A 43,281-nucleotide genomic window follows, 5' to 3' on the forward strand; every position below is an offset into this window, starting at 1 on the left:
AAATTAAGAATGTGATTTGAAAGAACGCGAATAAAAATAGGTTTATCTGCGTCACAGGTTTGGGTTATTAATAGCGTTAACAGCATTGAATAATTGCTCCTTAAAGATTGTTGGATAAACAAGATATAAACCACTCCCATCATCATTAAATACGGTTAGGTTGAACCGGTATTCATCAGACAGTGGCTCCTCATATTCGGGGTATTCAAGGGCTTCATGTATAAGCGAAATAAGGCGCTTATTAAAGCAATGCAAAAGGGGGAGGTAGTTATCCAAAGGTTCAATGGCAACGACGAGCGTCGATGTATTTTGCCAAAATGACAGGGCTTCCTTTTCGTTAGTAAATGGTTCATTAATGTGCTTTAACAGCGCTTTATTGGCGAGCTCGTCAAAGCAGATATGTGAACTGATCGGGTATTCAGTTAGGATTCTCATCATAAAATTCCATAAAAAAGCCCATCCGATTGGATGGGCTAGATAGTTTGTCATAGTGATTTACTTGAACAGGTGGGCGAGTTGTTCGCTGGTATTTCTCATTGATTCAGAGGTTAGCTTTGCATAACGCTGTGTGCTCACAATTGATGCATGAGAAAGTTGCTCTTGAACAAGGCGAAGACTTACCCCAGCACTGACAAGATTTGATGCTACGGAGTGGCGCAGTGTATGAAGACATACATCGCTTGGGTCAATTTTGGCATTTATTAATAGTTTCTTAAAAGTCTTACGTACGCTTTTTAATGGCTTGCCTTCTACCTTACTGGCAAATAAATAAGGGTTATTTCGTTGTAGGGGGATTACACCAATAAAGCCAAGCAAGGTATCCGTTATATAGACCGTCCTGGGTTTACCATTTTTAGTATGGGGAATATGAATAACACGGTTTTTAATATCCATATCCTTTACCTTAATATTTGATACCTCAGAGCACCGAAGGCCAGTTAACGCTAATGTCGCAATGTAGCCTGCAATAACCTTGTTCGAATAGACTTTGCACTCATTTAATAAACGCTTTACCTCAAACTTAGTTAAAAAACGTGTCCTAGCGTTGTTTAACTTATAGAGCTTAATTGGCTTACAGACATCTTCGTTAATAACTCCAGCTTCTAATGCATACCGTGTAATGGCCTTTAATATTAATAGCACTTGATTACAGGTTGCTGGAGCATAGGTTTTTCCATATTTATGCTTAGTATCGGTAAGTTCAATATGTACTCTTTGCACATCAAGCGTTCTCAGTTCACAAAGGAGTGTCGAGCCGAGTTGTGGTTCAATAATACGTTGCCAGCGGTATAAATCATCTTGCCATGTTCGCTTTCGTTTGCGTAGAAGGGGTAGATAATGGTTGAAGAAAAAGTCATTCAAAGTCATGTGGGTATGCTCATCCCGTTCTACTTTGGGATTACGACCTTCCAACAATGTGACTCGGTGTTTTTGAGCAATACGCTTTGCATCAGCGACCTTTATATCGCCAAATTTACCAAGCGAGATACTGTATTTTCGGCTATGAAAGGTATATCTAAATAGAAATCGACGATTACCCGTTTTACCAACAAGGCATTTTAAACCTGTAATGTCAGTGTCGCTATACTCAGCTTCAGTTGCACGAGATTCGCGAATATGTGCAGGTAGTGATTGGATGAGTTTATCTGTGAATTTGAATCGTTTATTCATAATAATTCTCCGGAATATATTCAAAGAATTAATATATGTTTGAAAGGGCGGGTATGTACGCTAGTTTAATTAAAGGTTTAGGTGGGTAATTGTTAGTTCTTAAATCACATTTAAATTAGCTTATTCTTCATGTTTAATATTAGGTGAAACGTTCACAATTACTGTTATTATTTAAATGATTTAAAGGCTTATCGAAAAAATTGAAAGGAAAGGCAATGGCGCTACAAAATAGAGTAAACCCTAAAGGTGAGTTATATGCAGTTTCGAGTCGGGGTTTATTTATGGGTAATAAAGGCCGGCTTCATAATCAAAATAAAGAAATCATAAGAAAGCAGGCAACTAATGGGTGGGTGATTTGCGCTTTATCGCATAAGGGTATTAAACGCGAACTGATGTCAGAGTCATACACTGAGCTATTTTTTCTTGATGAAGCAACGGCGCTTTCTGCTGGTCATAGGCCATGTAGTGATTGTCTTAGAGATAAGTTTATTGACTTCAAAAAGCGCTGGGTTGATGTAAATAATAATGAAAATACCAACATTACAACCATGGCTGAGATTAATAAGTTTAATCAAAAAGAGCGTTACAACCGAGGTGAAAAAGTAACGTTTAAAGAAAATGCTCAAAATTTACCAAGTGGTACATTTATTGAGATTGAACAGAATTTCTATTTGATTTGGCAAGGTCTAAAATACTTATGGTCATTTGATGGTTATAAAGCTAAATCAGTGATTAAAAGCGAAGAGGTAACAGTATTAACCCCAAGGTCATTTGTGAATGTTCTGGCTAGTGGTTATATTCCAGAGGTGCACAGTAGTATTGAAACAGCGTATTGAGTAATTTAAATAAACTAATGTAAGGAAGCAGTCATGCAGATAAATATATATAAAAATTTACTAGCAAGTCTTGAAGCATCTAATTATAAAAAACGTTCTCAGGGGCTTTGTTGTTTTACTGCTCAGAAAGGGAGTGATTATAATAATAATCTTATGATAGTTGGACGAGCAGTAAATGATTGGAGTAGTGAGTTTCGGCTAGATGATGTTCAAATAGATGAGCTATTACATGAGCTTTTTTCAAATTTACCAGAACACAATTGCCCATTACAGTGGGTTGAATCCTCTTGGGGGAGTGCAAAAGAGTATAACACTAAGAAGTCGGCATTTTGGCGGGTTGCTAAAAACCTTTCACTAAATATTAATCAATTAGAATCTGATAGTCCATGGGTATCTAAAATAGTATGGTCCAACCTGTATAAAGTAGCACCTAGTGGCGGAGGTAACCCAAGTGACAGTTTGTGTGATGCTCAGTTTGAGGCTAGTAACGAATTACTAAAGGCTGAAATTATTGAGTTTAAACCTAAGTACATCGTATTTTTAACGGGTGAGGATTGGTTTAATGGCTTTTTATCGGAAAATGTAGAGTTAGAAACGGTAGATGGACTTAAATGGGTTGATGCTTACGGAGTCATTAAGTTGGACAATATAGTTTCAAAAGCTGTAATAGCTAAACACCCCCAAGGTAAGCCAGAGAGTGAGTTGTTCAATGAAATTATTAATGCCCTAGAATAGTCGGCACAAAGCATTCAAAAGCGACCTAATTACTCAAAGGTGAGCTTATTTCGGTGTTGTAGAAGGTATCTCATTAATAGCTTTCATTATTTTACCGTGCTTGAGGCTGATGGCTCTAGCTAAATGGTTGATTAAAAGTGGTTTTACGACAAACACTAAAGCGAGATACCTTATAGGTAAAATGGTACCGGAGGCAGACCTAAAAAAGATGTATGGTGAAAGTTAATTATAGGATGTTAATGTTTAGGGTTAATGTCAGTTATTAGACGCAATAGTAATGTAGAGCAAGCAAGTGTACCTAGTGACTCACAGGGTATGTACCAGAGCGAATTATCGAAGAAAAAAAGTTAAAGGTTTAGATTTAGTGAGTATCAATATTTTTGAATTTAATTTACTGAAACGTAAAGGGTTTTAAAAATTTGGATGGGAGAAAAAATGGGGCGATTGACGGGGCTCGAACCCGCGACAACCGGAATCACAATCCGGGGCTCTACCAACTGAGCTACAACCGCCACTACATACACCTTGTTTGGTGTGGCGCGCATAATACATAATATCCCCATGCTTGTGAAGCAAAAAATCAAAAAAAATTAAACTTATTACCAACGTATAAAAATTGCTCTATAATATGACGCTTATTTTTCGTGGTTGCCGTTAAATCTTGTAGCTTTAACCCTTAATAAGGTCGTTGCAAACACCTATTAAAGATTTACAATACAATAAACAACACGGCTAAACTGCTTAATAACACTATCAGGAGTTAATATGGATTCAATACTCAATTGGCTGAATGAAAATTCAGGCTTAATCTTACACTACGGTATTCAAGCAGTTATAGCGCTTGTTATATTTTTACTGGGTGGACGAATTGCTAAATTTTGTGCAAAGTTAACCGAAAAAGCATTCGACAAGAAAAAAGTAGATAAAGCGGTTTCATCGTTTGTCTCTAGTATTGTGTATGCCATTGTATTTGCCGCCACTATTTTAATGGCGCTGTCACAAATTGGCATCGAAACCACGTCATTCATTGCTATTTTAGGTGCCGCAGGTTTAGCGGTTGGCTTAGCACTGCAAGGGTCGTTATCTAACTTTGCGTCAGGCGTATTAATTATTCTACTTCGCCCATTTAAATCAGGTGACTACGTTGAAGCTGGCGGTAAAGCCGGTACGATTAAAAAAATCGAAATATTCTCAACTGAAATGCGCACACCCGATAACAAAGTTATTGTAATGCCTAATTCAAAAATCATGTCAGATGCAATTATTAACTACTCGCGCGAATCAACACGCCGCGTTGACCTTGTGATTGGTGTTGGCTACGACGCCGACTTACGAAAAGCAAAAGAAGTGCTTAAATCAGTGCTTGATAACGAATCGCGTATTTTAAAAGATCCTGCATACAATGTATCAGTTTCTGAACTTGCAGATTCAAGTGTTAACTTTATAGTGCGCCCGTGGGTTAACTCAGAAGATTACTGGCCAACATACTGGTCGTTAATGGAAAATATTAAAATAGCGTTAGACGACGCAGACATTACCATTCCATTCCCGCAAATGGATGTACATTTACACAAGCAAGACTAATTTTTTAAAATACTTATTTATTAAGGCAGCGCTCAAATTCGATATTATTAATATGCGCGTTGCCTTTTTAATAGGTATTAATATATTTTTTACAGGGTTATTTTTTAATGAAACTTAAGCTTTTATCGATATTAGTAGCAGCCTCAGCTACAACCAATGCATTTGCAGCAGAAGATGAGCAAAAAACCTGGGAAGTTACCAGTGAAGTAGGCGCTATTATTACCAGCGGTAATACCGAAACAACCACCTTAAAAGGTGGAATTAAAGTATTACATAACTTAGAAAATTGGAACAACGAGTATAAGTTAGACGGCATCTACAAAGAAGATGAAGTAGAGAACGAAAACGGCATAAAAGAAAAACAGCGTACTAACGAAAAGTACTCTATTTCAGCACAAGGTAATTACAAGTTAAATGAAAAGCACGCCCACTTATTTATTTATGGGTCACACGTATCTGACTACTTTGGTGCATACCGAAGTGAGTCGGTTATTTCAGCGGGTTATGGTTTACGTTTACTAAACGAGTCAAACATGAAACTAAATGCTGAAATTGGTCCAGGTTATAAGTACTTTAAATACCCAGATGTAAGCGAAGAGGTTGATGAAAACGGCAACTCACTAGCGGGTGAATACGAAGGCGAAGTAATTGCTTTAGGTAAATTAGACTTTAGCTGGAAAATTTCAGACAACGCGCGTTTTACCCAGTTAGTATCGGTAGAATATGGTGATACCAATACAAAAACTCGCTCAGAAACTGCGCTACTTACTAAAATTAATGGCTCGCTACAAATGAAAGTAGCCTACAATATCACCAATAACTCAGATGTGGCTGATGACAAAGAAGCAACAGATACAGAGACTTCATTAACACTTGTTTACAGTTTTTAACTATACTCAAAGTATAATAATGGGTAAGCGTGCTTACCCATTTTTTTTACTTATAAAATGGTGTAGTATGCCGCGGCTATCTTTATTCTACTGGAAGGACACTTTGTGAAGTTAATCAAACTTTTTGCGGTACTGCTAATATTAGTATTCGCTTCGTCATCATTTGCGCAAGGAAGTAGTCAAGGTGTTGCGCCCACAGAGCAACAGCTAGAGCAATTCAAAAAACTACCAAAATCACAACAAAAAGCACTTGCCGAAAAGTATGGCATTAGTTTAGATGCACTCGGTTTTTCGATTGATGGCGAATCATCCGATGATCAAGGTAACAAGAAAGAACCATCTTCTATATTACCTCGAGATTTAGATAAAAAAGACTCAGAGGAATTAACAGATGAAGAAAAATTCAAACCAAAAGAAGAAGAAATAAAACCATTCGGCTATGAGTTGTTCTCAGGTGAACCAACAACGTTTGCACCTTCTGAAAACGCATTAGTGCCAAACACCTACATGGTTGGACCTGGTGATACGTTCTCTATTAATCTATACGGTAAAGAGTCATTTAGTGGTGAGGTTATAGTAGATCGAGAGGGTCGTCTTGCTATAGATAAGCTTCAACCGGTTAATGTTGCTGGCATGCAGTATAACGAAGTGGTAGAGCTAATTAAGCAAAAAGTAGAACAAGAAATGATAGGTGTGAAAGCATTTGTTTCTATGGGAGAAACCAGAACCATAAGAGTAATGGTTTTAGGTGAGGCCTATAAGCCAGGTGCGTATACTATACCTTCATTATCATCAATTACCCATGCACTATTTGTAAGTGGCGGGCTTTCTGAAATAGGATCACTGAGAAATATTCAATTAAAGCGTGCAGGAAAAACGGTTCAAACGCTAGACCTTTATGATTTATTAATAAAAGGTGACAGTTCGGATGATGTGATCTTAAAGCCGGGAGATGTTGTTTTTATTCCGCCAGTTGGTAAGCAAGTAACAATAAGCGGTGAAGTTCGTCGCGCTGCCATTTTTGAACTCAAAGGGTCAGAATCACTTGATGAAGTTATAGCTATGGCTGGTGGCCTAAAAGCTGAAGCTTACCCACAAAAAACAGTTATTGAACGTTTCACAGGTAACAGTTCAAAAACTATCTTACAACTCGACCTAACCAAAGACAAAAGCTACAGACCTAAAAATGGTGACACTATTAAAGTGCCAGCATCAAGTGATGAGTTAGATAATGCAGTCACATTATTGGGGGCTGTTACATATCCTGGAAATTACTCTTGGCAACAGGGTGACAAAGTTAGCCGTTTATTTACGTCAATCAAAAGTGATTTGTTACCTACAGCAGATTATGACTACGGACTTGTTGTTCGAGAAGTTAATCAAAAAGGTGATATAGAAATACACCAATTTTCACCACTAGAGGCTTCAAAGCAAAACACTGAAAGTGATATTGAACTTCAGCCTAGAGATATAATTGTAATTTTTAGCCGTTTTCAAACGAAAGAAGAAGAGGAAATAGCTCTAAAAACCCTCGCATTAACAAAAGAACAGTTAGAATTGCGTGAGCGAATAAAGCTATGGGACAAGTACGAAGAGAAACAATTTTACGAATTTATAGATTTAGGTGGCTCGCTGGAAAAAGAACTCGCTGAGCAGCTAGCTGAAGAAGAAAGTAAAAAAATTACTAATATTACTGACTTTCTTAATAGTGAAGAAAAGGAATTAAAAGAAAGTGATTATGCTGTTTTTAGCCGAGAAAAGTTATTAAAACCAATTATTGCTAAGTTGAATCAACAGTCTACTTATACAAGCCAAGTTAAGATGTTTGGTATTCGTGGTGAGGTTCGCTTCAGCGGCGTTTATCCACTGCCTACTAATGCTACGGTTAAAGAAGCGGTACTTGCAGCCGGCGGTTTAAAAGAATCAACCTTTTTAGATAAAGCAGAAATTACACGTTACGATAATTCTAATAAAAGTTCATTAAATCACGTCACTGTTGATTTAAACAAAGCGCTTGCGAATGAGACTAGCGATGAATTCGTAATACAAAGTAAAGATTCGATTAGTATTTATCCCATTCCAAATTGGCAAAAAGATTTACAAATTGAAATAGTTGGAGAAGTTCGCTTTCCTGGCGTATATAGCATTCGTAAGGGTGAAGACTTAACAAGTGTACTAGAAAGAGCGGGTGGTTTTACTGAGTTTTCTTATCCTCAAGGGGCAATATTTACTCGTGAGTCGATTCGATTCCAAGAGCAGCAACAACTCAATAAATTATCAGAAGATCTAAGACGTGACATTGCAACAAAAAGTTTTAACAGCTCAATAACCGACTCATCTCTAAGTTATAAAGATATGGATAGCTTAATAACAGATTTAGCAAAAGTTAAAGCCGTAGGCCGACTTGTAATTGATTTACCCGCTATTGAGCAGGGTACAGAGCATTTACCATTACAAGACAAAGACATTTTATACATACCAACAAAAAGTAATAGTATAAGCGTGGTAGGAGAAGTTAACTTTGCTACTTCACATATTTATAATGCAGGGTTGTCACTAGATGACTATATTAATCGAAGCGGTGGATTTAAGCAGCGCGCAGATGAAGATCGAATATATATAATTAAAGCGAGTGGTTTGGTCAAAGTTCCAAATCAAAGTTCGTGGTTTGCTTCAAATGAAGTGGATGAGTTAAGTCCTGGGGATACAATTGTTGTTCCGCTTGATACTGAGCATGTAGATAATTTGACTCTGTGGAGCACAGCAACACAAATCTTGTATCAAATGGGTGTAGCATTGGCTGCTATCAGCTCACTGTAACATGAAGTATATTTCTAGAGAGAAATTAGGCCTTTGTCATGATATTTGAACTTATTATGTTAGTGTTTGCATTTGGTTTTTCATATGCAGTAATATTTGCTATTACACCTCTAGCTGTAAAGTTTGGCCTTGTTGATACGCCATGTAATCGTAAGCAGCACGATGGAGCTATACCGCTAATTGGAGGTTTATCAATATTTTTAGCGGTATTTATTTCTGTTATTGCTTTTTATCCACTGACAACACAAGTTGTTAGTTATTTAGTGTGTGCTGGTGCAATTGTTATTTTAGGTGTTGTTGATGACTATCGCCAACTGGGTGTGAAAATACGTTTATGTATTCAAGTCGTTGTTGCATTAGTAATGATTTTAGGTAGTGATGTTTATATTCAAAATCTTGGAAACCTCTTTTCATTTGGCGATATAAACCTCAGCTGGCTTGGTATAATCTTTACTATTATTAGTGTAATAGCCTGTATCAATGCATTTAATATGATAGATGGTATAGATGGTTTAGCGGGCTCTTTAAGCATCCTAACCTTGCTCTCTGTGTTTATTTTAATGCTATTGAGTGGTAACTACGCGTTTGCATATTTACCACTTATTATTATTGCTACTGTTGCACCTTATTTAGCATTTAACTTAGGAATTAAAGGCCATAAAAATAAAAAAATATTTATGGGTGATGCAGGTTCAATGTTTATAGGGTTGAGCGTAATATGGTTCTTAATGGTAAGCACACAGGCTAGTGAGCCTGCTTTTAGACCTGTTACAGCATTATGGATAATAGCGGTACCACTCATGGATATGATGGCTATTATTATTCGTCGAACCCGAAAGGGAATGTCACCTTTTCATGCTGATAGAGATCATTTACATCACATCTTCATGCGAGTAGGCTTTAGCCCACGCAGAGCGCTAAGCGTGATATTAACCTTCGCTATTTTGATGAGTTCAATAGGCATTTTTGGTGAGATCCTGCAGATTCCAGAATGGATAATGTTAGCTCTATTCATAGTTGTTTTTGTATTTTATGCATTAGCACTTCAGCACTGTTGGAAAGTGGCGCGATTTTTACGAAGAAAAAACATTAAGAATTAACAATAGTAGAGAGTATTATGAAAAAAAACCACGGTTTTACAATGATGGAATTATTAGTCGTCATCGTTATTTTAGGTTTACTAATGTCATTAGTTGCGCCTAAGTTTTTCTCAAAGTTAAGTTCTTCTGAACGTAAAATAGCGGCAGCACAAATGTCGTCATTTGAAACAGCTATTGATACGTACCGCTTAGATTTAGGAAAGTACCCAGCCGAATTGTCTCAACTTCGTCAAGGTGACGAACCCCGTTGGGATGGCCCTTATTTACCAAAAGATGTACCACTAGACCCTTGGGGTAATCCATATGTTTATAAAACTCCGGGTACTGATGGTAACCCATATACCTTAAAGTCATACGGCAGTGATGGTAAAGAAGGTGGTACAGACAATAACGCGGATATTATTCATCAATAATGCAATTACATGACCTACTGCTAAATGAGTTTAGCGTCGATGCTCACGATCTTCAAAGAGCGATAAGCTATCAAGCTAAATATAGCGGTAGACTTGAACAGATCCTTGTTAACATGGGAAGTTTGCCAGAGGATCAGGTTGCATTGTTACTAAGTCAATACTTAGATATACCTCTGTTTACTAATGAGCAATATATTGACTTTGAACCTGTTGTAATTGATAAGGCAACACTTGATATTTTTATATCGCAAAGCTGGGTGCCACTGAGTAAGCAGGGTCAATATATAGAATTTGCCTGCAAAGATCCGCTTAACCAAGTGATGAACGAATGGTTAATTAAAAACAACCAAGAGTACACATTATTCATAGCTAATGAAGTTGATATTCAGTTACTTATTTCAAAGTATGAAGAACCAACCGCAGATCTTTTAGACGACAATCCTCTCGATGAGGAAGAGCGTCTTAAAGAGCTGGCCACAGAAGCGCCAACGGTAAACTTACTCAACTCGCTAATTAGTCGAGCATTGCGTCAAGGTGCATCAGATATGCACTTAGAGCCTTATAAAGGGCGCTACAGAGCACGCTTTCGTGTTGACGGTGTGCTTCACGAAGCTGAAACAATATCAGCCAGAAAACAGTTACCTATCATCACACGGTTAAAAATATTGTCGGGTATGGATATAGCCGAAAAGCGCCGCCCGCAAGACGGCAAAATAGAAATGAAAATTGCCAACCAAGAAATTGATATTCGTGTATCTGCTTTGCCACTTAATGATGGCGAATCAGTGGTAATGCGTTTTTTACGTAAAGAAAACGTACGCTACGACATGTCAGTGCTAGGGTTATCGAGTGATATAAACGAATTAATCTTGGATGATATAAAAACCACATCAGGAGTGGTGTTACTAACAGGCCCAACAGGCTCTGGTAAAACTACAACTCTTTATACGTTTTTAAACGCACTTAATAACGACGATGTAAAAATAATTACCTTAGAAGATCCTGTTGAATACCAATTACCTGGCATCAACCAAGTGCAAGTTAATAGCGATATAGGCTTTGACTTTTCAGCAGGCCTTCGTTCTGTGGTACGTCAAGATCCCGATGTTATAATGTTAGGTGAAATACGCGATAAAGAAACAGCTCAAATCGCACTACAATCAGCGCTTACAGGTCACTTAGTGTTCAGTACAGTGCACACTAACGATGCTGCCAGTGCTTATACCCGCCTACTCGATTTAGGGGTTGAAGAATTTTTACTGAATGCGGCACTGGTTTCTATAGTTGCACAACGTCTAGCTCGTAAAATATGTGACCATTGCGCTGAACCAGAACCCAATGCACAAGCACTGATTGAGAAATACGACCTGAACAATTTTGCTAAACGCTTTAATTTACCAAGTATTGAGTTAAAACGTGGTGCAGGTTGTGAGCATTGTAGTCAAACAGGTTATAAAGGCCGGATGGCGGTAACCGAATACTTACGCTGCGACAGCGAAATAAAAGCGATGCCTAAAAATGCCGACTTTATCCCTAAAGCCAAGCTACACAACCAAAGCTTAAACAGGCGAACGCTCTTAGAAGATGGATTATATAAAGCGGTACTAGGGCAAACAACCATAGCTGAAGTTATTAGGGTTGCTGGGTAATGCCACTCTTTAATTATAAAGCATACGATAGCTCAGGTGCAAAGTCAGATGGTCAAGTCGAAGCGCAGGATCAGCAAGACGCTATTACAAAACTAAAAGCACAAAAGCTACTTGTTTTTGAGATTAAAGAACAGCAAAAGCAGCATGCGCTAAGCTTAAGTTTTAATAATAAAATTTCACTCTCAGATCTTGAGTTTTTAACTGCAGAGCTAAGCTTATTATTAGCCACTGGCGTTAGAATTGACCGTGGGCTAGATATAATTAGGCGCACTAAAGCCAAGCCTGCACTAGCTAAAATGCTAGCCGATATAAGCAACACCATAAAAAAGGGCAGCAATTTATCACAAGCATGCCGGGCGCACCCCGACGTATTTGATAATTTATATTGTAACTTAATTGAGCTAGGTGAAGCCTCAGGTAACTTAAGTGAGATATTTGCAGGCCTTGCAAAAGATCTAAAATTTAAACGCGAGCTACAACGTAAAATTATAGGCTCGTTAACTTACCCCTGCGTTATTTTATTTGTATGTGTGTTAAGTATATTTTTTATATTTAATTTTATTATTCCTAAAATGGCTGACATGTTTAGCCAACTAGAAACTATGCCATGGTACACCCAACTTATGCTTTCTATTAGCGATTGGATGAACCAATATCAAGGACTGCTTGCCATTGGGGCTGTTGGTATTGTGCCAGCGATAGTATGGGCGTCAAAAAAGCCCCGCTTTTTAAAATGGTGGCATAAATCGGCATTAAAGCTACCCGTAATCGCTAATGCAACAATTACTGTAGAACGTATTCGTTTTAATAGCGGCTTAAGCTTAATGTTAAAAGCGGGAGTGCCTATCGACCAAGCACTTGAGCTTTCTGCGGGTAATATAAAAAACCATGTTTTAAACCATGAAATGAACATAGCCCGAAAAAAAGTAAAGCGCGGTAGTCAATTAACGCCAACGCTACAGCAAACGTCGCTTTATCCGCCATTTTATATTTCATTGTTAGAAGTCGGTGAGGAATCGGGTAATCTCGATATCGTATTTGAAGAAATAGCCAACCGCTCAAGACAAGATTTTGAAACTTGGACCGACAACATGACCGCGCTAATAGAACCGCTAATGATTTTATTTATGGGTGGCTTTGTAGGAGGCATTGTTGTGGTTATGCTTATGAGTATGATATCGCTAAACGATGTAGGCTTTTAAATGCATTCAATGGGTTTTAAGTTTAATAAAGGGTTCACCCTAATTGAACTTATTATTGTATTAAGTATCGTAAGTTTACTGTTAAGTGTTGTAGCCCCTATATCGATTAAAGCGGTTGACAAAACAGAGGCTAAAACAGAGCTGTTAAACACCACTAAGTGGATTAAAAATATCGGCTTTCAAGCGTTTATACAGCAGCAGAGCTATTCGTTAGAGCTGTATGGCAATACATTAAACTTGTATAAAATACCTAGTAACGAGCTCGTTAAAACAAAAGAGTTGGCGTCGCTTAGCTTTACTCAGCAAAGAGTTGATTTTAACGCCAACGGATTTGTCACCCCAGCACAAATAAGTGGTCATTTTAGAGGGGAACCACTTACTATTTCATTAGAGCCTAATAGTGAAAAACAATAACCAAAGCGGATTTACATTAATAGAATTACTAGTTGCCACTATCATATTATTTATGGCAATGGGTGCTGTGTCGCTTATTTATAGGGGAGCGTTTATATCTAGCGAAAAAGCCAGCAACCACGTTAATATAGTAGCGAATGTTCCCGCGTTGCTCAGTCAAATAAAGCAACAAGTGCAAAGTGCCCCCCCACAGCAAACACAACTTAATGGCCAAGGCACCGCATGGCAAAGTAGTTATACTTGGCAAGCAAGCGTGGAAAAAACTAAGGTGGTTGTAGACGCTGCTAGTAGCTTGGAGTTTGGCGAGCAAATGGCACCAAAAAAACAGTTTAAACTCTGGCAAGTTACCCTAACCCTTAATAGCCATGGCATAGTAAAAAATTACACCTTTAACGAAGTGAGTTGGCACGATGCGTAAACAGCAAGGCTTTACGCTAATTGAGCTGCTAATATCGGTTACTTTGCTTTCGATGCTTATGTTTACTGGTAATTACGTGTATATGCAATTAGCATCGCGGTGGAATAAAGAGCTGGGTAGTTTTGAGCAAAACATAGCACAAACTAAAGCGGTGTATTTGTTACAAGCCACGCTTGATGGCGTTGAGCCCTATTTAATTAAAAATAACCAAGGTCGCCCAGAAATGCTGTTTGTAGGTGACGATAAAAGCTTATTGGCCATCACCAAACGCGGGCTAATTAACAGCCAATACCCCGAGATATTTCGCTTAACTGCAGTGCAAAACAAAAATGGTAAGTATGACTTAGTTTATCAAGCGGTATCGGGCAGTGAGCTGTTACTCATAAATACCGAGCAAAACATTGAATTTACCCATAAAAAAACATTACTTACTAATTTAGATGAGGTAAATATAAGTTACTTCGGTTGGAAAAGCCTTGACCAAATGGCCATGCAAACCCCAGGTGTTAAGCCTACTTGGCAAACTACCTACTCCGGTGTAGACCAGCAACTTACGCCGCAAAAAGTACAAGTTACTTTAGTTAAAAACAAGCAGTCTTTAATTTTTTATAGCCAGCTCGACAGCGAGCCAAATCGCTGGTTTGGTAACTACATACAAACAGGTGACTTTTAATGCAGCGCGGTATTGCCCTAGTACAGGTATTGCTAATTGTAGCCGTGCTTTCAATACTGGCTTTATATTTTACTCAATCGGCGCGCCAGCAAGTGCATAATGCCACGCTTATGGTCGATAAAGCACAGGCCTATGTGGAATTACAAAGTGCAGAGGCGAATGTTTTATATGCACTATTCACCGAGCCAAAAGATCCAGAGCAAATCCCAAGTGCACAAAGCGAAGCACTAATTAACAAGTGGAACTTTCACGGCGAAGAGTTTATTTACAGCCCACAAGTGAGCGTTGCAATACAAGATTTACGTGGGTTACTTAATTTGCATTATCCCAACAAGCAACGCCTAACTCAGCTATTGACCTACAGTGGCCTAAATGATTATGATGCGCAGCTAATGTCGCGGCAAATAATACAGTGGCAACAGTTAGATGGGCGCACCGATTCCCTGCCTAATAACATAACAGCCCGGCATGCGGCTATTCACGATGTAAACGAGCTTACCCATTTAGGGCTAGCACCTGCGCAACTAAGTGTTTTACAGGCTAATACCACGCAATATAAAAAAGGGGCATTTAACCCCATGACGGCGCCAAACTCATTGTTAAATGCCATATTAACGCAAGATGTAGCAAGGCATGTTATTATGCTACGCCAGGCAAAACAATTAACCGTGCGCGAGTTTTCACAAGTCACCGGCTTTACTGAAAACGACGATATTATTTTATATCCGTCTAACTTATTTAAAGTAACGTTAAATGCACAAGTGGGCGAAGCTAGCGTACAAAAAGAAATTTATTATCATTTACAACCCACAGGCAAGCCTGTAGTTAACATAGTGGCAGTTAAGGCGCAGTAGAGTATTTAATGATTAAAACTAAACTCACATTATTGATAAAAAAGTGGCTATGTAACAATGTAGTTTACTACAGCGATAAGCCGTACAACTTAGTGTTAAATGCTCAGCAGCAATTTACCTTAATACCAACCGAAGGGGAGCAAACAAAAACGCCCTTGTTGCAAATTGTAGGGCGTAAGCATTACACCGAGCAAAGCGAAAATTACCCAGTTGGTAATAAAAAAGAGCTGGTAAGCATAATAAAAATGAACAACCAAAGTGCTGATAATAATCAGCACAGCCACAGCACTTATATTATTAGCTCCCTAGGGGGCGACCAAAGCAAAGTAACTTACTGGCGTTTTTTAAAGTTACCCGCTGCGTGGTTAAATTTACCAGAAACCTTATTACTTAGTAATACCCTAGCTGCAGAGCAAGTTTTAAATAGCCAGGCTTTTTCAGCTATGTTTGTTACAGGGCATCAACAAAGTGTGTATTCAGCATTGGCAAGCCCGCTAATTAACAGCCCCGAGCGCTTTGCCAGCATGTTTGGCGTACCTTGCAAGCAGGTAATCAATATTGAAGAGCCCACCCACTATGCACAAACGCTTATTGCTGGGCTTAAGGCACAACCAATAAAGCAGCTTGTCACGTTTTTTACGCCGCCAACGTCAGTCATTAATAAAGCATTGATAAAAAAAACCAGCCTAATAGCTATTGCTTTATGTGTTGCTTATGCAGGTTTAACCAGTGTTTATTTGGGGTATAAAACTCATAGTTTGCAAACTCAGCTTGCGCAAAATAAAAGCAACGTAAACCAAGCGTTAAACACCCTAGAACAATTTGAAGCCACCAATGCGCAATTAAATACCTTGCAAGGGTTTGCCCAGAACCAACAACTAACCAGCTCGTTATTTTTTGTATTACAACAATTGGTGACCAGTGCAGAGCTCACTAATATACGTTTTGAAGATAACCGTTATATTATTCGCGGAACTGCAAATAAGGCTACCGATGCTTTGCAAATTATAATCAATAACCCACGAACTAATAACGCTAAATTTGACTACCCCTCACGTAAAGAGCGCCGCGGCGAAAGCTTTGTAATTAGCTTTACCTTAAATACTTTGCAAGATCAAAGTATCCCCCAAATGCCTAACACAAAAAGCGAGGCTAAATAATCATGTTTGATTTAAAGCAGCCTAAACACCAATTAGCGCTCGCAGCGTTAGTATTATTAGTATCGTTAAAATTTATAGTTGTGCCGTTAATTGATTGGCAAAACACTCAACTAGCACAGCTTACTAACTTAGAAAAACGCGCAGCTAAATCGCAAAATGTGATTGCCAATCAAGGCCAAATTAGCCAAAGCCAACAAAGTATAAACGCCCAGTTAGAGGCTATTAATGAGCTGTTTGTTAACTACCAACGCGAAGGTGAATTTAAATTAGCCATGCAGCAACAACTAGAGCAAACTGTTGCCAGTAATCAGCTACAAATAAACACCAGCAGCTGGCTGCCTAGCATAGCCGTTGCTAATAATCAGCTTATACGCCACCAGTTACGCTTAAATTTAAAAGGTAAAATGCGTGATTTTATTACATTAATAACCCACCTTGAAAGCCAAACGCCTAAGGCCGAGCTTAAAAGCCTTAATATAAATATAAAAGGGCAAAAAACCGACGCACTTGGTAATATGAGTGGCTCCTTAGAACTGGCTTTTTATATGCACCAAGCACCTAACACTGCGGAGGCGCAATGAACAAAGTAACCTTAATGGCTATAGCTTTAGTACTACTGGTGCTTATTAGCGACTTTACCAACCGCTTTGTGCAAAATGAGCCACAAGCAAATAATAGCTTTAACGCGCAAACCAATAATGCCCAGCCGTTACCACTTTTATCAACCAGTGCCAAACAGCAACTAAACGGCTTATTTAGCGGTTACGACCAACCTAAAGCACCTACAGATACAATAGAGCAAGGTTTAAGTGCAGCACAGCAAGCGGCACAAAACGGCGAACTACTGAGTGTATTTGCAGGTGATTTAGAGCTAAAGCTAAAAGCGGTTATTTTCAGCGCCAAGCCGTATGCGCTAATTGAGCAAAAAAATACAAAAAACCAGCAAACTGAGCTGGTTAAATATACTAATAAACAAAGTGTAGCAGGGTACACCCTTACTATATTGTCAAACACGCAAGTTGCACTGAGCAAAAATAAGCAGCAAATTACCTTGGTAATGTACCAACGTGGTTAAGGCTAAATACACAATTATTGGCACGGAAACACTATGAAACACAGTAAAGCACTTACTTTCGGATTACTTGCAACCGGCTTATTAGCGGGCTGTAATAGTACGCCAAATGGCTTATCGCCAACTCCATCGTACTTGCAAAAAAATGCACCCGTTAATGTAAAAGCAAGTGAGGAGCCGCAATCAACAAACCCCGATAACAACAAAACTGCGGCACAGCATGGCATAACGTACTTAGAGCCATTGGCAAATAATAAAACTAGCCAAAGCGAGCAGACAAACTTAGCTGATCAGTTTAGCAATACCGAAAGTGTAAAGCTCACCGCTGATAGTTTATTAGTAAAAGACTACCTACATTACGTATTTGGCGAGCTACTTAATGTAAATTATATTTTAGGCGAGCAACTCAATAGCTCAAAAGATCAGGTAACGTTAAACCTGCAAGACGAGCTCACCAAACGTAAGTTATTCACCCTTAGTGAGCAAATGCTGCAAGAGCGTAATATATTAATACGTTACCAAGACGGTATTTATTATATTCATAAAAGTGATGACGGCGTATCAAGTAATTTGGTTTATGGTTATGGCGCCAACCCTGAAGATGTACCCAATACTTCGAATGAAATAGTTCAGCTTGCTCCTTTTAAAGCCGGGATGCAAACCTCATTAGCGAATACTATAAAGCAATTAACTAAGGTTGATGCGAGGCCATTGTTTGAGCAGCAAGCGATTATGTTTAAAGGTAAACGCAGCGACATAATAAAAGCCCTTGAGTTTATGCAGTTGGTTGACCGTCCTTTATTTAGAAATCGTTCTATAGGTATGTATAAATCAACTTTTATACCAGTTGATGACCTTAGCAAACAGTTACAAGATTTAATGAAGCAAGAGGGTATATCGGTCAGTATTAATGCCTCAAGTGAGCAAGCTGTATCGATTGTACCTTTAGAGCGCACTAATACCATGGTGTTTTTTACCAACGATAAACGCTTTATACAGCGTACACTTTATTGGGCTAAACAACTTGACCAACCAGCTGATGGTAACCAAGATCAATATTTTGTATTTAATCCTGAGTTTTCAAGAGCGTCAGACTTAGGAGAAAGCTTGCAAATGCTATTAGGCGGGGGCTCTTCGCAAGCATTAACGAGTAGTACCTCTGTTGCAAGCCAAAATAATAATACAAACTCAGGTAACGCCAGCAAAGCCAAACGCAACATTTCGGTCAATGCCGATGGCATGAAAATGGTGGTAGATGAGCGCTCAAACGCGTTGATTTTTTATACCACGGGTGATGATTATCGTAATTTGTTACCTATGATTAAGCGCCTTGACATTATGCCTAAGCAAATAGTGTTAGAAATGATGATTGCTGAAGTCACGCTTACTGATGAGTTTAAACAAGGGGTAGAGTTTGCTCTAACAAACCAAGGTGCTAATAAGCAAGGCGGATTTAACTTAGAGGGAAATGGTAATGGCCTTTCGTACGTACTGAGCGGCACACGCGGCAGCCTAAGCTTAAACTTATTAGAAAAAGATACCTACGTGAACGTGCTTTCACGTCCAAGCCTTGCAGTGCGCGATGGCGTACAAGCAAGTATCACTGTAGGTAACCGTATTCCTATTGTGGGCGACATTATTACGGACCCAGTCAATGGTTCGCGTACTTCAGTTGAATATTTAGAAACCGGTATAGATTTACAAGTAACCCCCACGGTCAATGCGCAAGGGGTTGTACTAATGGAAATAACTCAAAAAATAAGTAATCAAGCCAGTAGTAGTGGCGCTGAAGGTAACCCCATTATTTTTGAGCGCTCACTTAAAACCGAAGTGATAGCCGGTAATGGCCAAACCATTATGTTGGGCGGTTTAATTAGCGAAAACAGCACCTTGAGCGATCGCCGTGTGCCGTTTTTTTCAAGCATTCCATTACTTGGTCGCTTGTTTAATGGCACTGATAACAATAGCAATAAGACCGAGCTCGTTGTGTTAGTTACTCCGCGTATTGTTGGCTCTACCGCTGAGTGGGAAAGTATTTACAATCAGTTTAAGCAAGGAATGAGTGAGCTTAAATTGTCGGGCGAATAAAAAAGTTAATTAGCTCATATAATTTAAAAAATATAATGTTTATGTATTAAAATGTAGAGGTTATTGAGTTTTTACTCTACTCTAATTAAAAGTACATTTAAATTATTAAAAAACAATTCTTTAGTATTGTTGCTTTTTTAGTAATTGTAATTAAACTGCACATGTTAAGTTAATGTGCTTATTTATAAATGCATTAACCCATAAGTGCATGTAAAATAAAAACTAATTAACTTAACTTGATTGGTTTTTATTTGCAAGCTGCTGATTTTTAAAGCGTTAAAAATGTTGTCAGGTGTGTCATAAAGCGGTAACATATTTGCATTAGTTTTAAATAGGTTAATTGCTTGACAATAAACTAACAATGTTTAGACTAACTCTTGGCATGACTAGTAGTCACTTAGGTGACGGCCTATGGTGCATGGTCAGCCAATATACTTTTATAGGGAACAATGAAAGTTCCTGTTTCATGAAACTCGGAGAATAAAAATGTTTAAAAAAACACTTGTTGCTTTAGCGCTTACTACAGCTGCTATATCTGCAAATGCTGCTATAACTACACCTACTAGTGGCAAGGTAAATGTATTCGGTAAAGAATACATTGCAAATGAAACAACTGGTATTGCACTAAGTAATGTTACAGTTGACCTTAACGCGCAATACTCTGCCGGAGATATTATTACTCTGTCTGTATCTGGTGCTACTATTGATACAACTAATAGTGTTGCAGCTGCTGCTTATGCTACAGCAAACGCTCAAACTCTAACTTTAGGTGTTCTAAGTACTGAAGCTGATAAGGTGACTTTTCGTGTTACCGCTGCTACAGGTGATCACGGCGCTGCAGGTCAGTCTGAAATTGTTTTTTCTGGTATTAAGTTAACAACTGCTTCAGCAGCAGCAGCGGGCTCTATCTCTGCTACATACTCTGCTGTTACATCTACAGGTTTTGCTGTTGATTCTGCTTCTACTAACACTGCAACTGTAATGAAAGGTGTTAACCAGTACAATGTTAAAGTTGAAACTCCACTAAACGAAACTATTTCAGTTGGCTCTTTACGTAAAAACTTTGGTACTACTGGAGTTTCTACAACAATTGACTACACTGATGATGTTAAAGTAACTTTCGCTGATTATAGCCTTGCAGCAACAGAAGTAGCTGCGACTACAGACGGTGTACCAGCTACTTTAACAACTTTGCTTGGTGCTGCTCCATCAGCAACTAAAGTAACTTTAATGGGTGATTTTAGCTTCTTGGATACAAACGCTGATGGTAAAATTACTTCTGCAGATAAAATTCCATTAACAACTGCTTTTGCTCAACTAGCGACTACAACTGCTACATCAATTACACCTAGCAGTGACTTGCAGTCAGTTTCTTTTTCTGGTCCAGGTGGTTTTGGTTCGGCTGGTTTAACAATTACAGCTGGTAACGTCGCTGGTGATGTAACTATTACTGACCAAACTTTCACAGTTTCAGCTGAATCAACGTACGCTCCTAAAACTGGCTCAGCTACAAAAGCAACTGCTTCTTTAGCTGCTGGTGAGTGGGATCTTGACGGTTCTACAGACAAGATTGAGCTTATGCCTTTCGGTTCTGAGTATGCACAGTCAATCACTGTTGCTAATACTGGTACTGTTGAAGGTGCTATCACTGTAACACTTACAGCTGATGGAAAAGAATACACTAAAACTTTAGATGCAGTAGCTGCAGCTAACAGTGTAACTAACATCAGTCTAGAGGTTGCTGCTTTTGCTGCAGCTTCAGGTATTACTGGTAATGCACACATTAACGTAGTAGTTAACGCACCAGAATCAAACATTGGTGTTAAAGGTGTTTACTACCATAAAGCATCTGCTGACCGTGTATTAACTCACTAATACTGAGTTTTTAGGTAAGCCATTTGGTTTATAAAAAAAGCGAGCCTAGGCTCGCTTTTTTATTGCGTATAATTTATGGGTATATATTTTTAACCTTTAACCTTTAACCTTTAACCTTTAACCTTTAACCTTTAACCTTTAACCTTTAACCTTTAACCTTTAACCTTTACTATCTAGACCCTTAAACTGTTGTTTGCTACACTGCTGCACCTTTATTTTTATGAGTGTATGTTGTGAAATATCCCATTGTTAAGCCTTTCTTACCTAAAAACCATGACTACACAGCCCGCGTTAATGCCATATTTGAGCGTAACTGGCTTACCAATAATGGCCCGTGTTTACAACAGCTAGAACAACAGCTCGCTGAGTACTTAAACGTTGAGCATTTACTGTTAGTCGCCAATGGCACATTAGCCTTGCAAGTGGCCTTTGCTACTCTTGATATTAGCGCTAAAAATAAAGCTATGGCACTGACTACGCCTTTTTCATTTGCCGCTACCGCCAGTTCCCTGTGCTTTGCGGGTATTATCCCCGAATTTATAGATATAGACCCTGCCACATACAATATAAATATAGCTAATGCTAGTGAGGAGCAATTAAACCGTGCCAGTGCTATTGTAGGTGTGCATGTATTTGGTAATCCGTGTGATGTGGCTAATATTGAACAAGTTGCTAATAAGCATAACCTTAAAGTAATTTACGATGCCGCCCATGCCTTTGCCAGCAATCTTAATGGCCAAAGCGTGCTGCAGCATGGTGATGCTGCCACGTTAAGTTTGCATGCAACCAAGCTGTTTCATAGCGTTGAGGGTGGCGCTGTTATTTTTAAACATAAAGCCGATTACTTAAAAGCAAAACAGCTGATTAACTTTGGCTTTAATGCGCAGCAATTTCCTGAGTTTGTAGGTATAAACGCTAAAATGAGTGAAATGCATGCGGCTATGGGGCTGTGTGTACTAGAGCATATTGAGCATATAACCTCATGGCGCTGTAAATTGGCTAAGCGCTATACTGAGCTGCTTGAGCCTGTAAAAGCTTTGCAGTTACAAGCTTGGCATGAAGGTGGTGGTAACAATGGCGCTTATATGCCAGTGGTGTTTGAGTCGCAAGATACGTTATTAAAAGTACAAGCTGCACTCAGCAATGCTGGGGTGCAAACTCGCCGTTATTTTTACCCAAGTTTAAGTAAAGTGCCAGCATATGGTATGCATGGTAATACACCTATAGCCAACAGTATTAGTGAGCGGGTTTTGTGCCTGCCTATGTTTACAGATCTCACTCTTGAAGGGGTTGATGAAATATGCAACCACTTAATTACGGCATTAAAAACACTGCAATAAGCGATTGGTTTTACTAAATTACAAGGAGTTAGCTATGGCTGTTTACTCACAGCAAGCGCTACATGAGTTGGGCTTTTTAAGCGTAGGTGAAAATGTACGTATTTCTACCAAGGCCTCTTTTTATGGTGTTGGTAAAATAAGTGTAGGGGATAATGTACGTATAGACGACTTTTGCGTTATTAGCGCAGGAGAGGGCGGCATTACAATTGGCAACCACGTCCATATTGCAGTGTTTAGCTCGTTAATTGGTGCAGAAAAAATTACCATTGATGATTTTTGTAATATTTCATCCCGTGTGGCCATTTATTCAAGCAGTGATGATTACTCAGGCGAATACTTAACCAACCCAACCATACCTAGCCACTTTACCAATGTTGAACATGCACCCGTCACATTAAATAAGCATGTAATAATAGGTGCCGGCAGTGTTGTTTTACCTAATGTTAATATAGGCGAGGGCGTTGCGCTAGGGGCACTGTCGTTGGTTAATCGTGACTTAGAACCATGGAGTATTTATGCAGGGCAGCCTGTTAAAAAAATAAAGCCACGTAGCAACGAGCTACTTGATTTAGTGCCGGCGTTTTTAGATAAATATAACAGCGAGCAATAATGAACAAAGTGATTCACGTGTTTGCCGACACGCCACACCATTACCACCCTATGCAGCAGTTTTTTAGTCATCAGTGCAAGCCCAGTTGTGAACAAGCTTTTTGGGTAAAATCGGCAGCGCCTATTAACGGATTTACCAATTATGAAAACAATGATGAATTGTTTGCACTATTAAATAATGTAGACAAAAATGCGCAGGTCGTGTTTCATGGTTTGTTTGATATGCACACATGGAAAAAGTTGCTCTTTAACCCCATAGTTAAACGCAGTAGCTGTGTGTTGTGGGGCGCTGAACTCTACCGCCATACAAAAGCGGGCAGAACGATTAAGCAACGCATTGTGTATGGATTACATGCATTATTGATTAACCGCTTTAAACAGGTGTTTGCATTAAACCAAGGTGATGCACAATTAGCACAAAAAGTATTTAAACGTAAACAGGTAGCTGTATTACCTTACCCGCTTATTGGTATGCAAGTCACCAAAAGTGATTGCGCTGAGAGCGCTCCAGATCAAATGATTAAAATACTGGTTGGTAACTCTGCATCACCTAGCAATAACCATATTGATGCGCTTAATAAATTGGCGCACCTAGCAGATAAAAACATTCAAATTATAATGCCACTTAATTATGCGGGTGATCCTGAATACGTTGAGCAGGTAATTAATCATGCAAATAGCTTATTTAAAAACAAAGTAACCGCTATTACTAGCATGTTAAGTAAAGCGCAGTACGATGCGTTATTGAATAAAGTAAGCATGACTGTATTTGCACAACAACGACAGCAAGGGTTATACGTTGCTTATGCCATGCTATTAATGGGTAAACCCTTATTTTTATTGGGTAGTACATCTAGCTACACTAACTTAAGTGCGCTAGGTTTTGAACTACATAAAACCGACTCACTAGCCGATATTAGCTTTAATGAGCTGACTAACTTAACGAATGAGTTTAATAGTAATAATGCTAATTTAATGCAACAACACTTTACTGAAGCTGCGCTGGCTCCTAAGTGGCGTACTATGCTGCAAAACCTCCATGGTTAACTATAAATACCAATATGATTGCGGTGACATAATATGAGTATTGCAAAGGATGCACTCAGCGGAGTGTCGTGGACAGCGGCTTCAACGCTAATTAAAGGGGGATTGCAGCTCGCCCAACTCATCGTGCTTGCACGTTATTTAACGCCTGCAGAGTTGGGTGTACTAGCCATTGTGCAATTGGTGGTGAGCTTTGCGCAAATATTTGGTGATGCGGGTATATCTAATGCGTTAATTTTCCATAAAAACTTAGTTAAAGATCAGCTAAACCAGTTATACATCGTTAATGTATTGTTGGGTGTGGTTATTTCTGCTTTGGTGTTTTTAATGGCGTTTCCAGTAGCGCTATTTTTTAATATGGAAGAGCTAACCCGATTACTCTGGTTTTTAGCACCGGTATTTTTAATACGTAGTTTTGGCCAGCAACCTTTAGCACTATTGCAACAGGCAATGCGGTTTAACAGTATTGCTAAAATAGAAGTGTTTGCTAGTATCGCTAGCTTTATTATGCTGCTCACACTCCTTGCCTTTGACTTAAGGTTACTTTCTGTAGTGATTGCTCAGCTTTCAAATGCGCTAATACTCAGTGGGTGTTTACTTATTGGTTTTAAACATTTGCGACCTAAGCTAACGAGATTAAAGTTAAGCAGTATCATAGAGCCTATTAAATACGGTTTGTACCAAACGGGCGAGAGTTTTGTTAACTTTATTAGCGCACAACTTGATCAGTTGTTAATAGGTAAGCTGCTTGGTGCTGAGGCGCTGGGTATTTATGCCTATGTAAAAGCACTTGTATTTAGGCCTGCATTGCAGCTTATTAATCCTGTGGTTAATAAAGTGGCGTTTCCGCTAATGGTTAATCATAAACACACACATAGCTTGGCAATACTTTATAGTATGATTTTGCGCTTGTTGAGCTTAATTAATATTCCTTTGTATAGCTTAATTGCACTTTTTCCAAGTTTGGTTCTTAGCTTAACATTTGGTGAGCAATGGCTTGAACATGCCGAGTTATTAAGGTGGTTAGCTTTATACATGCTGATTATTTCAATGATGAACCCAATTGGCGTGTTATTAAGAGCCAGCGGGCAAGTTAAGCGCGGTTTTTGGTGGAACATAGCAGTAACGATTATCAGACCACTGGTTATTATATTTAGTATTGAGCTAGGTATTGTTGAAATGGTTAAAATGCTGGTTTTACTTCAAGTAGTACTCTTTGTAATGCATTGGTGGTACTTAATTAAGCCTGTAAGCGGGTTATCTATAATTGCGCTGTGTAGCTCTTTTATGCCAGCTGTATTGGCTTTTTCAGCGGTGTCGCTGGTGCTTTTAGTGTTGGTACAGCCTTGGTTAACGTTGTCAGCGGTATATTTGTTTTTGCTTATTTGTATTGGTTATGTGTTCGCCATAGCACCACAGTTATTTAAAGTTTTTAAGTTTATTAGAGGGGCGTAGAATGCCTGGCATCGTAGGGTTTATTAATAAAAATTCATTACCCGATAATCACCCAAGTTTTTTAGAGGTTGCAGGCAATGTGGCAAGCAACTGGTGCGAAGGTGGTCAACTTCAGCAGTTAGTAAAAACCACTGCGGATATTGGTTATCATTGTTTTAATAACCAAAATTTGCATGTTGATATATGGGGCGATATTTACTCGCTGAATGGCACTGATTGTCAACAAAATGATATTGCCGAACTCATTGCTAATCAATATTTAATTGGAAATTTAAGCGAGTTGTGTAGCCAATTAAATGGGTATTTTACATTTACAATTTTTGATAAAAAAACGCAAAAAATTATACTAGTAACAGACCGTTATGGTATGAAGCCTCTTTATACATGGAGCTTGCATAACCAAATAAAGGGCTTTTCAAGTGAGCCAAAGGCACTGGTACTTCACCCAGGCTTTGAGCAGCAAATTGATATTAATGCGCTTAAAACTTATGTTGATGTCGGGCATATGCTGGGAGATCAAACATTATTTAATTCTATCAAGCGTGTAGCACCAGCAGCTATTATAACAATCGATATAAATACTGGTCAGTATGATACGGCGCGATATTGGAGTTGGTCTTATATTAAGGTCAATCATAATGTTAGTTTTGAAGACGCAGTAAATAAAGCGTACACCTTATTTGATAAAGCTGTAGCACGCTGTTTAGCCACAATGAAACAACATACGCTGGCAATTACTTTAAGTGGCGGCCTTGATTCGCGGGTATTACTTGCCGCAGCCAAGCAGCATTTTAAAGGGACAATAAAAACCTATACCTTTGGCGAGGCTGGTTGCGACGATGCGGTTATAGCTAAGCAAGTTGCTGATTTAGCTGGCGTATCTAACTTGCTTGTAGGTATAGATGAGCATAATTGGTTTTCAGGACGTGAACAAGGGGTGTGGTTAACCGACGGGTTAAAAAATATTTTGCATATGCATGCATTGAGTTCGGTAAATAAAATTGCTGCCGATTCTAATTATTTACTTAATGGATATTTAGGTGACGTTACCTTAGGTGGTAGTTATTTATTTAATTACGAACAAGCAGCATTAGAAAAAGAGCAGCGGATAGCTCAGCGATATTTTGAACATGTAGCTTATGCCAATATTACAGACCCATACTTTGATTATGTGAATGACGACCCTGTGTTGATTTATAACAGAGGTGTGCGTTTTATCGGCGCGGGTAGTGACTTACTGAGCCATGAACTGCATAACTTTAAGCCGTTTATGGATAATGACTTAGTTGACTTTTTATATTCTTTACCTGACGAATATCGGCGAAATGGTAAGCTTTATCATGCGATGCTATTACGTTATTACCCAGATTATTTTACAGAAATTCCTTGGCAACAAACGGGTAAACCAATCTCTTTGCAATCAAATGAGGTTGAACCTAGTACCAGCTCATTAAAGCAATCGCTAGTGAAATTAATTAAGGGCTCAGCATTTGAAGCTGTTGCCCGAAAGTTATACCGCAGTGTTGCGCCAAAAAGGCATTATGTAGCTTATGACGCATGGCTTAGAGAGCCGCAATTTAAAGCGTACATAACAAAAACATTATGCGCACCTAATAGTGAAGTTAAAAAATTATTAGGGAGTGAATATGTAGAGAATATTGTTACAGGTTTTTTCGCTATGAATGAATCAATCAGACCCGAAAAAATAGGCAGCTTATTAACAGTAGAGCTTTACCTAAAGCGCTTAGAATGATTGGCTTGTAACGCTACGTAATATGGTAAATGTAGGATAACTTTGCGATAATGCGTTGATGCTGTTTGTATATTTTATTTTGTCAGTGAATTGTATTTTTTAAAAAAATAAAGGCTTTTAATGAAAACTATTGTTGTTACCGGTGGTGCGGGCTTTATTGGCAGTGCTGTTATACGTTTTTTAATAAACGAGACGCCTCATAAAGTTATTAACTTAGATAAACTCACCTATGCAGGTAACCTTCAGTCCTTAAAAAGCATTGATAATTCTGAGCGTTATACTTTTGTGCAGGCCGATATTTGTGAACGTGCGCATATAGACGCATTACTGAATACACATAAACCCGATATTATAATGCACCTTGCGGCTGAGTCGCATGTTGACCGTTCAATTGACGGCCCCGGTGAATTTATTAAAACTAATATTGTAGGCACATATACACTATTAGAAGCTGCAAAAGATTATTGGAATACATTACCCGAAGCGCAAAAGTCGTCGTTTAGGTTTCATCATATCTCTACTGATGAGGTATACGGTGATTTACCCCATCCAGATGAATATAAGGCTAATGAAAAGTTACCGCTGTTTACTGAGCAAACAGCCTATGCGCCAAGTAGCCCATATTCAGCCAGTAAGGCGAGCTCTGACCACTTAGTGAGAGCCTGGCAGCGCACCTATGGCTTACCTGTCGTTATTACCAACTGTTCTAATAACTATGGTCCATTCCACTTTCCTGAAAAATTAATACCGCTAGTGATTTTAAATGCGTTAGAAGGTAAGTCGTTACCTATTTATGGTGATGGTTCACAAATACGTGACTGGCTGTACGTTGAAGATCATGCCCGTGCGTTATTTAAAGTGGCCACACAGGGTAAGGTGGGGCAAACGTATAATATTGGTGGTCATAATGAAAAAACCAATCTTGAAGTGGTCACCACTATTTGTAAAGAGCTTGATAAGTTAATCAGTGAAAAGCCCCAAGGGCTTAAATCGTTTGCTGACTTAATTACGTTTGTTAAAGACCGCCCTGGGCACGACAGACGTTATGCTATCGATGCATCAAAAATGGCCAATGAACTTCATTGGCAGCCACAAGAAACATTTGAGTCGGGTATTAGCAAAACGATTAACTGGTATTTAGATAATCAAGCGTGGTGTGAAAATGTACAAGATGGCTCGTATAAAAGAGAACGATTAGGGGCTTTGTAATTTTAAGTTGTGAATTTTTAATGTTGAATTGTAAGGTGTTTGCTAATTAAAAATTAAACATTAGAAATAACAAGGGACGTGTATGGCAAAACAAAATACAGTATTAGATAAAAGCTTTCAGTTTTCTATTCGTGTTGTGAAATTATATAAGTACTTGGTGAATGAGCATAAAGAGTTTGTGTTATCTAAGCAGTTACTTCGTTCAGGGACGTCAATTGGTGCAAATGTAAATGAAGCACAAGCAGCTCAGAGTAAGGCTGATTTTGTTGCCAAAATGAGTATTGCCAGCAAGGAAGCTCGTGAAACGCAGTATTGGATTAACTTACTCATTGAAACTGATTATTTAAATAGTAAAGAGTTATATGTAGAAACCTTACAAAAGGAAAGTAACGAGTTAGCTAAGTTACTAACAAGTATTGTAAAAACGTCACAGACTAACAAATAAGTATGGATATGAATAATTCAAAATTAAGCACTAAAAATTCATCATTACGCAGTACTAAGGGAATTATTTTAGCGGGAGGCAGTGGTTCTAGGTTACACCCAATCACTATGGGCGTATCTAAGCAAATTTTGCCAATTTACGATAAACCAATGATTTACTATCCGCTATCGGTACTTATGCTCGCTGGTATTCAAGATATTTTAATAATAACAACGCCACATGATCAGTCGCAATTTCAAACCTTGCTAGGTGATGGGAGTAATTTTGGAGTTAATTTAAACTATGCGATCCAAGAGAAACCAGAAGGATTAGCGCAAGCTTTTATTATAGGCGAAGATTTTATTGGCCAAGACTCAGTGTGTTTAATTTTAGGCGATAATATTTTTTATGGTGCTAACTTCTCGCCTAAATTAAAAGCAATGGCAAACATTGAACACGGTGCGTGTGTTTTTGCTTATCAAGTTAACGACCCAGAGCGCTTTGGTGTAGTGGAGGTTGATGGTAACTTTAATGGTATTTCAATAGAAGAAAAACCAGTAAAGCCTAAGTCTAATTATGCGGTTACAGGGCTGTATTTTTATGACAACACCGTTGTTGAAAAATCTAAAAAAGTTAAGCCTTCAGCGCGTGGTGAGTTAGAAATAACTGCGATTAATCAAGCTTATTTAGATGAATCAAAGTTAAAAGTTGAAGTGTTAGGGCGTGGTTTTGCGTGGCTTGATACCGGCACCCACGACAGCTTAATGGAAGCGTCGTTATTTGTTCAAACAGTTGAAAAACGACAAGGTTTTAAAATTGCTTGCTTACAAGAAATTGCCTATAAACAAGGCTGGTTAACCAAAGAGTCATTAATAGAGCAAGGTGAATCGCTTAAGAAAACAGGCTATGGTCAATATCTTTTGAAACTGGCTGAGGGTAAATATTAATGTCTCAATATACACACCAAGTAGCTGCTCCATCTGCTGATGAGAATGGGCTGGATCTTATTGAATTATGGTTAGTTTTATGGAATAGGAAGTGGCTGATTATCTCACTTTCATTTTTGTGCTGCGTGGGGATTTTGTTGTTTTCGTTAACATTACCGAACATGTATAAATCTTCTATATTGTTATCTCCTCAAAAACAAGAGCAGGGTGGTGGGTTAGCAGGTTTGGCTGGTCAGTTTGGTGGTTTAGCAAGCATTGCAGGCATAAACCTTGGCGGCTCTGGGGATGAAACAGGGGTTTATTTAGAAATAATCAAATCGAAAGATTTTTTATACGAGTTTATTAAAAATAATAATGTAAAAGTAAACCTATTTGCTGCAAACGAGTGGGATAAAGAATCGAATACGCTAAAACTTAACGATAGTGTATACAAAAACGGTCAGTGGTTGCTTGATGAGAAAACTCAAAAAACGTTAGAGCCCACACTGTATGAAACCTATGAACTTTTTTTGAAAAAATTAACGATAAATCAAGACAAGATAACAGGCTTAGTGGAAATTGAGTTTGAACATATTAATCCATACACCTCTAAAGAATATGTAGAGAATATTGTTAAGTTAATCAATAAATCTGTTAGGGAACGTGAAATAGCTGAGAAGAAAGATAGCATTAAATTTCTTAATGAGCAGCTATCTAAAACTAACGTGGCTGAGATGAAAAACGTGTTTTACACTATTATTGAAGAGCAAACTAAAGCAATGCTCTTAGCTGAAGTACGTAAAGAATTTGCATTTAAAATAATAGAGAGTCCGATAGTCGAAGAGCAAAAGTCAGCGCCAAATCGAGCGGTAATTTGTATTCTTGGTGCTATTTTTTCAGTGTTCTTTATATGCTCGATAATTTTGTTAGTTCACTTTATTCGAGAGAATAAAGTGCCAGAAAAAATCGAAAATTAGCCTGAAATTTGTGAATTACTAAATTGAATATCAAAGGTAATGTAAATAGGTATGAATTAGTTGATACTAAGTTATACATATCAGGATGCTTATTGCTTTTAAGTTGGCTTTTTGTGCCATTTATACTGTGGGTGTTTGGGCTGTTTTTATATGCGTTCGTAGTTAAGAAAACACCTTTTGATACTGTGCTAGCTATTATAATATCTCTACTACTGAGTATTTTAATAGCATCTCGTTACATAGGGTATTTATGGAATGGCTCTGATGATATGCCTTCCTATCTAATGGCCTATGAGCGCTATGATGATATATGGACTATGTTAAGTGTATCTCTAATTTACGCTAAACACGGTGATGTATTATTTAGCTTATATAGCTGGGGAGTTGCTTGTTTAAGTAATAATGATATTTACACATACTACTTTTTATCAGTTTTCATTACATATGGTTTGATCTGGAGGTTTTGCAAGGAAATTGACGGGCCGAGTCCACTCATCTGCTTTTTATTAATTATATTATTTTATAAGTTTTTTCAGTTTCAGTGGCACCTTATTAGAACATGTATGGCAGTGCCTATATTACTCATGGGTATTTGGTTCGCACAAAAGCATAAGAAAAAAGGTGCTCTAATTTTTATTTTAGGTGGGTTAATTCACTTTTCTACATTTGTTTTACTGCTCCCTTTACTTATTTTTAGTAAGCACCTAACTCGGCGTTGGACACTATCCCAGTTAATTGTAATGTTTATAGGTTTTATATTACTTGCTGTAATTGGGGTTGTGGCAATCAAAATATTAAGCACTGTTATAAATAACTATATGATTAATAAAATTTTAACGCGTTTGGTTTTTGAACCTAATTTTTCAAAGTTACCCCTTTTGTTATTTTTTATTGCTATTAACTTAATTGCTATACCTGGCTATTTAAAAACGAGCAATATTAAATATTTGAAACTATTTAATATAATGAGCTATTTAACTTTACTCAGTTTTGTTGCTCTATTTTTTATAGGTGAAGAGCTTCATAGGCTTATACTGCCATTGTATTTATTGTATGCACCATTACTACTTTTTGCATTAGAGTATTTAAAGCCAAAGTTTATTTCTGGTTTTTCCTTATTTTTACTAATCGGTTTTCATGTAGCTGCCTTTTCTTATGTGATATTCATAAACGAAAGTCAGTTTTTTTATAAAGGTGATAAGCATCGTCATCCACTTGAAAATAGTGGCTATGATTATCTTGTTATGTTTAAACGATACTGGAATACCGATGTTATTTATTATGATGGTTATCGTAATAAATAATTGAAAACCTCCATTTAGGTCAGAATATGAATAAATTAGTTACAGTAATAATACCTACTTTTAAGCGTGCAAATGCATTACCTAAAGCAATTGAAAGTGTAAAAAATCAGTCTTACAAAGAATGGGAAATTATTATTGTAGATGATAATGCCCCTCTGAGTGAGGAGCGAAAGCTTACAACCAAGGTTATGTCAGAATATAGTGACTCTGCTCAAATTAAATATATTTGCCACAGTGAAAACAAAGGTGCTTGCCAAGCGAGAAATACAGGCTTAGAAGCGGCTCGAGGTGACTACATTGCCTTTTTAGATGATGACGACCTGTGGATTGAAACAAAGCTTGATAAGCAGGTTTCTGCCTTAAACTCTAGCGGTGCAGATATTTGTTACTCTGATATGTATCAAGAATATAAAGGGCTAAGACGTTATTTTACTTGTGTAAACGATAATGATTTGTATGTATCATTACTTAAACAGGGATTTGGTATTTGTACTTCAGCGTTACTTATTTCAACTCAAGCTATGCGTGCAATTAATGGCTTTGATAACAGCTTACCTAGCATGCAAGATTATGATTTACTCTTACGATTATCGAAAAAGTATAATGCTATTCGTATAGCTGAGCCTCTAATTACCTATCAATTAGCTGACGATGGTATTTCGTGCAACCCGGTTAATAAAGCAAACGGGCATTTCGGGATTATAAATAAGCATCAAGAAGAATATAAGCGTTTAGCGCTTTATAGAGGTTTGGCTCGTCAATTCGAAAGTTTAGCCGATTTCGAACTAAGAAGTGGAAACCGGCTCAAGGCAATAAAACATTACCTTAAAGCACTGAGTGTTTTTTTTACCTCACCGCGTGTATTGGTGAAATTGGTAGTAGGGTCACTATTTGGCAAAGCACCTCTTGAATACTACTTAATGAAACGCTTAGAACATGAATCAACACGTATTGAGCGTAAGACCTAGTGGACTTGGTGCTTATTAAAAGTAAGTAAATGCAGGGTAATAATGCAAAAACTAATTAGAGTACTGTTTTTATCAAATATGGGACCTAGCATAAGCATGCCTAACTCAGGCAGGTTTGTGATGAACCAGTATGAAAGCTTAAAAGCTCAGCCCGATTTATTGCTAGATTATTATTATTTAACTCAAGAGAAAACGTCATTATTTGCTAGATTATTTAGGTATCCCGTTTTCTTTATGCGATTTGTAATGAGGTATGTGTTTTCAGCTCAAAAGCAGCATATAATTCACGTTCACTTTTATTTCCCAAATATCTTATTAGCAATTGCCTATAAGTTTTTTCGTAACTGGCACGTTAAAATTGTAGTGACATTTCATGGTAGTGACATTTATTTATACACACCACCTAGCTATTTATACAAAATGTGTACACGTTTTGTAGATAAATATATTTTTGTGAGTGAAAAGCTTAAAAAGCGTTTTTTTAAACCGGTTGAAAGTGTGGTGTTAAGTGCTGGTGTAAATGATGTTTTTTATCAGCAGCAGGGTCATACGAAGTGCATAAAAAACAAGTATGACTTTGTTTTTGTTGGACACTTAGACATAAATAAAGGGATAGAAAGGCTTGAAGAAATATTAGTAAGCTTTCCTTGTCAAGTGCGTGTTGCGATTGTGGGCGCGGGTGAGTGTGACTTTATTGAGCGTATAAAGGTAAATGAAAGAGTATCTATTACATACTTTGATAGCTTGACACCCACTGAGTTGGTAACAATTTATAACGAAAGTCAGTTGCTAGTTAATCTATCATATAATGAATCTTTTGGCTTAGTGATAAGTGAAGCAATGGCTTGTGGAACGCCTGTAATTGCAACAAAGACCGACGGATCGTGCGCTCAAATAATAAATGGCGTTAATGGTTTTTTAATTGCAAATGATGATAGTAGTGTTTGTACTGATATTATAAAAAGTATACACCATGTAATGGATTTACCTGAAAGTGATTATAAAGATTTGAGTGAACATGCTGTTAAGTCTGCACAACAATATCGTTTGTCGTCAGTTACAAAAGAAATTTCAAAAATTTACAAAGAGCTTCGGCTGAGCGCAATCAATGACTAATAAAGTAAATGTAGGCGGCGTTAATATAGTTGCATGCCCATCAATTAATGAGTTAATTGATACCTCTATTTTAAATTCAGATGGTGTTATTCCCGGCATGGCTATTGCTGTTAATCCTGAAAAGATAATAGCGGCAAAAAATGATCCCAATGTAATGGCTATTTTGCAAAGTGCGACTGTATGCTATCCCGATGGGGTTGGTGTTTCGTATGTTATGTCAAAGCGAACAGGGAGTAAGGTTGCTAGAATTCCAGGATGTGAACTTTGGGAGCGTTTAATGGAGCGCTCTATAGAGAAAAATATTCCTGTATATTTATTAGGTGCTACACAAAATACCGTAGCTCAAACACATGAAAAGTTAAGTGTGTTAGGTGTAAATGTAGTTGGTTTTAAAAATGGTTACTTTACTAAAGAGCAGCAGCAATTAGTTATAGATGAAATTGTTAGCTCGGGTGCAAAAATAGTGAGTGTTGCTTTAGGCTCTCCTAGACAAGAATTGTTTATTTTTGAATGTATGAAGCAAGCACCTCAAACTTTTTTTATGGGAGTGGGTGGGACATATGATGTTTTTACAGGGAATGTTAAACGTGCGCCTAAATTATTTAGAGCAACGAATTTAGAGTGGCTGTATCGGTTGTCATCCCAGCCATCACGTTTGTTTCGTCAAAGTAACTTACTAAAGTATATATATTTATATTTAACAAACAAGGTGTAGTTTGTTTTTAGTGACAATGTATAGTATTGATTAAATTGAGGTTTTAATGTTTAAAAAAGTATCAGTAATTGGTTTAGGTTATATTGGTTTACCAACTGCCGCCGTAATTGCTTCTCGTGGCATGGATGTAATAGGCGTTGATGTAAATCAGCATGCTGTTGATACCATAAATGCTGGTAATGTACACATTATAGAGCCCGATCTAGATATTGTTGTACGCAGCGCAGTGCAAGCGGGTAATTTGCGAGCTACTACAATACCAGAAAAAGCAGATGCATTTATGGTGGCGGTTCCCACTCCATTTAAAGAAAATTATGAAGCCGATTTAAGTTACATAGAATCGGCAGCGAAAGCAATTGCGCCAGTGCTTGAAAAAGGCAATTTAGTTATTTTAGAGTCAACTTCTCCTGTTGGGGCTACAGAAGAATTGGCTAAATGGCTGGCGGAAGCTCGTTCTGATTTAACATTCCCACAAACCCATGGAAGTGAGGCGGATATAAATGTTGCACATTGTCCTGAGCGTGTTTTACCGGGACATGTATTGCGAGAATTAGTTGAAAATGACCGTGTTATTGGCGGTATGTCTTCAGCTTGCTCTGAAAAAGCTGTTAAGTTATACAAGACCTTTGTTGCAGGAGAGTGCTTACTCACAACCGCTCGCACAGCTGAAATGGCAAAATTAACAGAGAATTCCTTTCGTGATGTAAATATTGCTTTTGCTAATGAATTATCGATGATTTGCGATAAACTAAATATAGACGTTTGGGAGCTTATTAAACTGGCTAACCGCCACCCACGCGTAAATATTTTAAACCCAGGCCCAGGTGTCGGCGGGCATTGTATTGCCGTAGACCCATGGTTTATTGTGAGCTCAGCACCTGACACAGCAAAGTTAATTCGCCAGGCCAGAGAAGTTAATGATAGCAAACCTTATTATGTTCTAAATCAGATTTTAGAGGCTCTTGAGCAATTTAAAAAGCCAATAGTTGCTTGTTTAGGTATTGCATTTAAAGCTGATATTGATGATTTACGTGAAAGCCCAGCTTTAGATATTACTAAAATGCTGGCTGAGAAAAACTGTGCAAAGGTTTTAGTGGTAGAACCAAATATTACTAAGCTACCTGAGTCTCTATCTAAACTAGGTGTTGAATTGGTAGCGCTAGAGGATGCTTTAGCTCAGAGTAACACCCTTGCTGTACTCGTTGATCATAAAGAGTTTAAAAGTATTGCTCCAGAGCAAATTGCTAAAAAAGTAATTGTTGATAGCCGCGGTATATTTTAATTTTTTAAAAAAGAAAAGAGCCTGCCATTTAAATTTGGTGGGCTTTATTATTTAGGAATAATATGAAAGTTTTAACTGTATTTGGTACTCGCCCTGAAGCAATCAAAATGGCGCCACTCGTATTAGCCTTAGCGCAAGAGCCGACTATTGATTCTAGGGTATGTGTAACTGCACAACACAGGGAAATGTTAGATCAAGTACTAGAACTTTTTAAAATTGTACCTGAATATGACTTAGACATCATGAAGCCAGGACAAGACCTATACGATATTACGAGTAAAATATTGTTGGGTTTGCGTGATGTTTTAGAAGAGTTTAAGCCGGATTGGGTTTTGGTACATGGTGATACGACAACAACGTTCTCAGCATCAATGGCAGCTTTTTACAAACAAGTTAAAGTAGGACATGTTGAAGCTGGTTTAAGAACAGGTGATTTATATAGCCCTTGGCCAGAAGAAGCAAATCGTACGCTAACAGGTGTTATTACTGCTAAGCATTTTGCACCTACTCAAGCATCAGCGAACAACCTATTACGCGAACATGTATCAAGTTCGAATATCGTTGTTACTGGTAATACGGTTATTGATGCATTATTACAGGTCAAAAATAAAGTACTCGCGACTGACTGCACGCAAAAAATGATGACCGAAAAGTTTGTTGATATTATTGATAAACCTTACGTATTAATAACGGGCCATCGTCGTGAAAGCTTTGGTGGTGGATTTGAGCGCATTTGTGAGTCTATTTCGCAATTGGCAGTTAAATATCCAAATTTTAATTTTGTTTACCCTGTGCATTTAAACCCTAATGTGCAAGAGCCTGTAAATCGTCTACTTGCGGATAAACCTAATGTTAAGCTTATAGAGCCACAAGATTATTTACCTTTTGTGTTTTTAATGGACCGGTCTTTCCTTATTTTAACTGACTCGGGCGGTGTGCAAGAAGAAGCGCCAAGTTTAGGTAAACCTGTATTAGTAATGCGTGATACAACTGAAAGACCTGAGGCTGTTGAAGCAGGTACAGTTAGGTTAGTCGGGACAGATGTAGCTAAAATAGTAAGTACCGTAAGCGAATTAATTGAATCGCCTTCGCTTTATAAGGAAATGAGCAGAGCACATAACCCTTATGGGGATGGACTAGCAAGCAAACGCATTATTGATAGCTTATTGAACAATATAGAGATAGAAAAATGAAAATAGCGGTTGTTGGTACTGGTTATGTTGGTTTATCAAATTCAATGTTATTAGCTCAGCATAACGAGGTAGTTGCTCTAGATATTGATCAAAATAAGATAAAATTACTTAATAACAAAAAATCTCCTATTGTTGATCAACAAATCGAAGAGTTTTTACAAAAACAAGAGTTAAATTTTATTGCTGTATCAGATAAAAAAACAGCTTATGAAAACGCAGACTTTGTAGTTATAGCCACTCCCACAGATTACGATGCACAAACCAATTACTTCAATACAAGTTCAGTTGAGGCTGTAATTACAGACGTATTAGCTATAAACCCTAATGCTACAATGATTATTAAATCAACGGTACCGGTTGGGTTTACTCAGTCTATTAAAGATAAGTTTAATTGTAAAAATATTATCTTTTCGCCAGAGTTTTTACGTGAAGGTAAGGCGCTTTACGATAACTTGTATCCGTCGCGTATTGTGGTGGGTGAGCAAAGCGAACGAGCAGCAATATTTGCAGGTTTACTTAAGCAAGGCGCCATAAAGCAAGATGTTGAGGTGCTATTTACCGACTCAACAGAAGCTGAAGCGATAAAGCTTTTTTCTAATACGTACTTAGCAATGCGAGTGGCATATTTTAATGAGCTTGATAGTTATGCTGAAGCACATGGGTTAAGTAGTAAACAAATAATTCAAGGGGTTGGTTTAGACCCACGCATAGGTAACCATTACAATAACCCTTCATTTGGTTATGGTGGCTACTGCCTACCTAAAGATACCAAACAGTTATTAGCAAATTACAAAGATGTTCCTAATAATATTATAGGTGCCATTGTTGATGCGAATCGAACACGAAAAGATTTTATTGCAGAATCAATTATTAATCGTAAACCTAAGGTGGTAGGTGTTTATCGGTTAGTAATGAAGTCGGGATCAGATAACTTTAGAGCCTCTGCCATTCAAGGTATTATGAAGCGCATCAAAGCAAAAGGAATTGAAGTTGTTGTTTTTGAGCCAGTACTTGAAGCTGATGAATTTTATCATTCTCGGGTAATCAAAGATTTAAATGAATTTAAGCAGCTTTCAGATGTTATTTTATCAAACCGTATGGTTGATGAACTGGCTGATATTGCTGATAAAGTTTATACGCGTGATTTATTTGGTAGTGATTAAAATATCGTTTAAGGCTTAAGTATACGGGCTGCGAGCGACGTGTTACGGGCGACGAGGAACGGGTTAAGTTTGACTGGTGTAGCAGCGGTTTTATTTCGTGTCTGGTTAAAGGCAAAGGTTCTAGGTATAAGGTAGAGATTAAGCCAAGCACGGTGTTTGGGTTAGACGTAGGCGGGGCTTTATGCCGCGCAAATGTAGCAGCGACTTTATGTAGCGTCTGTTAGTGATTTTATTTACCACAGAGGGTAAAGAGAACACAGAGGAAGAGATAAAAATAGCCTGTAGTCGGGGCTTTATGCCGCGCAGTTTTGGTTTGTGTTCATGGACGACGGGCGACGGGCCTAAAACCTAATAACGACGCGGGGTGAACCCGCTGCTACAGATATTTAAAAACCTTGCGATGTTAACCGCAAGGTTTTTAAATACCTAAAACCTAAAACCTAAAACCTAAAACCTAAAACCTAAAACCTAAAACCTAAAATCTTCATGAAGGCGCTGCCAATGAGTTTTAAGTTGTTGTTTATGTGCTTTACTCATTGGTAAATTCTTAATCGCATCTGGCCATTGTGTACGCGCTTTATTAATTACATCATCTAAATGAGGTTTTATAGCTCGCCAAGGAGTGTCTGCTTTTTTAGACCAGTATTCAAAATGTTTATAAGAGATATCGTACCATGCTTTTGTTTTCGCGAGGTTGAGTGCAAAATGTTGCTCATTTGCAATGTAAACACTGGTTGTAACTATATCATAAGCAGGTGATAGCCTTGGCGTTGTTTGGTCTGAATATAATAAACTCCAATTTTTTAGGTGAGCGTCACCATTAGCTAGCAGAATATTAGCAAGTAAACGTCTTGCTAGCTGTTGCACATCAGCGAGTCCATCCTCTGAAAATTGATATAAGATCCTTGCTATTTGCTCATAGTTTCCTGAATTGTATTTATCGTGTGGGTACTTAACGAGTACTTGTGCAAAATCTTCCATGTGAATTCGTTGATTGCTTTGCCTATCGAATCGCTTTATTGCAAACGCTAGTTTTTCATCAGGTAAATTAATTTGAGGTAAATTATCTAATTGTTCAATATTAACTAGTTTTATATCCGGAATATCCACACCTACCATTGACGCTAAAGTCATGGATGTAAACTCATTAGTAGGCACATCTTTATGTTTAGTTGAGGGGGTTTTTATGATCCAATCACCTAACACATTATCACGTGCTAAATTATATCGGCCGTCTTTTTCTTTCATAGAAAATTTCATTTGGACACCAGCCAAAGAAAATTTATTCTCTTGATTTAACTTGTCAAAATTCACCGCAGTTACTTGGCCATGACTATTAAATAGGCTAATTGGAACATCCTCAGGCTTCATTGGTTCAGCAACTAAAGCACCTGGTAAGTCCATTCCGAGGTACGAAAGGATGTGAAACTCATTATCTACATGAGTTTTAAGGCCTTGAGCTATTAGTTCGCGTAATGAACCTTCTGGTAGTAGGTTTGATAGTATGGGGTGAACGCGTTGGTTTGTTACCCAAGGTTCTGACATCATTTTTTCAGCTCGTGGGAAGTTTGGATGTGTAGTTAAGCTAAATGTTGGCCTCGTTTTATTTAAACGAAAGCTTTCATCGAAGTGGAATATGTTTAAGCCATTTTTACCCCCAGCAAGAAAGCCTACTACATGGCCATGCAGTGTTAACTTTAAAACATTAATTTCCATGTTCATCCTCATCCTCTAGTAATCCTTTCCATGGATCTTCAGATACAGTTATTTTTTGTAGGCTTTGATTAGGCTTTTGGTGTTCGGTTGGTATGTTGCCATCACTGTTTTTGAGGGCTGCTAATACCACACTCATTTTTTCTTTCGGTATTAACATTATTTCACTATTAAGCCCTTGAGCTACTAATGTTAGCGTATCTAATCTGGGATTGCCTTTTGCTTCAAGTCGCTGGTATTGTTGCCTAGAAATACCAATGCGCATGGGCATTTCATTTTGTTTTATTTTTAGAGCAAGACGACGGTTTTTTATTTGCTGTAGAAGGTTCATTTAAGGAAACTAATAAGTTGCTTTTTAAATTTATAGAAACATATTAGTTGCTATTGTTGTTTTTAGCAACTTAAGTGTTGCTATTTTATACTGTACTCGGGTTGCGAGTTACGGGCGACGGGCGACGGGCGACGGGCCTAAAACCTAATAACGACGCGGGGTGAACCCGCTGCTACAGGTATTTAAAAACCTTGCGATATTAACCGCAAGGTTTTTAAATTTCTCGAAGCTCGAAGCTCGAAGCTCGAAGCTCGAAGCTCGAAGCTCGAAGCTCGAACCTCGAACCTATCCCTTGCCAATTTCTACCGTCACCTCATCTCCCAATATTTCTCTGTATTTTGCTGCGAGTGCATTTTTAGCGTCATCATCGCCGTGAACAATTTTTATATGGCTGGGCTTTTTGCGCATACCGGTTACAAATTTGATGAGACCTGCCTGATCTGCATGAGCACTATAACCGCTTATAGTGTGTATTTTTGCGTTAATATTCACCCTAGTATTATTTATCAACACATAGCCATTTTGTGGGCCATAGGTTTGTATATCGCGACCCAGCGTGCCGCGCCCTTGGTAACCTACAAAGAGTACATCGGTGGTTTTGTCGGTTAAAAATCGCTCTAAGTAATTAACTATACGCCCGCCGGTGCACATACCGCTTGCAGCTAGAATAATTGCAGGTGTTTGGCGGCTGGCTAAGTAATTTATTAACGCTAAGTGCTCGCTATGGGTGTTTATTGTAGTGAGGTTTTCAAAGTCGAGAGGGTGGCGGCCTTTGGCTACTTTTTGTTTTGCCTCTTCATCCCATAAGTATTTAAACTTTCGGTACTGCTGAGTAAAATTAGCCGCCATGGGGGAGTCGAGTATTACTTGTATTGTGCGCCAAGGTGAGTTTTTAGCAGAAGCATGAATAAGTTGTTCAAGCTCGTATAACAGTTCTTGCGTGCGGCCAATACTAAAGGCAGGCACAAGAACGATGCCGTTGTCGGCAACAGCGCGTTCAATCACGTTTTTTAAGGTTTGCGTACGCTGCTTGCGGCCTTGGTGATTTTTATCACCATAAGTTGACTCTATGACTAAGGTATCGGCTTTATAGGGCGCTTTAGGTGCGGGTAGTAAAGGCGTATGGGGCGCCCCTAAATCGCCTGAAAATACGACCCGATGACTGTTTTTAGCTTTACGACTTGGTCTATTTATATCTATTTCTACATAAGCGGAGCCTAAAATATGCCCTGCTCGTTGTAGTCGGGCTTTCGCTGTGTGTTCACCTTTGCAAGGAAGCTCAAACCAGGCTTTAAAGTCTACAGCTACAACTTGTTGTTTAAGTAGCCTTAAGCAGGTATCTATTATTTTTTGATCTCGCGTAACGCCCACTTTTAATGCATCTTCAATGATTAACGGCAGTAAGCTTGCTGATGCGACAGAGGTAAATATTGGCCCTATAAAGCCAGCCATTAACAAATAGGGAATCCGGCCAACATGATCAATATGGCAATGGGTAACTATTAATGCGCGAACAGTGTCTATATTAAATTCAATGCTTAGATCATCTACAGAATCTTCACCCTGGAATAGTCCGCAATCAATTAGAAAAGAGCTTTGGTCGTTTATTATCAGCTGGTGGCATGATCCTGTTACGCCATTGACTGCTCCGTGGTGAAGTATTTTCATGAGGGTCCTTATTGCTTGTTTTGTACAAGGCGGGGCTTTATGCCGCGCATTTTAATCTTTGTAGATAGGCCTAAAGAACTTGCGCGAGGTAAACTCCCGCCTACAAATTTTCAATTGCATTTACAAACTTAGGCCTACGGGTATTATATTTTATTTTAAATAAATACAATCCCAAAATGGGTAATCACCAACGTTATTAACGATATTAGCTCTAAGTGGGTTTGCTACTATATAACGCGCGTAGTTAATTAGGTCTTTTTCATCTCGGATCATATGATCGTAATAATCACTTTGCCAAAGCTTATTAATTTTGTGATGATCTCGGGCAAGTTTGGTGCAACGGCCTTTAAATAGCCTAATTAAGGCGCTTAAATGCATGCTTACTTTTAATTGAAAAATCCAATGTATATGGTCTGGCATTAAGACAAAAGCAATACTTTCACAAGCATCTTCTAATTCAAGTTTCTTAATTTCAAAAATTATTTTTCTATTGAGACCAAGGTCGTTTAATAATTTTTGTCTGTTATTAATGACTAGAGTTACGCAGTAATAGTGATTGGGAATTGAAATACGACCTTTCCTTAGGTTTTGTGATTTTTTCATTTTTATATCTTGTGGTTTTATAGGTAAATATAGC

40 protein-coding genes and 1 tRNA gene are annotated in these 43,281 nt (G+C 38.1%); 34 read left to right on the top strand and 7 right to left on the bottom strand.

Annotated features, from left to right (window positions below; genetic code table 11):
• Positions 1-51 precede the first annotated feature (51 nt).
• Positions 52-438: a hypothetical protein gene (locus tag ACTRWE_RS14185; RefSeq protein ID WP_462880160.1), complete on the bottom strand. Its 387-nt coding sequence runs from the start codon at positions 436-438 to the stop codon at positions 52-54.
• A 57-nt stretch (positions 439-495) separates the two neighbouring features.
• The gene (locus ACTRWE_RS14190; protein ID WP_462880161.1) at positions 496-1,671 is read right to left on the bottom strand and encodes a tyrosine-type recombinase/integrase; all 1,176 of its coding nucleotides are present in this window, start codon (positions 1,669-1,671) and stop codon (positions 496-498) included.
• Positions 1,672-1,886: 215 nt separating this feature from the next.
• On the opposite strand from ACTRWE_RS14190, the gene ACTRWE_RS14195 reads away from it, so the two are divergent.
• Together ACTRWE_RS14195 and ACTRWE_RS14200 are read left to right on the top strand one after the other, a co-directional pair.
• Positions 1,887-2,507, top strand: a complete 621-nt coding sequence (locus ACTRWE_RS14195; RefSeq protein ID WP_462880162.1) for a hypothetical protein — start codon at positions 1,887-1,889, stop codon at positions 2,505-2,507.
• A 33-nt stretch (positions 2,508-2,540) separates the two neighbouring features.
• On the top strand, positions 2,541-3,242 hold the full coding sequence (locus ACTRWE_RS14200; RefSeq protein WP_462880163.1) for a hypothetical protein: 702 nt from the start codon (positions 2,541-2,543) through the stop codon (positions 3,240-3,242).
• A 436-nt stretch (positions 3,243-3,678) separates the two neighbouring features.
• Here ACTRWE_RS14200 and ACTRWE_RS14205 read toward each other — a convergent pair.
• Positions 3,679-3,754: transfer RNA gene (locus ACTRWE_RS14205), tRNA-His, on the bottom strand.
• A 253-nt stretch (positions 3,755-4,007) separates the two neighbouring features.
• Between ACTRWE_RS14205 and ACTRWE_RS14210 the strand changes: the two genes are divergently transcribed.
• The 32 genes from ACTRWE_RS14210 (at position 4,008) to ACTRWE_RS14365 (ending at position 38,932) form a co-directional block, all read left to right on the top strand.
• The gene (locus ACTRWE_RS14210) at positions 4,008-4,826 is read left to right on the top strand and encodes a mechanosensitive ion channel family protein (protein ID WP_013464003.1); all 819 of its coding nucleotides are present in this window, start codon (positions 4,008-4,010) and stop codon (positions 4,824-4,826) included.
• Positions 4,827-4,933: 107 nt separating this feature from the next.
• A complete protein-coding gene (locus ACTRWE_RS14215; RefSeq protein WP_462880164.1) occupies positions 4,934-5,716 on the top strand; it encodes a DUF481 domain-containing protein in 783 nt (260 codons plus the stop codon).
• Positions 5,717-5,821: 105 nt separating this feature from the next.
• Positions 5,822-8,536, top strand: coding sequence for an SLBB domain-containing protein (locus tag ACTRWE_RS14220; protein WP_462880165.1), 2,715 nt, complete (start codon positions 5,822-5,824; stop codon positions 8,534-8,536).
• 38 nt (positions 8,537-8,574) lie between these two features.
• Positions 8,575-9,636, top strand: a complete 1,062-nt coding sequence (gene wecA, locus ACTRWE_RS14225) for a UDP-N-acetylglucosamine--undecaprenyl-phosphate N-acetylglucosaminephosphotransferase (RefSeq protein WP_462880166.1) — start codon at positions 8,575-8,577, stop codon at positions 9,634-9,636.
• Positions 9,637-9,653: 17 nt separating this feature from the next.
• On the top strand, positions 9,654-10,049 hold the full coding sequence (gene gspG, locus ACTRWE_RS14230) for a type II secretion system major pseudopilin GspG (RefSeq protein ID WP_462880167.1): 396 nt from the start codon (positions 9,654-9,656) through the stop codon (positions 10,047-10,049).
• Complete coding sequence (locus ACTRWE_RS14235) at positions 10,049-11,698, top strand: GspE/PulE family protein (RefSeq protein ID WP_462880168.1); 1,650 nt, start codon at positions 10,049-10,051, stop codon at positions 11,696-11,698. Before gspG ends, ACTRWE_RS14235 begins: the two co-directional genes overlap by 1 nt.
• Positions 11,698-12,900, top strand: a complete 1,203-nt coding sequence (locus ACTRWE_RS14240) for a type II secretion system F family protein (protein ID WP_462880169.1) — start codon at positions 11,698-11,700, stop codon at positions 12,898-12,900. The genes ACTRWE_RS14235 and ACTRWE_RS14240 overlap by 1 nt, the downstream gene beginning before the upstream one ends.
• Entirely contained in the window at positions 12,901-13,314 is a 414-nt protein-coding gene (locus ACTRWE_RS14245) for a type IV pilin protein (protein ID WP_462880170.1), read from the top strand.
• On the top strand, positions 13,301-13,732 hold the full coding sequence (locus tag ACTRWE_RS14250) for a PulJ/GspJ family protein (RefSeq protein WP_462880171.1): 432 nt from the start codon (positions 13,301-13,303) through the stop codon (positions 13,730-13,732). The genes ACTRWE_RS14245 and ACTRWE_RS14250 overlap by 14 nt, the downstream gene beginning before the upstream one ends.
• Positions 13,725-14,405 carry a PulJ/GspJ family protein gene (locus ACTRWE_RS14255; protein WP_462880172.1) on the top strand — a complete coding sequence of 227 codons (681 nt, stop codon included), beginning with the start codon at positions 13,725-13,727 and terminating at the stop codon, positions 14,403-14,405. Before ACTRWE_RS14250 ends, ACTRWE_RS14255 begins: the two co-directional genes overlap by 8 nt.
• Positions 14,405-15,259, top strand: coding sequence for a hypothetical protein (locus ACTRWE_RS14260; protein WP_462880173.1), 855 nt, complete (start codon positions 14,405-14,407; stop codon positions 15,257-15,259). Before ACTRWE_RS14255 ends, ACTRWE_RS14260 begins: the two co-directional genes overlap by 1 nt.
• 8 nt (positions 15,260-15,267) lie before the next feature.
• Positions 15,268-16,419 (top strand): hypothetical protein, encoded by a 1,152-nt coding sequence (locus ACTRWE_RS14265; RefSeq protein ID WP_462880174.1) that lies wholly within the window; start codon positions 15,268-15,270, stop codon positions 16,417-16,419.
• Positions 16,420-16,421: 2 nt separating this feature from the next.
• Entirely contained in the window at positions 16,422-17,000 is a 579-nt protein-coding gene (locus ACTRWE_RS14270; RefSeq protein ID WP_462880175.1) for a GspMb/PilO family protein, read from the top strand.
• Complete coding sequence (locus tag ACTRWE_RS14275) at positions 16,997-17,494, top strand: hypothetical protein (RefSeq protein ID WP_462880176.1); 498 nt, start codon at positions 16,997-16,999, stop codon at positions 17,492-17,494. Before ACTRWE_RS14270 ends, ACTRWE_RS14275 begins: the two co-directional genes overlap by 4 nt.
• Before the next feature lie 33 nt (positions 17,495-17,527).
• Positions 17,528-19,579: a secretin N-terminal domain-containing protein gene (locus ACTRWE_RS14280; RefSeq protein WP_462880177.1), complete on the top strand. Its 2,052-nt coding sequence runs from the start codon at positions 17,528-17,530 to the stop codon at positions 19,577-19,579.
• A gap of 486 nt (positions 19,580-20,065) precedes the next feature.
• The gene (locus tag ACTRWE_RS14285; protein ID WP_462880178.1) at positions 20,066-21,454 is read left to right on the top strand and encodes a hypothetical protein; all 1,389 of its coding nucleotides are present in this window, start codon (positions 20,066-20,068) and stop codon (positions 21,452-21,454) included.
• Positions 21,455-21,687: 233 nt separating this feature from the next.
• Positions 21,688-22,794, top strand: coding sequence for a DegT/DnrJ/EryC1/StrS family aminotransferase (locus tag ACTRWE_RS14290; protein WP_462880179.1), 1,107 nt, complete (start codon positions 21,688-21,690; stop codon positions 22,792-22,794).
• A 34-nt stretch (positions 22,795-22,828) separates the two neighbouring features.
• The gene (locus ACTRWE_RS14295) at positions 22,829-23,404 is read left to right on the top strand and encodes an acyltransferase (protein WP_462880180.1); all 576 of its coding nucleotides are present in this window, start codon (positions 22,829-22,831) and stop codon (positions 23,402-23,404) included.
• Positions 23,404-24,450, top strand: coding sequence for a TDP-N-acetylfucosamine:lipid II N-acetylfucosaminyltransferase family protein (locus ACTRWE_RS14300; protein ID WP_462880181.1), 1,047 nt, complete (start codon positions 23,404-23,406; stop codon positions 24,448-24,450). Before ACTRWE_RS14295 ends, ACTRWE_RS14300 begins: the two co-directional genes overlap by 1 nt.
• Positions 24,451-24,483: 33 nt before the next feature.
• Complete coding sequence (locus ACTRWE_RS14305; protein ID WP_462880182.1) at positions 24,484-25,902, top strand: MOP flippase family protein; 1,419 nt, start codon at positions 24,484-24,486, stop codon at positions 25,900-25,902.
• Position 25,903: 1 nt separating this feature from the next.
• A complete protein-coding gene (locus tag ACTRWE_RS14310; protein WP_462880183.1) occupies positions 25,904-27,655 on the top strand; it encodes an asparagine synthase-related protein in 1,752 nt (583 codons plus the stop codon).
• A 120-nt stretch (positions 27,656-27,775) separates the two neighbouring features.
• Positions 27,776-28,864 (top strand): dTDP-glucose 4,6-dehydratase, encoded by a 1,089-nt coding sequence (gene rfbB / locus ACTRWE_RS14315; protein WP_462880184.1) that lies wholly within the window; start codon positions 27,776-27,778, stop codon positions 28,862-28,864.
• 82 nt (positions 28,865-28,946) lie between these two features.
• Positions 28,947-29,309, top strand: a complete 363-nt coding sequence (locus tag ACTRWE_RS14320) for a four helix bundle protein (RefSeq protein ID WP_462880185.1) — start codon at positions 28,947-28,949, stop codon at positions 29,307-29,309.
• A gap of 8 nt (positions 29,310-29,317) precedes the next feature.
• The gene (rfbA, locus tag ACTRWE_RS14325) at positions 29,318-30,235 is read left to right on the top strand and encodes a glucose-1-phosphate thymidylyltransferase RfbA (RefSeq protein WP_462880186.1); all 918 of its coding nucleotides are present in this window, start codon (positions 29,318-29,320) and stop codon (positions 30,233-30,235) included.
• Entirely contained in the window at positions 30,235-31,191 is a 957-nt protein-coding gene (locus tag ACTRWE_RS14330) for a Wzz/FepE/Etk N-terminal domain-containing protein (RefSeq protein WP_462880187.1), read from the top strand. The genes rfbA and ACTRWE_RS14330 overlap by 1 nt, the downstream gene beginning before the upstream one ends.
• A 23-nt stretch (positions 31,192-31,214) precedes the next feature.
• Positions 31,215-32,495 carry an EpsG family protein gene (locus ACTRWE_RS14335; protein WP_462880188.1) on the top strand — a complete coding sequence of 427 codons (1,281 nt, stop codon included), beginning with the start codon at positions 31,215-31,217 and terminating at the stop codon, positions 32,493-32,495.
• A 26-nt stretch (positions 32,496-32,521) separates the two neighbouring features.
• Positions 32,522-33,463: a glycosyltransferase family 2 protein gene (locus ACTRWE_RS14340; RefSeq protein WP_462880189.1), complete on the top strand. Its 942-nt coding sequence runs from the start codon at positions 32,522-32,524 to the stop codon at positions 33,461-33,463.
• Positions 33,464-33,505: 42 nt separating this feature from the next.
• The gene (locus ACTRWE_RS14345; protein WP_462880190.1) at positions 33,506-34,579 is read left to right on the top strand and encodes a glycosyltransferase family 4 protein; all 1,074 of its coding nucleotides are present in this window, start codon (positions 33,506-33,508) and stop codon (positions 34,577-34,579) included.
• A complete protein-coding gene (locus ACTRWE_RS14350; protein ID WP_462880191.1) occupies positions 34,572-35,294 on the top strand; it encodes a WecB/TagA/CpsF family glycosyltransferase in 723 nt (240 codons plus the stop codon). The genes ACTRWE_RS14345 and ACTRWE_RS14350 overlap by 8 nt, the downstream gene beginning before the upstream one ends.
• A gap of 46 nt (positions 35,295-35,340) precedes the next feature.
• Positions 35,341-36,576: a UDP-N-acetyl-D-mannosamine dehydrogenase gene (wecC, locus tag ACTRWE_RS14355; protein ID WP_462880192.1), complete on the top strand. Its 1,236-nt coding sequence runs from the start codon at positions 35,341-35,343 to the stop codon at positions 36,574-36,576.
• Between the two features lie 62 nt (positions 36,577-36,638).
• Complete coding sequence (gene wecB, locus ACTRWE_RS14360; RefSeq protein ID WP_462880193.1) at positions 36,639-37,769, top strand: non-hydrolyzing UDP-N-acetylglucosamine 2-epimerase; 1,131 nt, start codon at positions 36,639-36,641, stop codon at positions 37,767-37,769.
• Positions 37,766-38,932: a nucleotide sugar dehydrogenase gene (locus tag ACTRWE_RS14365; RefSeq protein ID WP_462880194.1), complete on the top strand. Its 1,167-nt coding sequence runs from the start codon at positions 37,766-37,768 to the stop codon at positions 38,930-38,932. Before wecB ends, ACTRWE_RS14365 begins: the two co-directional genes overlap by 4 nt.
• Before the next feature lie 468 nt (positions 38,933-39,400).
• Here ACTRWE_RS14365 and ACTRWE_RS14370 read toward each other — a convergent pair whose 3' ends face one another.
• From ACTRWE_RS14370 to ACTRWE_RS14385, 4 genes are all read right to left on the bottom strand, one after another.
• Positions 39,401-40,648 (bottom strand): type II toxin-antitoxin system HipA family toxin, encoded by a 1,248-nt coding sequence (locus ACTRWE_RS14370; RefSeq protein WP_462880195.1) that lies wholly within the window; start codon positions 40,646-40,648, stop codon positions 39,401-39,403.
• On the bottom strand, positions 40,638-40,976 hold the full coding sequence (locus tag ACTRWE_RS14375; RefSeq protein WP_008110891.1) for a helix-turn-helix transcriptional regulator: 339 nt from the start codon (positions 40,974-40,976) through the stop codon (positions 40,638-40,640). The genes ACTRWE_RS14370 and ACTRWE_RS14375 overlap by 11 nt, the downstream gene beginning before the upstream one ends.
• A 285-nt stretch (positions 40,977-41,261) precedes the next feature.
• The gene (locus tag ACTRWE_RS14380; RefSeq protein ID WP_462880196.1) at positions 41,262-42,644 is read right to left on the bottom strand and encodes an MBL fold metallo-hydrolase RNA specificity domain-containing protein; all 1,383 of its coding nucleotides are present in this window, start codon (positions 42,642-42,644) and stop codon (positions 41,262-41,264) included.
• A 150-nt stretch (positions 42,645-42,794) separates the two neighbouring features.
• A partial coding sequence (locus ACTRWE_RS14385; RefSeq protein ID WP_462880197.1) for an REP-associated tyrosine transposase occupies positions 42,795-43,281 on the bottom strand: 487 nt, incomplete at its 5' end.

This window comes from Pseudoalteromonas sp. G5_S1_54_S4 (genome assembly GCF_054968565.1).

Coding starts and splice junctions, on each gene's coding strand:
- ACTRWE_RS14350 (WP_462880191.1), top strand. CDS start 34,572: ATGACTAATAAAGTAAATGTAGGCGGCGTTAATATAGTTGCATGCCCA.
- ACTRWE_RS14240 (WP_462880169.1), top strand. CDS start 11,698: ATGCCACTCTTTAATTATAAAGCATACGATAGCTCAGGTGCAAAGTCA.
- ACTRWE_RS14345 (WP_462880190.1), top strand. CDS start 33,506: ATGCAAAAACTAATTAGAGTACTGTTTTTATCAAATATGGGACCTAGC.
- ACTRWE_RS14185 (WP_462880160.1), bottom strand. CDS start 438: ATGATGAGAATCCTAACTGAATACCCGATCAGTTCACATATCTGCTTT.
- ACTRWE_RS14235 (WP_462880168.1), top strand. CDS start 10,049: ATGCAATTACATGACCTACTGCTAAATGAGTTTAGCGTCGATGCTCAC.
- ACTRWE_RS14380 (WP_462880196.1), bottom strand. CDS start 42,644: ATGAAAATACTTCACCACGGAGCAGTCAATGGCGTAACAGGATCATGC.
- rfbB (WP_462880184.1), top strand. CDS start 27,776: ATGAAAACTATTGTTGTTACCGGTGGTGCGGGCTTTATTGGCAGTGCT.
- ACTRWE_RS14370 (WP_462880195.1), bottom strand. CDS start 40,648: ATGGAAATTAATGTTTTAAAGTTAACACTGCATGGCCATGTAGTAGGC.
- ACTRWE_RS14340 (WP_462880189.1), top strand. CDS start 32,522: ATGAATAAATTAGTTACAGTAATAATACCTACTTTTAAGCGTGCAAAT.
- ACTRWE_RS14260 (WP_462880173.1), top strand. CDS start 14,405: ATGCAGCGCGGTATTGCCCTAGTACAGGTATTGCTAATTGTAGCCGTG.
- ACTRWE_RS14330 (WP_462880187.1), top strand. CDS start 30,235: ATGTCTCAATATACACACCAAGTAGCTGCTCCATCTGCTGATGAGAAT.
- ACTRWE_RS14245 (WP_462880170.1), top strand. CDS start 12,901: ATGCATTCAATGGGTTTTAAGTTTAATAAAGGGTTCACCCTAATTGAA.
- ACTRWE_RS14215 (WP_462880164.1), top strand. CDS start 4,934: ATGAAACTTAAGCTTTTATCGATATTAGTAGCAGCCTCAGCTACAACC.
- ACTRWE_RS14375 (WP_008110891.1), bottom strand. CDS start 40,976: ATGAACCTTCTACAGCAAATAAAAAACCGTCGTCTTGCTCTAAAAATA.
- ACTRWE_RS14190 (WP_462880161.1), bottom strand. CDS start 1,671: ATGAATAAACGATTCAAATTCACAGATAAACTCATCCAATCACTACCT.
- ACTRWE_RS14265 (WP_462880174.1), top strand. CDS start 15,268: ATGATTAAAACTAAACTCACATTATTGATAAAAAAGTGGCTATGTAAC.
- rfbA (WP_462880186.1), top strand. CDS start 29,318: ATGAATAATTCAAAATTAAGCACTAAAAATTCATCATTACGCAGTACT.
- ACTRWE_RS14200 (WP_462880163.1), top strand. CDS start 2,541: ATGCAGATAAATATATATAAAAATTTACTAGCAAGTCTTGAAGCATCT.
- ACTRWE_RS14300 (WP_462880181.1), top strand. CDS start 23,404: ATGAACAAAGTGATTCACGTGTTTGCCGACACGCCACACCATTACCAC.
- ACTRWE_RS14275 (WP_462880176.1), top strand. CDS start 16,997: ATGAACAAAGTAACCTTAATGGCTATAGCTTTAGTACTACTGGTGCTT.
- ACTRWE_RS14255 (WP_462880172.1), top strand. CDS start 13,725: ATGCGTAAACAGCAAGGCTTTACGCTAATTGAGCTGCTAATATCGGTT.
- ACTRWE_RS14285 (WP_462880178.1), top strand. CDS start 20,066: ATGTTTAAAAAAACACTTGTTGCTTTAGCGCTTACTACAGCTGCTATA.
- ACTRWE_RS14365 (WP_462880194.1), top strand. CDS start 37,766: ATGAAAATAGCGGTTGTTGGTACTGGTTATGTTGGTTTATCAAATTCA.
- ACTRWE_RS14310 (WP_462880183.1), top strand. CDS start 25,904: ATGCCTGGCATCGTAGGGTTTATTAATAAAAATTCATTACCCGATAAT.
- ACTRWE_RS14280 (WP_462880177.1), top strand. CDS start 17,528: ATGAAACACAGTAAAGCACTTACTTTCGGATTACTTGCAACCGGCTTA.
- wecB (WP_462880193.1), top strand. CDS start 36,639: ATGAAAGTTTTAACTGTATTTGGTACTCGCCCTGAAGCAATCAAAATG.
- ACTRWE_RS14270 (WP_462880175.1), top strand. CDS start 16,422: ATGTTTGATTTAAAGCAGCCTAAACACCAATTAGCGCTCGCAGCGTTA.
- ACTRWE_RS14195 (WP_462880162.1), top strand. CDS start 1,887: ATGGCGCTACAAAATAGAGTAAACCCTAAAGGTGAGTTATATGCAGTT.
- ACTRWE_RS14210 (WP_013464003.1), top strand. CDS start 4,008: ATGGATTCAATACTCAATTGGCTGAATGAAAATTCAGGCTTAATCTTA.
- ACTRWE_RS14320 (WP_462880185.1), top strand. CDS start 28,947: ATGGCAAAACAAAATACAGTATTAGATAAAAGCTTTCAGTTTTCTATT.
- gspG (WP_462880167.1), top strand. CDS start 9,654: ATGAAAAAAAACCACGGTTTTACAATGATGGAATTATTAGTCGTCATC.
- wecA (WP_462880166.1), top strand. CDS start 8,575: ATGATATTTGAACTTATTATGTTAGTGTTTGCATTTGGTTTTTCATAT.
- ACTRWE_RS14295 (WP_462880180.1), top strand. CDS start 22,829: ATGGCTGTTTACTCACAGCAAGCGCTACATGAGTTGGGCTTTTTAAGC.
- ACTRWE_RS14305 (WP_462880182.1), top strand. CDS start 24,484: ATGAGTATTGCAAAGGATGCACTCAGCGGAGTGTCGTGGACAGCGGCT.
- wecC (WP_462880192.1), top strand. CDS start 35,341: ATGTTTAAAAAAGTATCAGTAATTGGTTTAGGTTATATTGGTTTACCA.